Consider the following 57,671-nt stretch of genomic DNA (forward strand, 5'->3'; position numbering starts at 1 on the left):
TCAAGAATGTTAAATAACGGCTTGATTCAGGATTAGCCTCCCACTCCGTCAAATCTATGCGAGCAACAATATCTGCATGAGGAATATCCAGATAATGCGTAGTATTTAAATCCAGATTATCGTTAACAGACATACTGTTACAGCTATTAAGTACGGCAATCAATAAATACTCTACCGCCAAATAGCGATACTGACAAAACAGGACCGTCCCTCCCTCGGCAAACGGATATTTTGCCAGTTCATCCCTCAAACGTGCCGTTGCTGCACGACTGAACCCAAGAAAATCTTCATCACCTTTACGCTGATGTTTGAGTGCTTCTGCCAATTCACTCTCTTCATTAAATAAGCCGTAAGCTTTACTTTTTGCGCTGTATACTCGGTGTAATTCAGCCATCATATCTTCCACCACTTGATCGGTGGCGAGCAAAGAATCACGCAGCATGACATCTAATGTCTGTTCATCACGCTTGATTAATTGATGCAAGGCAATCTGGTCTATTTGCAGACTCATTCTTTCTACTCCTTTCGGCTGACTTCACGCATTTTTAAACACGCATTCAAACACCGATAACAAACGACTGCAATAAAAAACCCCCAAAAGAAAATAACATTTCATCATCTGCCACCAACTATAATTTGCTGACAGATATCAAAAAATTGCTAAAAGTAGGCTATTACTGCAACATAATCTTAACCGTAAATTAATTTGCCACAAAAGAGCAGAAAATCACGCATCTATACGGTAAGATAATGTGCTTTGTTAGTTCAGGAAGTTTAAATCTATGCCACAGTCATCTCGTTACAGTGACGAACACGTTGAACGTTTACTAACAGAACTCGTCAGTGTTCTAGAAAGAAACCGTACCCCGACAGACCTTTCTCTAATGGTGCTGGGCAATATGGTGACAAATTTAATCAATACGAGTATATCTCCTGCACAGCGCAGACATATTGCTGACTCGTTTGCACACGCGCTTAAATCTTCCGTAAACGAAGATAAAGCCCATTAATTTTTAACTAAAGACCACAACGTAAACAAAATATGGTGACTAGCCGTCAGCGTTATCGTGAAAAAGTTTCCCAGATGATTAGCTGGGGGCACTGGTTTGCCCTGTTTAACATCCTGCTCAGCCTTGGACTGGGTAGTCGTTATCTGTTTGTTTCTGACTGGCCGGGCTCACTATTCGGTCGAGTTTATGCTCTGGCTAGTTGGCTGGGGCACTTTAGTTTTATTGTTTTTGCTGCTTATTTGCTGGTTCTGTTTCCACTGACATTTATTTCCATGTCGCAGCGCCTGCTCAGGTTTCTTTCAGCCATTTTCGCTACTGCCGGACTGACACTATTAATATTCGATATTGCCATATACAACCGTTTCCACCTTCACCTTACACCTTTAGTTTGGGATTTAGTCATCAATCCTGATCAAGGGGAACTGGCGCGAGAATGGCAGCTAATGTTCATCTGTATCCCGGTCATTTTTCTGATACAGATGTTATTTGGCACCTGGAGTTGGCAGAAACTACGCAGCCTGAATCGGCAACGATTTGGTAAGCCACTGGCTGCCGTCCTGATTTTGGCCTTTGTCGCTTCCCATCTGATGTATATCTGGGCTGACGCTAATTTTTATCGTCCGATCACCATGCAACGTTCCAACCTACCGCTCTCCTATCCAATGACTGCGCGTAAATTTCTTGAAAAACATGGTTTGCTGGATCAACAAGAATATCAGCGCCGCCTTATGCAACAGGGTGATCCTGCTGCGCTGACAGTGGAATATCCACTTAATGATCTGACTTATCTGAATAAAGGAAGCGGATACAACCTGTTAATACTGGTAGCTGATAAGCTGGATAATGAAGATATTACCGAGAATATGCCTGCGCTCTCTCATTTCAGAGAAACCAACATTCAGTTTAATCAACATTTCAGCACCGGGATTCAAAATGATACGGCCCTATTCGGGTTGTTTTATGGCATTTCTTCTGGTTATCTGGATGGAATACTGGCTGGACGTAAATCATCAGCCCTGATTAATGCCCTGACTCATCAGGGATATCAATTCGGCCTATTCTCTTCCGTAGGATTTGACACTCCGCTTTATCGTCATGCATTACTTTCCGACTATTCATTACCTATTGAGGTCAACCAAAGCAACCAACTCACCGTCGAACAATGGCAGCAATGGCTGAATTTACCCAATACTAACGCTCCTTGGTTCTCCTTCTTAAGGCTAAGTGGCTTGGATAAAACAGATGCAGTAGGTAATGCGGCTGCTCTTGATAGTCAGATTAATACTGTACTAGAGACACTAAAAAGCAAAAATGCACTGAACAATACGGTCATCGTTATTACCGCAGAACACAGTGAACTTGCCGCGACACATCCACCTAAGTGGATAAATAATGGCAGATTCAATCGTGCTCAAATGCATGTTCCACTGCTGATTCATTGGCCAGGAACACCATCACAGACAATTAGTAAACTGACAAGCCATCAGGACGTCATGACAACATTAATGCAACGTTTGTTGCACGTCAGCAATTCTCCTGATGATTATTCTCAAGGCGAAGATCTATTTGCAGCACAGCGTGATAACCCGTGGATAATTACCGGTGATGATGGTTCCTTGATCATTACAACCAGTGAAAACACCTTGTTCTTGGATAAAAATGGTGAATATCACCTATATGACCTGGAAGGCAACGAAATCAAAGATGCTAAACCCAATCTGGCACAACTGCTACAGATACTAACCGAGGTTAAACATTTTATAGCCAACTAAATGCTTAAAAATCAATCGGTCACAAAATTCAGTACTTGCTTTTAGATAAAAAATCAGTACTATAATAGGAATTATCGGCATGTAGCGCAGCTTGGTAGCGCACCGTCATGGGGTGTCGGGGGTCGTAGGTTCAAATCCTATCATGCCGACCAAATTTCCCTAGAAAAACCAACCTGTTAGGGTTGGTTTTTCTATGTCTGAAATTTGGCTCTGGTAAAATTTTGGTAAAACTCTGGTAAAACCCCAATTTAAAACCTGGCATTCATAGCCACTTATAGCCATTTACAAACCAGCTCCCCTCACTCCAAAATATAAAATTATCTAATCAATCAGGCACTTCCGGCCATTCAACATCAGGCGCTTGATTCACATCTACACGAGTAAGCAACACTCTGTATTTTCTCCATTCGAGTAGAGCTTCTTTCTCTGCATCAGTAGCGACTTCCAAGTCAACAGAGTCTTGTAGCAATGAGATTGTTTCATTTGCTTGTCTTAACAGTTCTGCTTTCTTCCGTTTTGCTTCCTCAATCTGATGGGATTTGAGAAGCTCTTTATCAACCATCCACTCTTTACCATCCCATCTATCGTAATCGGTATCAGGCTTCTTAAATGTCAGAATTTCCGGTAGCTCACCCAATTCAATAATTTCTAGTTGTGCGCGAGTTTGCTTGTTGTAAGCTATTTTCCCTCTGTGGTCAGGGACAATTTCCCAACACTTACCGTCTTCACTGCGACAAATAGCCATATCATCAGAATCGGAAAAATCTGGCGCATCAGGGTAAGAACGCGCTGATAAACCCACACCTTTTGCGACATACTCAAAATTAGTTCCAGCAAATTCTCTCGAATAAGGATTAACATGATAAACCTTTATCCAGCCGGCTTGAGTCGCTAATCTGTCTTCACCTAATATGGCAATTTCTGAATCTAAGATAGATTCTTGTGTCACTATTATTCCCGCCTTGACGACGTAGTTAAATGCGATATTACGAGGTCTTGACACTCCTATATAATCCTTACTCGCTTCCCCGAGATGAGTCTTTTCAATCCATTTAACTCTTGTCGAAATATTGCTACTTTCGGGAACATCCCACTTCAATTTACCACGATCATTGAGTGAAAAGGTAAGAATATTATCACCAGGCGCATAAATTTCCTGTACCAAATAAGACCCTTCTTGCCATGATAATAATGAACGAGATGGATCTACCCCTCTTCCATCATCCCAACCCCGGATAAATTCTCCCCTTAGATCGGGTAATCTACCGTCAGGATAAACTTCTGCCAACTTCGGGTACTGTAATTTATTGAAAAATGCACCATTACAAGTGAGATAGCCGATAGGTGGATAGGGCAACGGCCAAGGAATAGGAGAACCAACAGGAATTTCATTAGCTGTTTTAATCCGATTATCTATCTCTTCGCGGGTATACTCACGTAATGAATTTATTACTTCCTGAACAAGCTTCTGTGTAACCACTAATGTATCGCTATTGCCAATCACATTTGTAAGCTGGACAACACCTTTTTGTGTTAATGAGGCACTGGGAATGTCTGTTGTAATTTTTTGCTCTAATGCTTTATTTAATTGCGCGGTTAGTTTGGTTGTGTTCCCATCATCCAGAACATCATTGCCAGATCGTACCGCGATAAAATCAGCCACGGCAGATGATACCATTGACGCTTGACGTAATACTTTATTTAACAAGTGAGTGGGAACATTATCGGGTGAAAATCCAGTCTGCAAACTCTGATTGACCTCATATTCTTCTTGACTCACTACATTCGCATTATTATTAATAGAAAAAGCCTTAAAATCATTCTTAGGATTCATATACTTTCTCCTTAAATTACATAATATTCTTTTATACCCGTTATCTTTCAAGCTGCCTCTTTGTTGGCTGCACTCGCTCACCCCGGTCACATAGTTTTCTATGCTCCCGGGGATTCACTCCCTTGCCGTCGCGATGCATCTTGAAATCCATAGGGTATATACCGAATGAACTTCAAGATGCTTGAGATGTCAGATATAAAAACATTTAAATTCAACAACATAATCGTTTTTCAAACATGCACTTTGAAGTATCTTGAGTATATAATCAATATATTGAGTTATTGCAAAAATAATCCCCTTGCAATTCACACCAATTAAAGTCTAGTTCAGAAAAAGAATAATGCAGTGTTCTTATTACTTATTAAGGTTAAATATTTTTGTATCATTACCAGCAATAAGCACCCCAATATTTTGGAATCGAAAATATACATCTAGAAATTATTTCGTTCTTATTCCTTCTATATATTCCTACAATTCTCCCTACTTAGCGTTCCACACTGAATCTTTACCCTAACACCTAATCTACCGTGTTCAAGAATATCGTATGGCTCTCCGTCTTCATAAGATACACGCTCGTTATTTTCATAAAGGTCGGAAGCCCAAATCCTATCATGCCGACCAAATTTCCCTAGAAAAACCAACCTGTTAGGGTTGGTTTTTTTATGGCTGGGGGTTGGTGTAAAACTCCGCTTGCCTGACTTCATTTATTTTCTATTTAATATATTAATTAATAGAAATTATAATTAATCGTTATAACCAATTTCCCGACCTGCAAATTTTTTGTAGGTACATACAAAAGCCCCATATGAACTACCCCTACCAAAGAAGATGATCTATACCCGTCATCTTTCAAGTTGCCTCTTTGTTGGCTGCACTCACTCACCCCGGTCACATAGTTATCTATGCTCCCGGGGATTCGTTCCCTTGCCGTCGCGATGCATCTTGAAATCCATAGGGTATATAAACCAAGTTCTGAGTGGGAACCAAGGCGGACAAGGCGCAATGTATCCGCATCGGGTTTCTGATAAATCAGTATCAAGTCAGGCTTAATATGACAATCTCGAAAATCCTTCCAATCACCAGAAAGAGCATGATCGCAATATTTCGGCTCCAACAAGCTATCAGAAGCCAATAATTCAACCACTTGCATCAGTGCATCATCAAGAATTTCACGATACCGACCTTTCTTTTCTCTCTTGTAATCTCGCTTGAACTGGCTTGCGTAATCAATCGTCCTCATTGAGATCGGCCATTAAATCTTTCACTGTGGAGAATGATTTACCGCAACCTTTGCGAGCTTCTTTCATTGCGGCTATTGTTGTCTCGTTGGGTATCAAAGGCTCAAAAGGTAACACTTTTTCTCTTGCTACTCGCGTTAACATCATGCGAACGGCATCTGATACAGTCAGCCCCATAGCAGCCAGAACCGCAGCCGCCTCTGCTTTGATCTCCCCATCAATACGGGTTTGTACTAATTGGTTTGTAGCCATGTAAAGAACTCTCATTGAATTACATTGTAATGCAATTGTAATGCAATTGTAATGCAATGAATGTCTATAATAACTAATGAGCAAGAAACAAACCTGCTACGATGGCGGGGTTTCGTTAAAGCTTTTCGACTCTGACTGTTACACCGTTTTCGAATGTCATTAAAATTTGTCCCTTAGATGGCAAGTCAGAAATCATCGAACTGTGATAACTTCCCGTCTTACGAATTGCCGGTAATACTTCAGCATTATTCTAAATACATTAAAGTTAAAATCACAACCTGAATTTTTTCTAACTCGCAATTCCCCCCTCAGGAGACTAATTATGTTTTCAACTCTTGATTTTCTCAAAGTTATCAGGAAATATTTAGCCTGATGCTACACAACTGTGAATAATCTGAGCACATCTATTTAGCCCCGCGCTGCGGAATTGGATAAGTTCTTCAAGCATCGCTAATTTGATATTGAGATTAAAAAATCCGAGTCCTGTTAAATACAGAACTCAGACTTTAATAGCAGCTTGACTTAAAACATCCCGTTTTTGGTATCAATTAGAAGATAAGAGGTGTTTACTTTTGCACTGTTCAATACCCTATTGCAAACCAAAATAAAAAGATTTATTTCGAGTATATTCAATAATAAAATCCTGTTACAAACAATTATCTTGCAACAATATTATGTGCTGATTTTAAGTCAGACTTATGACCTAATGTTAACAAAACCATTATAAGAATAATCTGTTTATTCAGGTCAATGTCATTATTTTGGCTGTTCCGGCCATTCAATATCGGCAGCCTGTAAAGTATCAACCCTGTTCAGCATTACTCTATATTTTTTCCATACCAACAGAGCCGCTTCCTCTTCTTTAGTCGCAATTCCTAAATCAACAGCATCTTGTAATGGTGCTATCTGCTGGCTAGCTTCCACAATAAATTGTTGTTTTTTACTTTCAACATACTGCTGCAATTCTTCTTTTGTTGGTGGAGGAATATCGGCCCATTCCGGTAAACCATTTTGACCTGCTACACGATATTTTCCTTCTGGTACATTACTGACAGCATATTCTTGATAAATATCAATACTAACTTCCATAATATCATCAGGCAATGAACCAGAAGCAATATAATTTTGTTTCAATTCTATTGGGTAGAATGCATTTGTCTTTGCACTATAAAAATACATAATTAATATCCTATCGCCAAATATCTCACTAAATTATTTGATAGCTCGTGTATAGAATTTCTGCACGTCACAATAAATTGACTTGCAGAAATAGGCATAGCAGCAACCCCAGATCCATAATTACCAAAATCAGGATATGTTGCAACAATCTGAAAACAAGCATTAGGAAATGGGATGGTGAAATTTCTGTAATCATTTATATTCATAGAGCCGCTTGCTTGCCCCCACTGAATAATTATTCCAGTATCACCACATTTCCACCAACCGTTCACAACCTTGTTAGCCGTATTCACATTAAGATTACAACATTTCGCAATTTTTTGTTCTAACACGCTTTTGAATTGTGTGGTGATTTTGGATACATTACCGTCATCCAAAACATCAGTGCCAGATTCTGTCGCAATAAAATCAGCTATAGCAGATGATATGGTTGATGTTTGACGCAATACCTTATTTAATACGTGATTAGGAATATACTGATTATCTGGAAACCCAACTGGCAAATCCGGATATATTTCATAGCCTTGCTGACTAAGTACATTAGCATTATTACTAACAGCAAAAGCTCTAAAATCATTTTTGGCACTCATATACATTTCCTTAAATTAAATGACATTATTTCATAATAAACATATTGAACTATCACTAAAGATGATTTCTCACAATTCACATCAATAATAGTCTAGTTTATAAAAACAATAATGAAATATTTTTATAACTAAAATGAGTAACTATTTTTATATAATTGGCAACAATAAATAACCAATGCATCGCAATCAAAAACATCCCAAAAATCATTATATTCAATATTGAAAACTATTATTTCCCATATCTTTCTTTTTCCTTCAATTCTTTTTCCTTTAAGTCAAGAATATAACTATTACAATATTTTAATTATAACACTAACAAAATGGCCTGAATAAACAACCCATTTATTCAGGCCCGTTAACGGCGATTTTTCCTTGTCATTTTCCATGTTATTCATATATAGCCAAAATCCATATTTAAATTCTGGCTATATTCTTATAGCATTCACTGAAAGATTACTACCTGAATTAACATCGGATGAACCAATAAATAAGTGCTAACTTAACACTCTCAAAATAATAATTTTATACACCTAAATAAATTATCGGTATCATACTAATGTTTAATGGGCGGTTTTCGTCTGCCGTTGGTACTACTCTTGATGCATCAAAAGTGGCATGTGAGAATTTTGCATATTCATCAGGAGCATTCTTCCTCGCAAGGCTATTTTTAGAACTCGCATTAACACCATAAAATACTCCGCTGGCACGAGCAATAAGCCCATCATTCCACAATCCTACATCACCTGTAATATTTCTAATTGCATCGCCCTGTATCACACCAGGTGTCAATCCAGCACGCGCAAATACCCCTCGCCCCTCAACAAACAGATTAGGAAGGTTGATTTTATCTCCATTCTGTTTGATTCCCCATGCTGCCTTATATGCATCAGATAAATTATTTAATGCACTACCAACAGCCGAATCAATTGGGTAAACAGCACCATTCGCAATATACTCTCCTTTAGCTAAATCTGATGCCGGATGTGCAGATAAATAGATATCACCCGGTCGCTTAGCGCCAACATCAATCGCGGAAAGTGTAATATCCTCAGTCAATGCCTTCCCGTTGATTTTCCTATTATCAGGTACTCTGCTATTAATATTTACAAGTAATGATTCGACTATTCCCTTAATTAACTTTTGCGTCACAGCCAATGTATCACTATCACCAATCACATCAGTAAGTTGAACAATACCTTTTTGGGTTAATGAGGCATTGGGAATTCCTATTATGGCTTTTTGTTCTAAAGCTTTATTTAATTGTGCGGTGAGTTTAGTTACATTACCATCATCTATAACATCCTGACCAGATTGTTCCCCAATGAAATCAGCTACAACCGCGGCTATCGTTGATGCTTGACGTAATGCCTTATTTAAGATGTGTGGCGTCATAGAATAGGGTGGAAACCCATCTTGCAACTCTGTACTCGCTTCATATCCTTGCTGATTTATTACATTAGCATTACTATCAATAGCAAAAGCTTTAAAATCATTTATGACACTCATATACATATCCTTAAATTAAATAACATTGTTTCATAATAAGCAGATTGAATTATCAATAAAAACGAAATATTTTTATAACTAAAAGGGATAACTGTTTTATATCATTAGCAACAACAAACAATCCGATATATACTCCGCTGGCACGAAAGATAAACCCATCATGCCACAATCCTATATAATCTGTTTATTCAGACCATTTTTCATTATTTCGGCTGATCCGGCCATTCAACATCAGGAGCCAGTGAAATATCAACTTTGCTCAACATTACTCTATATTTCTTCCATTCCAGTAGAACTGCTTTTTCTGCTTCGGAAGCAATACCTAAATCAACAGCGTCTTGTAGTGGCGCGACAAGATTATTAACTTTAGTCAATAACTGAGACTTATCATATTCTGCTTGCTGTATTAACTCCTCTTTGGTTGCAGCATGAATACTATCAGATCCTGCTTCCCTATTCTTCCCAACAGCCTTGTCAGAAGGTTTATTCAACGAGTTATATTCTTGTGCCCAAGGTGTCCACGGATTATCGTGAAATTGGCTACGCGTATATACTCGACTGCTGTTATAAACAAAATAACGTTGAATAACGCCTGCCGCTTTCAACACAATAAGCGAACCCGCAAATGGCTCAGGGTAATTCGCGCCATTTTTGGCATGAGCATTATACTCTTGATAATAAATCCCGGGTATTTTATAACTATTTAAATCCGCGTTATCACCTAAATTAATCGACTGCCCGGCGAAGATATCTTGAGAAGTAATATTGATATCCGCAGCCAAAGCTTTTCCATTAATTTTGCGGAGTCCTGTGATATATCGAGCATCAGACTCTGCTTTTGCATATACTCCAACTTCTCCAGCAGTAGGTCTATTCAGTGTGTTATATTCTCTAGCCCAAGGCGTCCACGGGCTTTCATGAAATTGACTACGTGTATATACCCGACTGCTGTTATAGACAAAATAACGTTGAATAACCCCGGCTGCTTTCAATACAACCAGCGAACCAGCGAACAACTCAGGGTAATTATTACCATTTTTGGCATGAGCATTATATTCTTGGTGATAAATCCCCGGTATTTTATAATTATCCAAATTGGCATTGTCACCTAAACTATGCGCCTGTCCAGCAAGAATATCCTGAGAAGTAATATTAATATCCTCAGTTAATACTTTCCCATTAACTTTTCGGGTATTTGGTATTCTGGTATTAATACTTTCATGTAACGAATTTATTATTTCCTGAACCAACTTTTGCGTAACCGCTAATGTATCACTATTACCCACTACATCGGTAAGCTGAACAATACCTTTTCGTGTTAATGAGGCATTTGGAACTTCTGCTGCAATTTTTTGCTCTAAGGCCCTATCTAGTTGATCGGTAAGTTTAGCTATATTACCATCATCCAAAATATCATTGCCAGATTGTGTCGCAATAAAATTAGCTACCACAGATGATATTGTTGACGATTGACGTAATACCTTATTTAACAGATTAACAGGAATATTATCTGGCGGAAATCCAATCTGTAAGCTCTGGTTTTCTTCATACTTTACTTGACTCACTACATTAGCATTATCACTAATAGAAAAAGCCTTAAAATCATTTTTGGCACTCATATACAATCCTCAAATTGAATAATATTATTTTAAGAGGAAATTCAAAAATAAAAACATCTATTTTTGCATTACAAATTACATATCAATATCCTATTGCAAACCAAAATGCAGAGCTTTCAGTCTCGTATGCCCAATAACTAAATCCTGTTACAGACAAATGTCTTGCAACAACATTATATGATGATTCTAGGTTAGATTTATCACCTAATGTCAACGAAACATTTACACAAGCATTAGGAAACTGAATAGGAAAATTAACTGGTGTATCATGTGCTGCCCAATTCACAATCCCCCACTGATAAATCACCCCGGTATCCCCACATTTCCACCAACCATTCACTGATTTCAAAGCTGTATTTTTATTTCCTTTAGCATTAACTAGGTTATCTACTTCTGCTTTTGTATACCCGCTAATAACCCTGTCAGAAGGTTTATTCAACGAGTTATATTCTTGTGCCCAAGGTGTCCACGGGTTATCGTGAAATTGGCTACGCGTATATACTCGACTGCTATTATAAACAAAATAACGTTGAATAACGCCTGCCGCTTTCAACACAATAAGCGAACCAGAAAGCGGTTCAGGGTAATTGACGCCATTTTTAGCATGAGCATTATAATCCTGATAATAAATTCCTGGTGTTTTACAGTGATCTAAATTTACATTATCACCTAAACTAATTGCCTGCCCATTCAAAATATCCTGAGAAGTAATAGTGACATCCGTAGCTAAAGATTTTCCATTCACCCTGCGAATTCCCGCAATATATCGAGAATCAGATTCTATTTTTGTATATGCGCCAATCTCATCAGCCGTAGGTTTATTCAGCGTATTATATTCTCTAGTCCAAGGTGTCCACGGATTATCATGAAACTGACTACGTGTATATACTCGACTACTATTATAGACAAAATAACGTTGAACAGTCCCTGCCGATTTCAATACAACAATGGCACCGGCGAGAAATTCAGGATAATTAAGGCCATTTTTGGCATGAGCATCATACTCTTGATGATAAATTCCCGGTGTTTTATAGCTATTTAAATCCGCCTTATCACCTAAACTAATCGCCTGCCCACCTAAAATATCCTGAGAAGTAATAGTGATATCCTCAGACAATGATTTCCCATTAATTTTTCGGGTATTAGATACCTTAGCATTAATATTTTCACACAATGAATTTACTATTTCCTGAGCAAGCTTTTGCGTAACAGCTAATGTGTCACTATCGCCCAGCACATTAGTAAGCTGAACAATGCCTTTTTGTGTTAATGAGGCATTTGGAACTTCTGTTGTGATTTTTTGTTTTAAAGCCTTACTTAATTGCTCGGTAAGTTTCGCTATATCGCCATCATCCAGAACATCACCGCCAGATTGTGTCGCAATAAAATTAGCCACGACAGATGCGATTGTTGACGATTGACGTAATACTTTATTTAGCAAATTACTAGTAATATTATCTGGTGGAAACCCAGCCTGCAAACTCTGATCTTTCTCATATTTCTCTTGACTCACTACATTAGCATTATTACTAATAGAAAAAGCCTTAAAATTATTCTTAGTACTCATATACACCCCTTAGATTAAATAGCATCATCTATACCCGTTATCTTTCAAGTTGCCTCTTTGTTGGCTGCGCTCACTCACCCCGGTCTCATAGTTATCTATGCTCCCGGGGATTCGCTCCCTTGCCGTCGCAATCCATCTTGAAATCCATTGGGTATATAATCAACATATTGAATTATTATTAAAGTAATCATTAATAATTTAAAGCAGCCATAGTTTAATTCATAAAAATAATAATAAAATGTTCTTCTAACTTAGAAGAATAATTATTTTTATATCATTATCGGCAAGAAAAAACCCCAACAACTTCCATCTGTAAATATATTCAAGTCATTCATATTCAATATATAAATTATTTCAATCCGTCATTATTTATTTTTATATTTCAACTTCAGAACAAATAAAACCACAGTATAAATGGCCTGTTTATTCAGGCCACTTTCGTTACTTTGGCTGTTCCGGCCATTCGATATTGGGAGCCTGTGAAATATCTATCCTGTTCAGCATGACTCTGTATTTCTTCCATATTAATAAAGCATCTTTTTCAGCTTCTGTAGCAATATCTAAATCAACAGCATCTTGCAGTGGTGTTACCTTCTTATTTACAGTGAATAAAAGTTGTTGTCTCTTATTTTCTGCGTCGTTAATGACGACTTGCTGAATATCATTTTTCCATCTTTCTTCATCATCTTTCGAAATTGACCATTCTCCATTCCATCTATGATATTGCGACGGCCTTGGCTGTTCTATAAAACCATCAGGAATAATGACTTCTCTATTTTCCTGTGATTGCCCTGATTCAATATCATAAATCATGATTCCTTTTTTATTTTCAACGAGCTCCCATTGCCCTGACTTTTCACACGGCCAAAATCCATCTTTAAATAATGGTTGTATTCGTAAAGCATTCACTGGAGGTTCACTACCCGGATTAGCATCAACCGCGCCAATAAATGGTCGATGTAGTTTAGTATTATCAAAATAATAATTTATCATTGCCTTATACTCCCAAATAAATTATAGGTATCATACTGACGTTTAGTGGGCGATTTTCATCTGCCGTCGGTACTACTTGTGATGCATTAAAAGTTGCATATGAATAATGTGAATATCCATCAAACCTTCCTGTCTGGACGCTTGTTCTAAGATCATTACTGACCCCCTCAAATACGCCTCTGGCATTAGAAAATAGCCCTTGATTCCACCATCCCAGACTGCCTGTAATATTTCTAATCGCATCTTCCTGTATCACACCAGGTCTCATGCCGGCGCGCATGAATACCCCGCGCCCATAAAAATATAGATTCGGCAGGTTGATTTTATCTTTATCCTGTTCGATTCCCCAATGTGCCTTATATACATCGGATAATTTATTCAATGCCCTACCAACAGTTGAGTCAACCGTATAAGTATCTCCGTTCGCAATATATTCCCCTTTAGCCAAATCTAATGTCGAATGTGCAGAAAAATAGATATCACCCGGCCTTTTAGCGCCAACATCAATTACTGAAATATCAAGATCTTCAGCCAACGTCTTTCCATTGATTTTCCGACTATTGGGTACTCTATTATTAATCTTTTCAAGTAATGAGTTGACTATTTCCTGAACCAGCTTTTGTGTCACTGCTAATGTATCACTATCGCCAACTGCATTGGTAAGTTGAATAATACCTTTTTGCATTAATGTAGCATGAGGAATTCCTATTGTGATTTTTTGTTCTAAAGCGCTATTTAATTGTGTGGTAAGTTTAGCTACATCACCGTCATCCAGAACATTATTGCCTGATTGTATTGCGACAAAATTCGCTATGACAGATGCTATGGTTGACGATTGACGTAATACCTTATTTAGTAAATGAGTGGAAATATTATCCGGTAAAAACCCAGTCCGTAAATTTTGACTTTCTTCATATTCCTCCTGACTCACTACATTGGCATCATTACCAGTAGAAAAAGCTTTAAAATCATTCTTGGGACTCATATGTCCTCCTTGAGTTAAATAACATTATTTTATGATTAATATATAAAATTATTGTAAAAATGATTTATCACAACTCCACATCAATCAAAGTCTAGTTCAAAAAAAACAACAATAGGATTTTATTCTCAATTAGAATGTTAACTATTTTTGTATGACTGGCAGTAATAAATAACGCAATATTTAAAAAATACTCCTTCTAGATTCCTATGATTTTTTCTGATAATGTTTATTGAATTAATTAACTAAAGAAATAAGAATGACTTATTATATCGTAGAGATATTTTTAACATGCCAATAAGCTCATTTTTTACTTTTTGCCTAATCTTTTATTGGATCAAAGTACTCGCTAATCTTTGGAGGAAACCCAAAATACAAGATTGTTTATAGCGTATAACACAGGTGAATGAAAATAAAGATTCGCTCACTTTACCACCTAAAACATCGATACAAAATTATTTTAATCTTTAAAATAATTTTTAAAAACTGCTTGACTCTGAAGTTTTTCTGATTAAAATCACAGCCACAATTTAGATTTTCGTGAAACAAATCACATTTTATCAATAAAGAGAGTTCATCATGAAATCTGTTACATCTTTCATATCAAGTGTTCATCATGTTGTTGTCTACTTGTCAACACCTTGCTTTCTGTAAGTCTGCTTTTTAACCGATGCGTGTAAGGCCAGTTTCCAAGCTGGCTTTTATGTGAAGGACTTAACCCCCAGCCAAATTAACCGGCTAATCCATTTTTTATTTCCTGATTTCGTTTCAACATTTTGATAATGGTTGATGGACTTCAGTGCATTTTCCTTTGGAAAAGGAAAGGTGTTAAGGTAATAGCAACTCACCTTCCCTCCTGAAAATGCACTTATTAGTTTCACCGAATCCATTTGTTATTAATAATCCAATGCGTTAAAAATTCACTTCTTCAATAAAGCAACTTCATCCGCATTTTTCTGGCACAACAGAGTAAGATGAGTAATAGAATGGGTAAGATCATCTATAGTACTCTCCAGCTTTTTAATATCCATTTCCAGTTGCTTATTTTTTATATCCAATGTATTCATTCTTGCCAATTCAGCATATAATTGCTGACCATTCACTGCCTCCGTACTGTTCTTGGAAATATCCCCGGCAGCAACATTCACAATCTTACGTTGATTACCCGGTCTTCCTACAGAAACAACATTCGATTTGCTGGCAACAGAATTTGCGCCTAATGCAATGCCCCCATTTGCTGTTACAGAGGCGTTTTGCCCAATCGCAATTCCCTGAGACGCACTAATATTCACCTTTTGCCCCACGATAATAGAAGACGAAGAGCTGGATTTAGAGTCTGATCCTAATACAATACTCCTACTTCCTGTTACAGAAGAGTTTTGACCAATCACAATTGCTTGAGACCCACTGGCAGAAACCTTTTGCCCCAGAGCAATAGAAGACGAGCCGCTGGATACAGAACTGTCTCCTAATGCAACGCTAGCATTTCCTGTTGCAGAGGAATTTTGACTAATTGCGACTGCCTGATTCCCCCTGGCAATCGCTTTTTTCCCCAGAGCAATAGAAGCTGAACCACTGGATATAGAGCCTGATCCCACTGCAACACTCGAACTTCCTGTTGACGTGGAGTTTTGACTAATCGCTACTGCCTGAGCCCCACTAGCAACAACCTTTTGCCCTAGGGCAATAGAAGCTGAACCACTGGATACAGAATCAGCGCCAATTGCAATGGGCCATTTGACTTTATCATTCTCATTCTCTTTCTCTTCTCTACCCGCCAGTTGATTTTGCCCAATAGCAATAGCGCCCTCACTAATTGATTTAGAAATTAGTGGTGAAGCACCAATCGCTATAGCATATATTGCTGGTGCTTCTGCATTCCCAACAACAACGGAATCTTTACCAACTTTTTGATCAGTTATATTCATATCTTCTGTAGACATATATACCTCTTAATTCAGGAATTAAATTATTATCACTTGGTATTTTCCATCAAGAATAATCCAATCATATATTTACCCAAGAAAATGAAGTTAGTATGTTAAATCGAGCAGGAAAATTATTACATTATTCACTGAGACATATCCCATAAATCATTATCAAATAATAATCCTACCACCAAATAATTCATCATATATTCTCAGCCTTATAGCCAAGAATATATGAAACAACAACCAACGGATATTAATAATTCAATGCATCGAGAAGCCGTTTCTTCAATGATGCAACATCATCCACGCTATTCTGAACCAACAGAGTAAGATTAGCTATATCACTTTCCAGAGATTGAATCTTCTCTCCCAATTCCTGATTCTTTGCATCCAATAATATATCAATCCTTGCCGATTCAGCATATAACTGCTGACCATTAACCGCCTCATTACTGTGATTTGAAATCTCACCGGCCGCAACATGTATAATTTTACGTTCATGGCCGGTTTTTCCTACAGAAACAACATTCGGTTTATTAGCAATAGAATCTGCGCCTAATGCAATGCTCCCTTTTTCTGTTGCAGAGGAGTGTTGACCAATCGCCACGGACTGAGCCGCACTAGCCGTCACCTTTTGTCCCAAAGCGATAGAAGCCAGGCCGTTGGATACAGAGTCAGCACCAATCGCAATAGGCCAAATGACTTTCGCATCACCTTGTTTACCCGCAATTTGGTTTTGCCCAATCGCAATAGCCGCTTCACTGATGGTTTTAGAATTTCGGGGTGAAGCACCAATTGCGATAGAATGTACTGCTGGCGCTTCTGCATGTCCAAGTACAACTGAATCCTTGCCAGTTGTTTGTTCAGCTACATCGATATTTTCAATAGACATATTAAACCTCTTAATTTATAAATTAAATAATCATGCGTTGTTTGAAACTTAATAAAATGTGCAACAGAATATGGATTGCGTGAACCTGTAATTCTTTTACATATCAAAACCTAAATTAACGTTATATTTATTCCACCGACAATATTAGATATAAATCCCAACTTGTAAATAAATTAAAATTATTGGATGGTGAAATACATTGCATGGAATTTATTTAATGTATTATCAAGCTTTATTGAATATATATTCAATAAAGTTCATCATAACCAATTAATTAATCACCTCAATATTAATTGGTTTTTATATACTTAATCCAAGTAAACATAGGAGAAAACTTTATTATTAACCTTAAATTATTTGAAAAATAATTATCCAGTATACTTTTAACACCCAAAAAATACAATCACATTTGGCTAATTATAATTTTAATAATAAATACTCTCAATGAAAATTTTTACCACTGATGATTTCGCAGCTTTCATGGACAACAATTCACTAACTCAAGACATTCCCAATAAACTGTTGAAAGTTTATAATCTATTAGCCAAAAAATTTGTTAATATCAATAATAATCTTGAAGACAACTTATACCCTATGGATTTCAAGATGCATCGCGGCGGCAAGGGAGCGAATCCCCGGGAGCATAGATAACTATGTGACCGGGGTGAGAGAGTGCAGCCAACAAAGAGGCAACTTGAAAGATAACGGGTATATCATCTGATTTATTAATCGAGGTAACATGTAATGAATAATAATCGACTCATCAAAATGCAGAAAATGGCTGAGCGTTTTCATCAATCTGGCACAGTATCAAATATCACCATGAGAGAAATTAATGCATTGGTTAAACAAGATAAAAACATGAATCACTCTTCATCTAATGTGATGACCGGAAAACGCATAATTAAGTGAAAACATATTTTACCGGACACATTTCACTCACCGTATCAGCCAATTCAATTAATTCAACAGGGTAATCTTGTCCGGTAATGATTACCGTCTGATTAATTGGCCGTCCGTTTAATGCCTTGATAATTTCGTCGAGCAATAGATAACCGTTATTTATCGCGCAAGCCAATTCACTAAGCACTACCAATGATAATTCAGGATCACGCATCATGCGCAACGCATGCTGCCAAACCTCAGTACAAGCGGCAATATCCTGAGTACGATTTTGCATTTCTCCAGTCAGGTTCATTGATATTAATTGAAATTCTATCCCATGCGACTGCAACAAAGTACGCTCGCCGGCTGACCATTCATCCCTAATAAATTGGATAACGCCAGCCTTTAATCCATGACCCAACGCTCGTGCAACCGTTCCCATTGCTGCGGTGGTTCTCCCTCTACCATTACCGGTATAGATAATGACAATCCCCCGGTTTTCCTGAGCGGCTGCAACTTGTGCCATAAATCTCTCTTTTTGCCGCTGTTTTCTCTGTTTATATCGCTCCTCACTCATTTGTCCGGCTCCAATATATTAGTCAACTGTTTGTTTTGTTTGTATTCGCTTGAGATGACTCAGAGAATAATGTTTCTACCACCCGATCAACTTGTTGACGATCTTGACTGACCAACGATTGCATTAATCGCTCATCAGTGAAAAACCGCTCCCAAAAGTGACGACGTGCCGCCAAATGATGAAAATGTCGTTTTACCCGCTGGCGAAGTGTTCCACCGTAAGCGGCCAGACGGCCAAGATGCATCGGTAGCAGCCGTTCGAGTTTTTCACGCCATAATCTGACCAATACTGGCGCATTCCCCCCGGAGGAGATAGCTATCACCAATGGTGAACGATCAATCACTGACGGTGTGATAAAACTGGCTTGCTGTGGTTCATCCACCACATTACAAAAAATGCGGCGCTCCGTCGCACAATCACACACGTAGCTATTCACCGCCGCATCATTAGTAGCAGCAATAACCAGCCAACTATGCTCAAGCCAGTGAGGCTCAAACTCACTGCGAATGAGTGTCACTTGGCCGTTATCCCCCCATATCTTAAATTGTGGGGTAAATTCCCGTGCGTTAACTAATAGATGTGCGCCAGCATCTAATAACAGACGCGCTTTACGCTCGGCTACCTGACCTCCTCCAACCAGCAGACAGGTTTTATCCCGGATCTGACAAAACATCGGCAAATAATCCAACATAAGTCTCCTCCTACAGTTAACGCACACCACCCGGTATCATGGTCAGCAAGTGCTGACGAGGATAAAAACGAATTATGCCCCTCTGTTTCAGCCACCAGCATAGGTATTCAACATCATGATGGTGGCGATCACACAATAACCCGACGACACTGCCACTATGAGCAACATTCAGCCCGTAGATCCCACTCCGCTCTACCAATTCCAACAAACTGTCAAACGCCGGTTTTACCAACAACTTTTGACTGGCCAGTGCACTGAGCGTCGTAGCTTCTCCCAACCGCCAGTAATTCCGAGTCGTCACAGCCTGACAAAATAGTTTCCAAGCATGCTCTAGCATTGCGGCATTTTCCAATAATACCGGATGGCGATCTAAACGGTGATAATCAGCCGTGATCAGGGTTTCCGGGCTTTCCAATAACAAAATGTCTATAGATGGCTGCCAGTCACATGCAATTTGAGTGGTACCTGTTTGATGATCGAACAAGGTAAGCCGGCTGAATAACGTGCTATCCGTAGGCTCAAGCTGTACGCAAAAGCTAGCCAGTGTCGTTTCATCAAGTGTTTTCCCCAAATAACGCGCCGTCGCCAGCGCGGTAGCGGCAATATCAGCGGTACTACTTGCCAGCCCTTTTGCCATCGGGATCGTAGAAGTCAAAGCGATCCGTAAACCTCGCGCCATCTCTATCGACAAACCAAAATACGCCAGAACAGTTTTCATCACTTGGCGCATACGGGGACGTTCCTCTTTTCCCGGCACGCCATCTGTAACAGACACTTCGCTAAACCAATTCACCGGACAAGAGATCAATTTCTCACCACCAAGAATCCACCCTTGGATAAGTTCACCACACGATGCAGGACAACGCGCTTCAGCCATAACCAAATACCTGACGTAACGCCGATACCAGACGGCGATTATCATGCTCGCCCTTAATGGCGACCCGATAATGAGCTGCATTCAAGCCCGGATAATTAGCACAATGGCGAATCAATATTCTCTGTTTCAGCAATACTTGTTGAAGATCGATTTCTGGGCGCAGGCAACGCAGGAAGATATAATTTGCCGCGGGAGGCCAAACACGCAATGCCGGTGATGCAGCCAGTGCCTGATAAAGCCAACGTTGTTGCTCAGCTAACCAGCGGTGTGTTGCTTGAATGTAAGCGTTATCATTAAGAACAATTTCACCCGCCAACGCCGCGAAAGCATTAATGGTCCACGGCTCCCGCCAGCGCTTCATTGCTCGAATCCCCGTGACATCACTGCTGACCAGATAACCAAGGCGCAACCCCGGAATAGCAAAAAATTTCGTTAGTGAACGCAGAATATAAAGACGAGGAAAATGCGCTATCTGAGGAATAAATCCAGCAATATCCGGGAGAAAATCGATAAACGCCTCATCAACAATCAACGCAATATTATGCTGACGGCAACGTTCAAATATCGCCTGCAATAGCACAGCATCTGGCATCAACCCCGTCGGATTGTTCGGTGTCGCAAGAAACAAACAGTCAGGCCGATGGCGCTCTAATGCTATCAACAAGCGTTCATCAGGTTGATAGCTATCAGCTTCACTCATCACATACTCATCAATCTGGCAAGCCACTCGCTGCAAGGCGCGTCGATATTCAGCAAATCCCGGTATCAACAACATGGCTCGGCGCGGCTTAAGATAATTCACCACAGCATAAATCAATTCAGTCGCACCATTACCCGCCATCAGGTTTTCGACAGTGCAATGATGAGCCTGCGCTAACGCTGCATGTAACCGGCGATATTCTGTATCAGGATAGTACTCGGCACATTGCAATTGGTCGATAATGGCCGTTTTCAGGGATTCCGGCATTCCTAACGGATTGATATTCGCGCTGAAATCAATCATTTCTTCGACTGTAACACCGATTTTCAGCGCCATTTCCAGCACATTACCGCCATGTTCGCTCATCAAATAGTATCCCCAAATGTTAAGCAGAGAATCAGAGTGCCATCAGTGATGGAACAGAAGACAACAATAGATGATCCCGGCTAAAAGCCAGTGTTTCTCGCAAACGCACCACATCACCAATCACAATCAATGCTGGTGCAGTCAATCCCTGAGCGGCTACCCGCTGAGCCAAAGTTAACAGGGTTGCGCTGGCAACCTGCTGTTGCTGATGGCTAGCATACATCACAACCGCCGCCGGCGTTGTCGGCGCTTTACCGCCTGCGATCAATTGCTCACAGATACTCGCCAGTTGAGTCATTCCCATTAAGATCACCAACGTACCTTCCAGCTTTGCCAGCGTCGCCCAATCCTGTGATTCATTTCCCTGACGCAGATGGCCGGTAATAACATGAAAACCTGATGCATAATCACGATGGGTGACCGGGATCCCGGCACAAGCCAGACCACCAATGGATGAACTGATGCCCGGTACCACTTCAAAAGGGATTTTCGCCAGTGCCAAAGCTTCCGCTTCTTCACCACCACGGCCAAACACATAGGGATCTCCCCCTTTCAGCCGGACGACATTTAACCCTTGTTGCGCACACTCTACCAAGATTTGATTAATTTGCCGTTGCGGCACTGGGTGATAGTTCGGCGTTTTGCCGACATTAATCATTTTGCAATCATCAGGTGCTTCGGATAACAGCTCCGGGCTGACTAATCGATCATACACCAGCGCCTCCGCCTGACGGATACAATGTAATCCTCTGACAGTAATTAGCGCCGCATCGCCGGGACCGGCACCGACCAACCAAACTTTTCCGCTATTCATCATTTTTCTCACCCCGTAACGAAAGTCTGTTGGAAGATATATAACCGATAGCCAGCAACGCGATCTGGTGTAAGATCAATAATTCTTCATTTTTGTTAATGTATTGATGATAACCATCTGTCCTGACATCTTGGCGCCTTATCTGCCTGTTTCTCTTAATAACTTCGCCCTGTATCTTGTATCTATACCCTATGGATTTCAAGATGGATCGCGGCGGCAAGGGAGCGAATCCCCGGGAGCATAGATAACTATGTGACCGGGGTGAGTGAGTGCAGCCAACAAAGAGGCAACTTGAAAGATGACGGGTATACGCCATTTTTATTATGGCCCCTAATATTTTTGTGACTACAGTTGATTTTCCAACCAAATTGCCGATATTTAATACTGATTAATAAAAAAAAATGCCAACATACGCCTTATTGCAGACAAGAGGCGTAGCGATGGAAGCCAAGGAGTTATTTAGTGTCGGTATTGACATCGGCACCACCACCACACAAGTGATCTTTTCGCGTCTGTCACTGGTGAACCGTGCAGCGGTATCACAAGTGCCACGCTACGAGTTTGTTAGCCGCGAGATTATCTGGCAAAGCCCGGTATTATTTACCCCCGTAGACTTCGCCGGACAATTACGTGAAGACGAACTGTTCAGTCTGATCCAAGCACAATATCAGGCGGCAAACATCGATCCGAAAAGTGTCGATTCCGGTGCAGTTATCATTACCGGTGAAACCGCGAAAACATGCAATGCACGCCCTGCAATTATGACGCTGGCACAAAAATTAGGGGATTTTGTTGTCGCAACAGCAGGACCCCATTTGGAATCGGTGATTGCCGGTTTGGGCTCCGGCGCTCAAGCTCTTTCACAGCAGAAAATGACCAGAGTGCTCAATATTGACATCGGCGGCGGTACAGCCAACTATGCGCTATTCGATGCCGGGCGACTTATCGCCTCCGCTTGCTTAAATGTCGGCGGCCGCTTATTGGAGACCGATCTTCAGGGGAACGTTTTACGAGCACATCCGCCCGGAGCACTCATCGTTGATTCACTGTTTGGCGAAAACACAGATATTCAACATCTGACAGCCACGCAATTACAGCAAATTGCTACGCGGATGTCGCAATTGTTGTGGGAAGTCGTTACCGGGCAACTCACACCTCTAGCGCAACAATTACTGATGACCGAGCCGCTGCCAAACTGTGATGAACTCTACGCCGTCACTCTCTCCGGCGGGGTAGGAGAATGTTATCGTGAAACATCGGATCATGACCTATTCCGTTTTCACGATTTAGGACCATTGCTGGCACAAGCTATCCATCGTGATAATGATTTCGCCAAACTGCCGCTACAAATGCCAAAACAAACCGTACGCGCTACCGTCATTGGTGCCGGCGCTCATACATTATCGTTATCCGGCAGCACTATCTGGCTCGATACACTATCACTACCACTGCGCAATATTCCCGTCGTCCATCCTGACACAGAAGCCACTGAATCACTGGCAGAAGCCTGGCAACATGCGCTCACACAAATGGATCTGAATGCCGAGCAAGATCTATATGCATTGGCCCTACCCGACGCCTTGCCGGTGAATTATGCCGCCGTGCAGACATGCATTACCGCTTTACAGAACTTTGTCAGACGCTATCCCTCTTCTCACCCGCTGCTCATCGTTGCAGGTCAAGACTTTGGTAAGGCATTGGGCATGCTGTTACATCCTCTGATGGGAGAACGGCCGCTGGCGGTTATTGATGAAGTTATCACCCGCACCGGGGATTATATCGACATTGGCACGCCACTATTTAATGGCACTGTGGTTCCCGTCACTATCAAATCACTGGCTTTTCCTTCCTGAGAGAGCGTAAACATGAAATTGAAAACTCAGCTTTTTGGTAAGACCTATCAGTTTAAAGATGTCAAACAGGTGCTGGCAATGGCTAACGAATTGCGTTCCGGGGATGTGCTAGCCGGGGTGGCTGCCGAAAGTTCCCAACAACGCGTAGCGGCTAAACATATCCTCTCGGAAATGACGATTACGGATATTCGCATGAATCCGATCATTCCTTATGAAGAGGATTGCGTGACTCGCATTATTCAGGATGACATTAATGAAATTGCCTACGCCCGCATAAAAAACTGGAGCATTGGTGAATTGCGTGAATACATACTAAGCGATGATACCAGCGTGGATGATATCGCCTTTCTGCGTAAAGGAATCAGCGCCGAAGTCGTTGCCGCCGTGGCAAAAATCAGCTCCAATGCGGACCTGATCTATGGCGCGAAAAAAATGCCCGTGATCAAAAAAGCCAACACCACCATTGGGACGCCGGGAACGTTCAGCGCCCGGCTACAACCTAACGATACCCGCGACGATGTACAAAGCATTCTGGCCCAGATTTACGAAGGGCTATCATTTGGCGTTGGTGATGCAGTCATCGGCGTCAACCCGGTGACCGACGACGTAGAAAACCTCACCCGCGTACTAGATACCCTCTATGAGGTAATCGACAAATTCTCCATCCCAACACAGGGCTGTGTTTTAGCCCATGTCACGACCCAGATAGAAGCCATTAAGCGTGGCGCACCGGGTGGTTTGATTTTCCAAAGTATTTGCGGCAGTGAAAAAGGGCTAAAAGAGTTTGGCGTAGAATTGGCTATGTTAGATGAAGCACGTGCCATTGGCGCGGAATATTGCCGTCTTGCTGGCGATAACTGTCTCTATCTTGAAACCGGACAAGGCTCCGCCCTCTCCGCCGGTGCTCACTTTGGCGCTGATCAAGTGACGATGGAGGCACGAAACTACGGTTTAGCACGCCACTATGACCCATTTCTGGTGAATACTGTTGTCGGTTTCATCGGGCCAGAATACCTCTACAATGATCGCCAGATTATCCGTGCCGGATTAGAAGATCACTTTATGGGAAAACTCAGCGGCGTTTCAATGGGATGTGACTGCTGCTATACCAACCACGCAGACTCTGATCAAAACCAGAATGAAAACCTGATGATCTTGCTGGCAACCGCAGGATGTAATTTCATCATGGGGATGCCGCTCGGTGATGACATTATGCTCAATTACCAGACATCTGCTTTCCACGATACCGCCACTATCCGCCATCTGCTTAATCTACGCCCGTCACCGGAGTTTGAACGCTGGCTGGAACAGATGGGGCTGATGGCAAATGGCCGCTTAACATCACGGGCGGGCGATGCATCGTTCTTTTTCTGATTCTTTGCTGAGATAAATCATCATGAACCAAAAACCAATTGAAGAGAATGTAAGCGAGCGGGTATCTAACCTGAAACCTCATGCATCCCCTGAAATCACTAACGAAACGGAAAGCTGTACGCCGGATTTAGGCTCCTTGGAAGCCAAACAGTGGATCGGTGTCCAAAACCCAAACCGGATAGAAGTATTACAGGAATTACGCCGCAGCACGGTGGCGAGAGTCGGTACCGGCCGCAGCGGTCCACGTCCACGTACTCAGGCATTGCTGCGTTTTCAGGCTGATCACTCCCGTTCTAAAGATACGGTGTTAAAAGAGGTCCCGGTTGAATGGATAGAGAAACAAGGATTGCTAGAAGTGCAATCTCAAGTCAGCGACAAAAATCTCTATCTGACTCGCCCGGATTTAGGGCGAAAACTCAGTGCGAATGCGGTAGAAACTTTACTGACACAGTGTAAAACAGCGCCCGATGTACAAGTTGTTATCTCCGATGGCCTGTCTACCGATGCCATTATCACCAACTACGAAGATCTTGTGCCACCACTGCTAAAAGGGTTGGAACAAACAGGAATGTGCATCGGCACACCGTTTTTTGTGCGCTATGGTCGCGTCAAAATCGAAGATCAAATTGGCGAGTTACTCAAAGCTAAAGTGGTTGTTTTACTGATTGGAGAACGCCCCGGATTAGGGCAATCGGAAAGTCTCTCCTGCTATGCCGTTTACCAACCGACTGTAGAAAAAACGGTTGAAGCTGACCGCACTTGTATCTCTAATATTCATCATGGCGGCACGCCCCCAATCGAAGCCGCGGCAATTATTGTCGATTTAGCTAAAAACATGCTGGAACAGCAAGCTTCCGGCATTGCTCTTAGTCGTTGATGGAAGGGTATATACCCCTTTTACCTCGTTAAGAAAATCATCAATATAAAGATAAAAAATAGGATGGCAGGCCAGAACCTGCCCCCTGATTTATTCATCATAGCCCAACAATAAATGCGATATAACTTCAAGTTCTACATTTTGAACATAGTTACTTATGTTGGTGAATACAATTTTATAGTAATTAATAATATTAGGAGGTGATGCAAGTATTTCAGTCTTACCGGGGGAAATATCAACATAGCTATACATATTATAATTCCCAAGTGGACCAGCCCAAAAATTTACAGCCCTAATATATGCCACGCTATTGTTTTTTATAATTGCGTCAGCGAAATCAGTGGGGAGTATTGCATTACCCTTACTATAAAATTCAAATGGCTCGTTAGAGTTCATATATACCTTTTTTGATGGCATTCCATATTTGTTCCACAAAGGGTCCATTACAAATTCAATTTCTGCATTTTCGGTATTGCTAAGATTGGAGACTACAATTTTATAGCGGTAAAAAAGGTTCTTTGGTCCTACGAATATTTTAAGTTCGCCAGGATAAACATCAACATGACTATACTGCTGATAATCTCCAATCAAACCAGCCCAGTAATTGATAGCCCTAATTGGTACCATACTCTTGTTTTTTATAATTGCCGTTGGGGCAACACTTGGCATTACAATATCGCTATTACTATAAATCTCAACGGTTCCAAGAGGAGCTATAGAGATAGTTTTTTTCAATGACATTATTTTTTTCCTTATTATTTCTGTTGTTTAGTAATATATATAATAGGTAGTTTTACCTGTAAAATTTAACTTAACACTTCCCACGAACAGTTAAATGTTGAAATTTGTCAGCACAGTGAAAAAAATACAGTCAACGAATTCATTATATATAATTTGTCATTCATCATGTAATAAATAATAACCGAAATCAGATAATGTTTTTTCCGCTTTATTTATTATGATAACACTTTTTTCTCTCATTTCTATTACGACGGCAGCGCCATACTACTAAGTACAACAAACTTTCGAAAAACAGATTTAAATAAAGCATTTATTATACCCAATGGATTTCAAGATGGATCGCGACGGCAAGGGAGCGAATCCCCGGGAGCATAGATAACTATGTGACCGGGGTGAGTGAACGCAGCCAACAAAGAGGCAACTTGAAAGATGACGGGTATATAAGAAATTAAGCATGTTACGGTAAAAAATTCATATAGTTAGAAAACGAGTTTAAAAAATGGATTTAATTGACTTAAGAAAATTAATATTAAATAGCTGATTTACCTTAAAAGAATTGCTTAAGATAAAGAGAAACTTTATTATTCTACACAAAGACGATCCTGATATTTATGATAAATATCAAAGCAAAACAGATTGTTTTTGTCAATATCTGTTACTTATAGGTGAAGAAGTCGCTATACCATTGATATATTCAACACTAATTAACTTATTTATAATATCCGGAATGTTTTTCAGTGGAAAAGCATATGGAATTCCATTGATGTTTTTTGTTTACTTATCAATAACAACATCAGCTTTATTCTATTTCAGCCACTCCGTTAACTGTAATTTCATAACAGGATTAAAATTAGCAACATGCTATATTCGTTTTAAAATAAAAACCGGATATATAAAATATATTTTCAAGCCCTATATTTAATTAAAAAATCAAAACAAAAGTCAAACCATATAACATAAAAACATAATTTTTAATCCTATAGAGGAAAAAATTTCCTATCATTTTATTAAAAATTTACTCATTTTTTGGTGATAATTTATCGTTCCGGCTGTTAATACAAGCTGGAAAATTTGCAAGAACAACTAACCTTCGAAAAACATGCCTAAATAAAGCATTTATTAAGCATCACAAAACAATAGTTATGTTATAATAAGTCATTATATCGAATAAATATTATTAGGTTAAATAAATGGATCTGGAGAAATTAAGAAAATTAACCCTCAGTAGTGGATTCACATTTAAAGAGCTTCTTATGCTGCAAAGGACCTTTAAAAATCTTGACGATGACGAAAGAAAATATGTAATAAAGTATTATACAAAAAGCGATAATATTTACAACGTTATAATAGTGCTTGCTGAAGATGCCGGCGATCCCGTATTATTTTTTGCTCTCATGTATGTAGGTTGCATAATAATGGAGATTTTCCTCTATGACGAAAATTCAATATCCTATTTATCATTAATATCGATCATTTATATCATTTTAACAATAATATGCATATGCTATAAATCTTTTTATCACCGCTATCGTTATAATTTTTTCACATGCATAAAATTAGTTATTTTCTATATTCGTCTCAAAATAAAAGAAAACTTCAAACAGTTATAAAGAATAAGTATTTTACGGTAAGCAATTTATAGAGTTAGAAAAATGAGTTTAAAGAAATGAACCTAATTGACTTAAGAAAGCTAATATTAAATAGTGGATTCACCTTAAAAGAATTACTTAAGATAAAGAGAAGCTTTATTATTCTACACAAAGACGACCCTGATATTTATGATAAATATCAAAGCAAAACAGATTGTTTTTGTCATTATCTGTTATTTATAGCTGAAGAAATCGCCATACCATTACTATATTTAACCCCAGTTTATTTATAATAACAGGCATGTTTTTCAGCGAAAAAACATATAGCATTTCATTGATGTCATTTATTTACTTATTCTTTGCCATTTCTGCTTTTATTTACTATAGCCTCTCCGTTAGCTGTAATTTAATCACAGGCTCAAAATTGTTAATTTTCTATATTCATTTTAAAATAAAACACAAATTAAATCGTTGAAACAATAAATTAAATATGATAAAAATAACCATACAATCAAATAAATAGAGCCAAAAAAAATGAACCTAACCGACTTAAGAAAATTAATATTAAATAGTGGATTCACCTTAAAAGAATTACTTAAGATAAAGAGAAGCTTTCTTGTCCTGCATAAAGATGACCCGCACATTTATGATAAATATCAAAGAAAAACAGATTGTTTTTGTCATTATCTACTATTTATAGCTGAAGAAGTTGCTGCACCATTAATAATGTTAACCTCAGTTTGTTTATTTATAATATCAGGTATGTTTTTCAGTGAAAAGGAATATAGTATTCCATTAATGTCATTTATTTACTTACTCTTTTTTATCTCATTCTCAATTTATTATAGCCTTTCCGTTAGCTGTAATCCCATCACAGGGTTAAAATTAGCAGCCTTTTATATTCGTTTTAAAATAAAAAATAAATTTCAATCGTCATGAAGTTTATTTATATCATCTATCAAAAGTTTGACTTTATATATACTACCAGATATTTGAATGGTTAAAATAGGATTTGGTGTTAACCGCCATTTTCTGGAAAAATCCGAATTAATATATCTGAACAATTTCCCTGCTCCCGGTTTAAGTTTAAACATTCCATATGTTCCATATGCACTCGCCACTAAATCAACTGAACTATAAGCAATATCAGCTATATCATCATCATAACCCAAAACATGAGAAATATATTGATAGCCTTCTCTGACCCAACCTATATCTTGATTTTCATAAAGAATTGGAGTAACAGATTCATAAGCATTATTAAGTCCATGAGCGAACAAAACAGCCCCCATTGACTGGACCGTTTTAGATCTTCGCAACTTACCTGAATTAAAAACTGCAAAGCCAGCAACTGACTGAACAATACCAGCAACAACCCCACCGCCTATTTTTGCGTATTTAACTACGCCCTGATCTTCAAATATATCGGTTACAATATATTTGGTATAATCCTTACGCCTTAAAGCCTGATATTCTTTTTCCGTTATTTCATATTCATCTTTTACTTCATAAACCAATCTCTTTTTTTCATTTACATCAAATGTATTTTTAAATTCACGTGTTTTTATATTAACAAAGTCATCAACTTCTTTTAAATATGACATTCGCAATTGGCTATCTTCTATAAAAAAGCTGGCAGCCAAGTGTGCTTTACGCTTCAATGACGAAGCGTAATTATTTAAATCATAAGAAAGATGAGATATCCCTTTCATAAAATCCTCAGTAAACGTTGTCTTCCCATATGCTATATGCACTGGTGCCGGACATAATATGTTCCCACGTTATTGATTTATACATCAAAGATAAACTCTCTTGTGGCTGGCATTCATTATGCGTAGATGAATTTGGATAAAAGCCATTCAATGCACAGATATATGCGCCAGTGAGTTTTATTTTATAATAGAGCTCTAAACCACCTTTAGTTGATGTTCTGTAAAAATAAAAAATACATTGCAGCGATTCTTTATTCGTTATAGCCAACCCCAGCAGAGGAGAAGATTTATCTATTGGCTTTCTTATCTCAACCGGCTGATGGTTAACATGTTGACCTCTGGTTATATTGGAAGTCAATTCATAAACAAATATATGGTCTTCATGACCAAGCTGACATGTATTACCAATAGAATCAACCGTTGAACATCCTTGTGATATCAAACCTTGCTTATCACCCTTAATTTCCAAATATACCCGTCATCTTTCAAGTTGCCTCTTTGTTGGCTGCACTCACTCACCCCGGTCTCATAGTTATCTATGCTCCCGGGGATTCGCTCCCTTGCCGCCGCGATGCATCTTGAAATCCATAGGGTATAGATTATATTCGCCATAGAAAACCATCAATTAGTCAACATTCAAAAACATGAATATATATTATCTTGAGAAGAAATATAATATAAGTATTGATTCTATTTTCGAAGAATGTGATAAATCTCATGGCAATAAAAATTTTGTTAACCATTTTGTGTTAGGAATAGAATTCAACTACTGTAAATATTCTACTTAAATCAACCTTGAAATCCAAAACAACTACGTATGATGAAAGTCATTGACAAGAAAATATTACGAGATATATTTACCTGAAATACTTAAAGTTATTATTCAAGAATAAAAAAATCAAAAAGAGCGAAATTCAGTATCAAGTAAAATAGAGGATGGCAGGTTAAAACCTGCCTCCTGCTTAGTTTGGTAAATAGTGAAACTCTTAAAATATGCTCCATGAAAGTTCAACTACCAATTCCAAAACTGCGATGTCACTTCAATTTCCGTGTTGTAAATAGGACTAAGATTGGTGACTATAATTTTATAGAAATAAACAGCGTTAACAGGTGCGAGAAGCGTTTTCGTCTCACCGGGGTAAACATCAATATAGTTATATTGATTATAATCGCCAATCGGAGGAGCCCAGTAATTTATCACCCTAATGGGTGCCGGGCCATTGTTTTTTATAATTGCCTCAGGATAGCTATTGGGAAATATTATATTTCCGTGCTTAAAGATTTCAAAAGATTGATTAGGGTTTATATATATAATTTTCGATGACATTTTATTTCTTCCTTATTATAGCTGTTATTTGTTGGCATATATATACCCGTCATCTTTCAAGTTGCCTCTTTGTTGGCTGCACTCACTCACCCCGGTCACATCGTTAGCTATGCTCCCGGGGATTCGCTCCCTTGCCGTCGCGATGTATCTTGAAATCTATAGGGTATAATCAGGTAATTTTACCTGTAAAATTTAACTTAACACTTTCCATGAACAGTTAAATATTGAAATTTATCAGTGAAGTAAAGGAAATACGATATACGAATTCATCGTATACGAGATTTCACTCAACAGAACGGAGGAGTTTCATATTTGCTAGCAATCAATATGGGTTATCAAATTATCCTGATAATTAACGCGGCAACACAATATTACTTTCAGCGAGTAGTCCCATATTGTTATACACAGCACAAGCCGCATCCACCAAATGCATAGCCAACGCAGCGCCGCTACCTTCCCCTAAGCGCATGTCCAAATGCAGGTAAGGCGCTAGTTGCAGGTGTTGCAACGCAATAATTGAGCCTTTCTCTGCCGATAAATGCGAAGGAATTAGGTAATGACGCACATCAGGAGCAATTCGACAAGCGGCCAGCGCCGCCGCGTAAGAAGGGAATCCATCCAAAATCACCGGCAATCCGGTAGAGGCGGCGCCAAGCATTACGCCCGCCATACCCACCAAATCATAACCACCAACCTTTGCCAATACATCAATGCTATCTCTGGCATCAGGCCGATTGATTTCAATCGCCTGTTGCACAACCGCCACTTTGTGATGCAAGCGTTCTCTAGGGAAGTTAGCCCCAACGCCTACGATCAGTTGTGGATCATTGTTCGTAAGAACGCTGACTACCGCCGCCGCCGGTGTGGTATTCGCCATACCCAATTCGCCCACACCAAACAGTTTCACGCCATTTGTAACCTGTTCCAGCGTTAAACGTGCGCTTGCCAATAACAAATCTTCGGCTTGCTGGCGGCTCATCGCCGGTCCATGAGCAATGTTGCCACTGCCACGCCCCATCTTCATATTCACTAATCCCGGCACAGGATCACTGTCAATGCCCACATCCACAACTTTAATATCCGCGCCCGCATTCACCGCCAGCACGCAAACTCCGGTGATCCCTTTCATCATGTTCTGCGCATGAATAGCCGTCGCTGACTTAGGCGATATGGTCACGCCTTCGTCATAAACCCCATGATCAGCAACCATCACGATAATCTGCTTACGATCAATATGATGGTCCGATAATCCCCGCATTCCGGCAAGTTGAATCGCCAAATGTTCCAGACGTCCGAAGCTACCTGTTGGTTTAACCAGCCCATTCAATCGAGTAGCAGTACGCGCCATCGCAACGTTATCCAACGGCACAATCGCATTAATGATCGATGAAAGTGTTTGCATGATGTTATTTCCGTGTCTCAAGCTGCCAGTCAGTCCGGTTATTAAATGTTCGCAAGGTAGTAAATCCATGTTGGATTTCCACGACACTGTATGTTCCTTGTTCAAAATGAAAGTGCCACATAGCAGCAGGCGGCATAGCCAACAGACGCGCCAGTAACAAGCCCAATACTCCCTGATGAGCAACCAGCAACAGATTATCCTGACTTTCTGGTGTCAACAGTTGCTGAACCACATTTTCTATCCGAGCCGCAAATGTCGGAAAGGTTTCACCTTCGGTCGGGGATGACTGTTGCCAATCCGCTAACCAGGCAGCCCAAGCTTCAGCGTCTTCATGCTGCAAATCGCGGTGGTGACGCATTTCCCATGCGCCAAAATGCATCTCATTGAGTTGAGTATCAATGGTAGCTGACAGCGAATGACCGGCCAGAATAATCTTCGCAGTATGACGCGCCCGCCGTAACGCGCTGCTTATCGCTTGCGAAAATGTCACTGCCGATAGATAGCGAGCAACTTGCCGAGCCTGATTTATCCCCGTTTCAGTCAACGCCACATCCGTCATCCCACAGAAAACACCGCTCAGATTCGCTTCTGTTTGACCATGCCGAACCAAAAATAGTCGCATTATCGTTACTCTACCTCAGATGTTTTTTAGAGCAGTTAATTCAGAAACACGTAGATTCAGACTCGTTTTTTAGCATGTTACCCCCATTCATCATAAAATGACTTGCGAATGTGTATCGTAGTACATGTCTCGCCAGCCTTTTTGCTAGATTGGGAATCATTGATTTAATACCGTTTTGGGTAGCGATTACCCAACGTTCATACTGTTGCGCTTCGGACTTTGTGCCGAAGCACTTACGAATATGCTTGCCCTTGCGGGCGAACATCAGCAAGGTACTTGCCCGCTATCCAGTTTGGATACACTCACAAAATGTCTACCAGAAATTTCACCCAAACAAATAACGAGCCACAGCTAATGCTAACCCAGCGGTACCAATTATGGTTGCAGCTAACCACTTCGTCTATGCACTGATTTCTTTATGTAGATCGCCTTTTGTCGCAAACTCTTCAGATCGAGTTGTTAGCTTGGTTAACTCTATCTTTATTTGCATGACATCTGATTCAAGACGCGCCACTCTTGGCTCTAAACTGCCGCCATCACCGCCATCATTACGGGTAGTATCCATATCATCACCCCCTTTACGTTTAGTACTATACCCGTTATCTTTCAAGTTGCCTCTTTGTTGGCTGCACTTAGCGAGAATAGGGGTTGGGTATTTTGCCAGGAAATTACTCACAATAGCGCCAGTAAAAACACCAACTCCCCGATTTCCACTGACGCGCCAAGGGTATCACCGGTCTGACCGCCTAAACGGCGGTGCAGATACAGTGCCAGCAACCCAATAACCAGCAATGTGATCACCAACGCCAACATGCCAGACCACCGCATCAGTAGAGCAATCAATATTGCCCCACTTAACAATGTCAATAGTGTCTGATAACCGTTAACCCGACCGATATAGAGATTCCCCAAGCCACTCCCTTCACGAGCACAACGCTGGCGGTACATTAATAAGATAATCGCACTCCTGCCGGCAACAGATGCGGCAGTCAAAACCATCAGCATAGGAGCACCACGCAGAGATAATTCACTCACCACCAGCACTTTCGCCAAAATAAGCAAGATCAATGCCAACCCACCATTTGTTCCCAAACGGCTATCACGCATAATCTCTAGCATCCTTTCCCGCTTACGGGCAGAAAACACGCCATCACAGGTATCCGCTAAACCATCAAGATGAAGAGCCCCGGTTAACAACGCCAGCGCTAATACGTAACCCAGCGCCGCCAAGGGCGTGCCACTCCAAGGAGCCAGCAAGGTAAAAACCGCCGCTGCAAGCACACCGACAATTAATCCAACCAATGGGAAACTCGCTATGCCACGCACGTACTGATCGATTTCTAATCCCTGTGTCCAGCGCGATGGTACCGGAATGCGAGTCATAAATTGTAAGGTGGCAAGAAACAGACGCAGGCTCATTTAACTTTTACCTCAATCCCCGATATCATCAGAAATACTTCACTGGCAGCCGCCGCCAGCCGCTGGTTAACCCTTCCAGCAATGTCGCGGAAATGGCGAGCCAGACGGTTCTCCGGCACAATGCCCATTCCCAGTTCATTAGTAACCAGATATATCGGGGAAGTCATGCAAGTACAAGCCGCTAACAGATCGCTAATTTGCTGCTGAATCCCCACCTCTAATACAGCAAAGTCCATTTGTTCAGGTGGTATCTCTCCAGCTTGCTCAAATAATAGGTTGGTAATTAAGGTGGTGATACATTCCAAGATAACCGCTTCTCCCGGTCGGGTTTGTGTCGTGATAACTGCACCGAGATCGCGATAACCTTCCCATGTACGCCAATGAGCCGGCCGATTTTCGCGGTGCAGTTGTATACGTTCGGCCATTTCACTGTCTGTCACTACGGCAGTCGCAATATACAATACCTGTTCACTCGCTTGTGCCACCAGCCTCTCTGCCAGCGCACTTTTACCACTTCTAGCCCCCCCAGTGATTAAGATCACGGAGCCGAACCTTGTCGATGAGTTTTCATACACTGATAAATCCGTTCTATATCCAGATGTTCACGCATGGCTTTCGCCAGAAGGTCAAACTGCGTCTGTTTGTAGTGAGTATAATCCAATGTTTCCCCTTGATAAGCCGCCAATCCTTTACGCCAACGCAAAGTATTAAGCAGCGCACGGGTAAAATTAGCACTATCAAACAAGCCATGAATATAACTGCCCATCACATTGCCCTCTCGATTAACCGCGCCATCACACCAACCACCAGATTGGCCGTTACGCTCGGTAATACAGGCAAACGGGGTGGCATCCGCTCCCAGTAACGAGCTGCCCATATGAATTTCATAACCGCGAATAGGCTGTTCAATGCAATCTGACAACAAGCCCGGCAATGCCAACAAGCAATGACCATTTATTCTGGTTGTCACTTTTTCATGGGCAAATCGGGTTTCCATATCCAGCAATCCAAGACCATCCATCTGTTCAATCCCCGATTCCACACCATCAATGATCCGTTTCCCCAGCATTTGATAACCACCGCAGATACCGATAACAGGAACACCAGCCTGATGTGCCGTTAACAAGGCATCCGCTAACCCGTTCTGTCTCAGCCATTGCAAATCTCCCAATGTGTTTTTGCTACCGGGCAAGATAATCAGATCCGACGGCTGTAACGCGGATGGTTGAGTCACATAGCGCAAGCGAACATCCGGCTGCACCGCCAGCGCGTTAAAGTCAGTAAAATTAGCAATATGAGGCAAACGAATCACGGCAATATCCAGCGCTTTTTCTGTTGCGCCATCATATTTGCCGGTTTGTAGCGCTACGCCGTCTTCATCTTCCAGATCAATATTCAACCAAGGCATGACACCCAATACAGGCACTCCAGTTAAAGCTTCAATCTGTTTAATACCCGGCAGGAGCAGGCTGACATCACCTCGGAATTTATTGATGATCACCCCTTTTACCCGCGCTTTCTCCTCCGGGCGTAACAGTGCCAATGTGCCATAAATGGCCGCAAATACGCCGCCGCGATCGATATCCGCTACCAACAACACAGGGGCATCCACCATCTCCGCCATTCCCATGTTAACAATATCTCGATCTCGCAGGTTAATCTCCGCCGGACTGCCAGCCCCTTCCAGCACAATGACGTCATATTCACGAGCCAGACTGTGAAAAACTTCACAAATTTGCTGCTGTAAACTGGGCTTGTACTGGTGATACTCCACCGCATTCATGCTACAGGCCACTTTTCCCATTAACACCACTTGCGCCTTACGCTCGCTGGTGGGTTTAAGCAATACCGGGTTCATCCGTACATCAGGTTCGATACCCGCCGCCTCTGCCTGAAAAATCTGCGCCCTGCCCATCTCTTCACCGTTACTAGTGATACCAGAATTCAACGCCATATTCTGTGATTTAAACGGCGCACAGCGATAACCATCCTGAACAAAGATACGGCACAATCCTGCAACCAGTACACTTTTCCCAACATCGGATGCTGTACCCTGCAACATTAAAGACAAGCCCATCATGCTATCTCCTTTATATTGGTGTAGCAGAGCAAAAAGCTGCTCCTCAGTTTTTACAGCCGCGATTCCATTCGCCATGCAGCTTTAGCTGCCTTTCCGGCACTTATTTCTCAGTATGCCACTGTTTATTCACTAGAATGGTGGAGAAATAAGGTAATTTTTGATCGGCGTCTATCTGATCCAAACGGCGCCAGCACTGTTCACTTGGTAATGTCGCATCCGCCATCAATAAAGCATGTTCAAACAAATTCAGACGCGCCAACAACGCACTCACGGTGGTAAAACGGTTATAAATTTTCATCAACACCACGCAATCATGCGTTTGCAGTGCCTGCTCCAGCTCGGCTTCCGGCGCAGTACAAGACATTATCGCCATTGATTGCTGTTCCATCGCCAGTGGTAATACGGTACGCGCGGCAATCGCAGCAAAAGAGGTGATGCCAGGGACAATTTCCAACCACTCTTGCCGACCAATTCTCGCCAGCAAAAAGACCCAAGTACTGAACAACATGGCATCACCCAACGTGATAAAACCCACTTGCCGCCCTTGTGCTACTTCATCTTGTAACTGTTGCGCGACTTCATCCCATACCGCCTGTTTCTCTTCGCCATTACTGTTCATCGGAAAATGGCAGGTGCGAATTTCCGTGTGGGGTAGCAGGTACTCACGCACAATGGAGAGCGCCAGACTATCTCCTCCTTTACGCCCGGCAGGGGCATAAAGCACATCAAGGCCAGCGAGTATTCGCGCTGCACGCACGGTCACCAAGTCACTCGCTCCCGGACCAACGCCTATAGCATAAAGTTTTCCATTCATCACACCACCTCCCGCTGATCTGCCTGTAATGCATCTGTCAAGTGTTGAACGAACATTTGGCGAATTAATGGATTTTCACCTAATCCCTGTAACCAAGATTGCGTTTTGATCCCAACAGATTCCAGTTGAGAACGCCACGAATCCGGCTCGTCCGATGCCATATCGTTAATCGCATGATCACCGGCCACCAGCATTAGCGGCATTAAATGCACTTTACGTACCGCCTGTCGCCGCAAGCGGATAATGATATTGTCGATTTCCGGGTAGCTCTCCACCGCGCCAACCAATGCCGGGAAATTATGGGAACTCATCAGGTGATCAAGACACGCATAGGCAGAAAAAGCATGATGACTGGCGCCGTGCCCCATAAATACCACGCGTTCATCTTCAGCTAATGGCGGCATCTGACTTTTCAGGGCAATAAGCAGTTGTTGATAATCGGCAAAGCTATTAAGCAGCGGTGTGCCTACGACTAATCGTTGGAAATGATCACTGAAGGTACGCACTTCACTGACAATCTTTTCATATTCATCACCGTTGATGACATGGAGGGATTGAATAGCCACATCCTGATACCCTTCATTGACCAAACGCTCCAACGCCTGACGTGGGTTATCCACCTGTAAACCATCACGTTTTTTTAATTTACGGATGATCATCTCTGAGGTGAATGCACGATATAGATCGCGATCACGGTAAGCTGCTGCCAATTGTTGTTCACAGACATCAATATTCTTTTGCCGGGTTTGATGATAGCTGGTACCAAAGCTAATGATTAATAATGCTTTTTTCATTTTATTGCCCTCATTATTCCTGCCAACTGGCTAGGTGTTGGACAAACTCATCCAGCGAACTAATCTGCTCTCCTTCATCCCCCTGTAAAGTCTGTGTAGGACGGCACACCACAATACAGGGAATATTGAGTGCCAGACAGGGGGCCACTTTCTGTTGATATCCCCCCTCGGCCCCAGACTCTTTTGTGATCACCACATCAGGGTGACAAAATTCATACACTGCATGATTGAATTCAGCCGTAAATGGCCCACGCAACGCGATAATATGATCGACCCCCAATCCTAACGCTTCGCACTGAATCAATACCTCAGCGGTCGGCAATACCCGCACCAACAACGTTTTTCCCGGTAGTAAACGCTGATACAACTCCAATTGCTTACTGCCGGTGGTGAGCAAGATCCGTTGCCCTAGTGTCCGGGCAACGTCGCAAGCCGCCTCGATACTATTTACTTTGTGCAACAGTGGATGGCTCAGTAAATCAATCTCACTGGGACGCTGATAACGAGTAAGCCGCAGTGACAAGCGACGACAAGCTGTGAGCACATTTTGGCTTAGTGCATCTGCATAAGGATGAGAAGCATCAATCACCCAACGTACCTTATGCTGATCAAAGTAATCCACCATAGCCTCGGCATCCATTCGCCCCACCACCACCTCTCCTTGAATATCACCCGCCAGTTGTTTCCCTGCATCCGTAGCAACAGAGAGACGATAACGCGCTCCTGCTGCGTCTAGTGCCTGACAGAGCAACCGGGCATCGCTGGTACCACCGAAAACATGGATAGCCGGATGGCTCATAATTCATACCCCCGTGGCGTGATCATCAATCCATCACGGCAATAGGTTGTTTGATTGCCAACGATTACCAGACTGGTCATATCTACCGGGGAGAAATCCATCTCGCCGAAAGTAGTGATCCATTTATCCTGTTTTTTACGTCCCGCCGCTTTTACTACGCCAACCGGCGTCTGTGCTGCTTTCCACGGCCGCATAAGGTCAAATGCTTTGGCAAGATGCCCTTCCCGGCCACGGCTACGTGGGTTATAAAAACAAATAACAAAATCGGCTTGTGCGGCGGCAATAATACGTTTTTCAATCATCGGCCACGGCGTTAACAGATCACTTAAACTGATATGACAAAAATCGTGCATCAACGGTGCGCCCAACAACGACGCCGCGGCAATACTGGCGGTGATCCCGGCGACCAACTTAACTTCAAGCTCACATTGTTGCTGGCAAACCAATTCCAGCACTAAACCCGCCATGCCATAGATTCCCGCATCACCGCTGCTGATCAAAGCGACTTTACGGCCGGACAATGCCAAATCGATCGCCTTCTGGCAGCGCTCAATCTCCTTGCACATACCGGTCTTAATCACTTCTTTATCCATCGTTAGATGTTTAACTAAATGGGTGTAGGTTTTATAGCCGACAATAATTTCAGCTTCGCGGATCGCCTCAATGGCCTCCTGTGTCATCATGGATTCATTGCCTGGTCCAATACCGATTACTGTTAACATGATTGTGATACCCCCAAAGTGATAGTAACGCCCTGCTGACGCAAGGTCCGACCAACCAATTTTCCTTCGCTCATCAACCAGGCGACAGGCTGCGAAACACTGCCAACCCCTACCGTCTGGCGTACAAAATCGGAAGCAGGAAAACGTTGTTCATGAAGACTTAACTCATTAACACTGAACAACTCAAATGGTACACGCCAACGCTGTGCAAGCTGATTTAGCGCCGGTTCATCCTTTTTAATCACAACACTGCCGATGGCACGTAACGCCATCAGATCGAAATGGTTTTCCGCCATCTGCTGCTGCAATAGCTCAATCACTGTTTGCAATGGCGTATCCCGGCGACAACCGATCCCGGCCACAACACGCTTCGGCACCAGTTTGTAAACCGGTAGAGACAATTCCGGCAATGAATCTCGCAATGTGATACACACCAGCGCATCCAGCGCTGGTAATGTCTCTAGACACGCTACCGGGACAAAACCCCGGGTATCACACCGCCCGCGTTCACTAAGTAGTGGCTCATCCCACCACAGCCCTACTTTCTGATCACTGACCAGCATTTGATTTATCACCTTCACCACATGGCGAAAATCCTGCATATTGGCATCTAATTGAGTGGCAAGGGTGTCCAATGCCGCCATCCCGTTAACATCCGTGGCGGTTGTAATCACCGGGTCAGCGCCTAACAACTCCGCCAAATGGTGAGTCAATGCATTAGCGCCACCCACATGACCGGATAACAGGCTAATAACATGCTGACCACCTTCATCAATCACCACCACGGCGGGATCATGCATTTTGTCGTTTATGAGTGGCGCAAGCATGCGTACCGTGATGCCAAGCGCCGCCACCACGACCAACGCTGAATAGTGTTTAAATGCCTCGCGCAATGTATCGCCAAAGCTGCCATTAAAAGGCGTAAACCCCGGCTCCAACAACTTTTCGCTGGTAAAACAGGTCAGAGGAAGATGAGTTTTCAACCGACGTACCAGTCTGACCCCTCCCGGCGTCAGACAGAATACGGCTATTGATTCATGCCCGGCGATATTCATGGCTAAACCCCGCATCGTAAAGCTTGGAATAGTGGTACTCCTCTCCCAAAAAAGCGCCGACCAGAATCAAAGCAGTTTTACGAATACCCGCCGCCTGTACTTTTTCAACGATATCCGCCAACGTACCGCGCACAGTTAGGCTTTCATCCCAGGTCGCTTTGTATACCACCGCGACCGGCGTCGTTGCCGGATAGCCGCCAGCTTGAAGACGCGCAGCCACATGTCTCATTTTCTGTACAGAAAGATAAATCGCCATTGACGTTTGATGAGCAGCGAAAGATTCCAACTGTTCGAGCGGCGGTACCGGAGTACGCCCTTCAATTCGAGTAATAATCAAGCTTTGCGCCACTTCCGGTACGGTGTACTCCACCCCTAATTGCGCTGCCGCCCCAAGAAAAGCACTGACACCCGGTATCGAGACAAAACTGATGCCCGCATCGGTCAAAACTTCCCCTTGTTCGCGTATGGAACCGTACAACGAGAGATCGCCGGTTTGTAGCCGCACCACCAATTTACCCGCACGTACACCATCGACCATCAGTGCAACAATCTGTTCCAACGTCAGGCCGGCGCTGTCATGACACTCAGCCTCCGGCGGGCAATAATCCAACAGTTCGGTATTAATCAGTGAACCGGCATAAATCACTACCTGTGCCTGTTGCAGTAAACGGTAACCTTTTAAGGTGATCAACTCCTTATCACCGGGTCCGGCCCCGACAAACCACACTTTTCGCGGATCAAAATATTCAGACATCGATCTTCTCCTTGTAACAGGAAATTAGATAAGTCGGATTATTCGGTTTGAAATAGTGACCAGTACCCAGGGACGCCAGAGTAGATGCTTGTAGCTGTATACACTCCAAGTTACTGATCTGACAGGTCCGCAAATGTTCCAGTGCATCATTTAGGTTATTCAACAAAATGAAAGTCAGTACCAAGCGGCCACCGGGGTACATGTGATCCAGTGCCCAATCGATCAAAGCGGTCAATTGCCCGCCACTGCCACCAATAAATACGGCATCCGCCATCACATCCGATGCTAACGGAGCCTCTCCTGCAATAATCTCCACATTATGACAACCTAGTCGTTGGCGATTCTCCTCAATCAAGACCAGTGCTGCCGGGTTGCGTTCAATGGCAGTAACGGTCAGCGCCGGGAAGCGTAACGCCGCCTCTAATGCCACACTGCCCGTACCCGCCCCCACATCAATCAATTGGCTAGCATCATTCAGTTCCAGCCGCTCCAGCGCCAATGCACGTACAGGTTCTTTGGTCATCGGCACTTTCTGTCCGCGTAAAAATTCATCATCTCTCATTTAGGATCACCACCACATTCATGTCATAGTCAGTCGCCACCGCTTCCGGCCGCAGACGGTGAATACGCTCATTAGGCAAAGAGAGGTTTTCACCAATAATCAATGTACGGTTCAGGCCACGCTCAATAATGGCCTGCGCAATTGCCCGCGGGCCGACGCGCCCATCAGTTACCATGCCTACTTTGTCGTGTTGCAGAAGCCAGCCAAAATCCGGGGTACGCCCGTGACTGCTGGTCAGATAAATATCGTTCATATCCAGTGCAGCTTTGGCACACAGATACTGAATTGAACTGATACCCGGAATGATGCGCAGATCCTCTGCGGTAAAATATTCAGACAATAATTTGCCAATGCCATATAACAGCGGGTCACCAGACGCTAATACCACAATCCGGCGTGTACTGTTGTTCTGTAGCCAAGCAAGCAAACCAGCAAGATCAGCATCCACTACGCGGGTTTCATGAGTAACGCCGCTAAATATCTCCAGATGGCGTCTACCACCAACCAATACCTCCGCCTCAGTGATATAGTGCTGTGCCTGCGGTATCAGATACGCTGTATCGCCGGGACCAATTCCCACTACGGTGATCATCGCATTGCCTCCAAAATGTCATTTAATGGGCGACTAGTGCCAAGTATCTGATTATCAAAGGAGAACATGATGGCATCACAGCGCGGCGGGTTAACCGCAAAACGCAACATTTCACTCATTCGTTCACAAATGCGTTCGGCAATACGGTCATAAACCGCTTGCAAGCCGTGTTCTGCAATCAGTTCCATTGCGGCTTCTGTGGTATCGCAACGACTCACCTCTAACAGCATTTCCTGCGACGCCCCCATCAGTGCCAGATAAGCAATTAACGTTTCCATGCGGCCATCAGCAATATGACTGTGGGTATGGAAAATTCCTGCGGCCACTTTCACCAGCTTGCCGGGGTGTCCCACCAACATGATATGGCGGAACCCAAGCCGCACCGCTTCCTGCAACATGTAACCCACGAAGTTACTCATGGTTACTACTAGCTGACCATCAAGCCCCAATTGTTCACGCACAAAACGTTCACCATGATTGCCCGGCACCAGAATGACCTTTTCAGCACCCGCCGAACGTTTCATTTCCAGTTCTATCGCCAACGAACGTTTCCAACTCTCTTCCGACATTGGCGTGACGATACCAGTGGTGCCAATGATGGAAATGCCGCCCAGTATCCCCAATCTCCCGTTGTAAGTTTTCTTTGCCCGCTCTTCACCTTCCGGCGCGAAAATTTCCACCTCCGCGCCCCGTAAAGGACCGATAGCCTCCCGTACCGCTGCCTCAATAGTCTGACGCGGTGTACGATTAATGGCCGAGCTGCCTACTGGCAATCCCACACCTTTGCGGGTAACCGTACCCACGCCTTCCCCGCCCCGCAGATGGATCTCACCGTGATCGCACAAGGTGACACGAGCAAAAATCAACATGCCATGAGTGGCATCCACATCGTCGCCACCGTCTTTACGAATAGCAGCAGTCGCCTGCTGCCCTTCAATCAGCGGCTGTTCAACATTAAGGCGTAATGTCACACCAGAAGGGGTAACAATAGAAACGTGATCGATAACTTGCTGACGCAGCACCATTAATGCGGCAACCTTGGCGGCAGCGGTAGCACAGGAACCCGTGGTATAACCTTTGCGATACTGCTTACCGTTATGCCAGATGCTGTCTAGTTGCATGGTGTCACTCATTGTGCCTCCTGCAATCGGTACAGAATGGCATTGATAATCGCCGCCGCGATATTACTTCCCCCTTTACGGCCTGCGGCGGCGATATAAGGCAGTTCACTTTGCATCAAAGCGGCTTTCGATTCCGCCGCACCGACAAAACCGACAGGCACCCCAACCACCGCCAATGGTGAAGCCTTCCTTTCCAACAAACGGAACAAGGCGGTTGGAGCGTTACCGAACACGAAGATTTTGTCCCCTTCTTCCGCCAGTGCGACATCTACCGCAGCCATAGAACGCGTGATACCCTGCGCTTTCGCCATCGCGACCACACGCGGATCACTGATATAGCAACGGCATTCACACCCCATCTGATGTAACAGTGCTTTGTTGATACCGGACTGAGCCATCGTCGTATCGGTATACAAAGTGCATCCCCGACTCAATGCTTCTGTAATGCGGGCCAGCACACCCGGCGAGAACCATAAAATATCCAACCAGTCAAAATCTGCGGTGGTGTGGATCACCCGTTTAATCACTGCTTCTTGCATTTCATCAACAAAACGGTAATCGGGCCGCTCACTAGCAATAATATCGCCAATGATTGCGAAGCTATTCTGTTCAATTTGCTGAGGTTTCTGGAGGTAGTTCATATTGTTGCCCTTTTTTAAGCCATGCCGACCAACAGTAAGCGCAACAGCGCAAACAACAGTAAGGCCAGTTGCGAAGCTATCATCATCAAATGGATACTGAGCGGGATATCCGTCAGCGCGATTTTACGGCGTTCATCACCCATCCAGGGTTTATCTACTCGTTCACCAAAATAACAATTCGGGCCGCCAAGGCGGATACCCAACGCTCCCGCCACCGTCGCTTCCGGCCAGCCACAGTTAGGGCTGCTATGCTGATAGCGATCACGCCAGCCAATACGTAGTGCCTGACGAAAATCAAGTCGAATGAAGCAAGCAGACGCACTCAACAACAGCCAACTCAACCGCGCCGGTAACCAGTTTGCTAAATCATCCATACGAGCGGAAACATACCCAATCGCGCGGTATTCCTGAGTTTTGTATCCCACCATTGAGTCAAGGGTGTTAACCGCTTTATAAGCCATTGCCAATGGCGCACCACCAATCATTAGAAAAAACAGTGGAGCAATAACCCCATCAACGCTGTTTTCCGCCACCGTCTCCACCACCGCGCGGGTGATTTGCGGTACATCTAGTTGGGAAGTATCGCGCCCGACAATCCGCGACAATTGCTGACGACTCTCATCCAATGAGCCTTGTTGTAATACCTCATGTACCTCTAGCGCGGCGTCACTCAGACAACGGCCAGCCAACAGGGTATAAATCATCCACACTTCAACCAGCCAGCCGACCCAAGGATGAATGAGGTTCATCAGCCACAGACACCCCCAACTCACCAACCAAGTCAGCCCCACAACCACTATCCATAGCCCTGCTCCACCAACTTTCAATGCACGTTCACTGTGACAACAGCGCCGAACCGCCCGCTGTACCACAGAGATCAGCTTACCAATCCAACGCACCGGATGAGGCCAATGCGGCGGATCACCTAACCAGCTATCGAGCAAGAAAGCAGCAAACCAGGCAGCAAGTGTCACAATAGCCTCCTTGCAGACCTCAACCAGCGATCAAGCAGACTAGGGCGCTGAGCAAAATGGATATGAAGATAACTAGCCAGTGTCTGCTGTACCTGATAGCCTCCGGCCCATTGCTGTATTGCCATCCCGTCACGCCATTTAGTACAGTCAAAAACTGAAGGCACTGAGCTGATAAAATCAGAATAATGAAACTCGTGGCCCCGTAAAATCTCACCTTCTGCGGCCAGCAAAGTGTCAAAACGGGCCTGTGCCTGACAGTAACCAAAGCGCATCAACCGCGTACCCATATGGCTTTCCCCCGGCAGAATACCGGCCATCTGGTGGCTCGCTCCCTCGCCATCGGTCAACGATTTACCAAGGTACATCAGGCCACCGCATTCAGCATAAATGGGAACTTGACGACAATGCGCATCCTGTAAAGCTTCCCGCATGGCACTATTGGCGGCCAACTTAGCGGCATAGATTTCCGGGTAGCCCCCACCGAGATAAATCATCTGACAATCGGGTAAACGGCGATCATGCAGTGGACTAAAACGGTGAATACGCACCCCCACCTGTTCCAACATCTCCAGATTATCAGGGTAATAAAAATTAAAGGCTTCATCATCTGCCAGCGCTAACGTCAAGCCATCAGCCAATGCGGGATCAGGCAATGATGGTGCCTCACCCTCGGGTAAAGTAGGACAGTCACAAAGCGCCAACAGACGATCAAGATGGATATGCGCCTCTACCTGCTGGGCCAGCCGCTGCCAGCGAGCATCATTGTCAGCCTGCTCTTGGGCAGGAATCAGGCCAAGATGACGAGACGGTAACGACACATCCTTCATCACGGGCAAACGTCCTAGCACCGGCACACCACAATAATGTTCAATCGCATGACGAATAAGTTCGAAATGATTTTCAGAATTGACGCGGTTAACAATGACACCCGCAATCGTTAAAGAGGGATCAAAACGGCAAAAACCCAGAACAGTTGCGGCAACAGAAGTCGATACTGCCTTACCGTCCACCAACAAAATCACCGGGCATCCCAACTGCTTAGCCATTGCAGCGCTACTGCAATAGTTTGGGTTGGTACCATAACCATCATACAACCCCATCACACCTTCAATGACCGCGACATCAGCATGACGCATATGCTGATTATAAAGACCATTAAGCGTCGCTGTTGGCAGCATAAATGCATCAAGATTACGAGATGCTACGCCACACACAGAGCTGTGCCAGCCGCTGTCCAGATAATCCGGCCCCACTTTAAACGGCTGGACAGTCAACCCTCTCAACATCAATGCCCGCAAAATGCCAAGGGTAACCGTAGTCTTACCACAGCCACTACCCGTACCCGCGATAACAAATGCCTTCCTACCTGACCATTGCATAGAAAATTCCCGATATGTCGATCGGAAAAGGAGCGCCCATAAGACGTGCCAACACTGCGCACACCACTTGGATGACAACTCGCTTCCCACCGAAGGAGTTAATGTCTCGTGCCTGTCAGGTCGGTCTTCTGGCTTAGCGTCACCCTTCCCCGCAACCTTCCCAGTCTTTCCGACCAGTGGCATCAGCGGAGTTGTCAGCATCACAGCAGCGGGGGCTGCGGAGGATTTTCACCTCCTTCCCAACCACACCATTAAGGTGCGGTATTAACCTAACGGCGGTTTATACCCGTCATCTTTCAAGTTGCCTCTTTGTTGGCTGCACTCGCTCACCCCGGTCACATAGTTATCTATGCTCCCGAGGATTCACTCCCTTGCCGTCGCGATGCATCTTGAAATCCATAGGGTATATAGGGTTTATTTATTTTTAACGTGGTCTACTTTTAAAATTATTAAATTATTAGATAACTAATGATATATATTCATTTTCACCATAATAACCTTATTAAATGCATTGAATTAAAATGTAGATCAAATATATATTTCCCATACCAATAAAGCGGCTAATTTTATTATTTTCGGTGATGAACTTATGCGTTTCATAACAAAAATCGCCGTCAATCTGGTGATAAAGATAGTAACAACACCGCAACAGATTAATCGTTGATCATAATCAACTATCTATTCATATCGTATAAGCTTATGATGTGTTTATGCTGCTTACACCATTGGTATAACCAAATCATAATGAGAATTTTCCATGTTATTAGATACTGCTGTACCTCGCATTATTGGCGCCTGTTTTTATTACTCACCGAAATCAGAACAAGTCCGCCCACTAATTCCATTGCTTATCGATATTGATAAATTATTTCCCTGGTCAAATAACCGCACAATAGAAAATCTGACGAAAAAGCTCGCTACCTTCTCAGTCGAATCTCTACAATATGACTACTCCATCTTGTTCGAAGGGCAAGGTGTTATGCCAGCCCCACCTTGGGGATCGGTTTATCTGGACAGAGAAAACGCGTTATCAGGTGAAAGCACGCTGGCTTACCGGGAATTTCTGACAAAACAGAATATCGTCATGTCCAGTAAACAACGGGAACCCGAAGATCAATTCGGTTTGATGTTGCTGGCCTTAGTTTATATTTTAGAACAAGGGCATAAACCTGCTGCACGTACATTGTTAGAACAGCACTTACTACCTTGGGCTTACCGTTATCTGGAATTGATGCAGACAACCAAACTAGAAAATGATTTTTATCCCATTTTAGCCACTATTGCTATTGACTATTTAAAAACACTGCAAACTGAATTAAAACTCATTCCGGCAAGACTAGAATTATTTTGCTAACACTTTTATTATTCCACAACAAATGCTCTGGGTGATAAATTTAGTAACAACTCATAAATATACACTCTCCCGGAGTTCAACTCTCATTTAATCAACTCATCCTTTATAACAACGAATTTATACCAGAAAAACCTTTATAGTCAGTTCTCGTTCCATTGAACGTTATAGCTCTATTGCAGTATATAAAACTATTTGGCTGATTTTTATGTTATTTATTATTGGCTATGGATAACAGGCACCCAATAGAATGATCTTATGCGCTAAAAAAACTGTCTATTAATTCATAAATTAGTAAACATTAAATACTCATATAGAGGATTTATTAAAGCTCTAAAAACACTTAGCGATAATTTTTTCTTCATTGAATGTCTGTTTCCATTACATGGAAAGATTAAAAATGTAAACAACATGAGGTAAAAACATGAGAAAAATTTTTTTAGCTACACTTATTACAGGGATTGTGTCAACAAGTTATTTCGCACACGCACTTCCCGAAAATAACAGCGAGCATATTGCTGATCTACAAGACAATACCAGTAACGAAGCTCCACTATTAAAATCCACCGATCCGGGCGCTGAGCGATTTAAGCATGTCGGAAAACTAAGCGGTCGCGGCCAATGTACCGCAACACTTATTGCCGGTTCAGAAACCCCTGATGCCAATCAACAAGCACTTATTCTTTCCGCGGGCCATTGTTTTGATTCTTCATTAGATACCAATGAAGTCATCATTGATCAACCTGTAGGCCCAGGTTGGACATACACGCCAAACTACTTCATTGACTTAATTAATGAACACCAACCTGTTGATGTTGATAGGGTTTTATACGCAACAATGAAAGGCGGCGACCTTGCGGTTTTCAGACTTAAAGCAACGTATGGTGAGTTGGCAAAGCGCGGAATACTGCCGGTAACCTTACAAAAAGATCATGAACCATCGGCATTAGAATTAACCAGCCAGCAGATTGAACTTGCTCATATTCCGGTCAATGGCATAGAGAGTGATAAACGTTATCTACGCTATTCGGCTTGCAACATTACTGGAAAAGCCTCGCTTGTGTATGAAGGTATATGGGCTTGGTCTCCGGCCGCAGCTGTTAATTGCGCGGGTGTTTCGGGAGGAACTTCGGGTTCACCGGTTATGTTAAAAGATCAATCCAAGATAATTGGTGTATTAAATACCACCGTCGATCGAAGTTACTCGGGTTGCGGTCTTAATCGGCCTTGTGAATTTATTATCGATCACAGTTTCTCTCGTGCAGGCGCCAGTTATTATATGCCTATTGATAAAATTGCACGTGCATTTACTTCTGATGGAAAACTGGATTTAAGTAAATTTGACGATGGAAAAGGGATCACGATTAACGCCAGCGGCCCATTGATTACGAAGGGCACAGTTAACAACAAACCTGTCACCTGGAATTTACGCCTTGTAGAGAAAGGTTTTGATAATATTAGCTATAAAAGAGGGCTTGCGAGTAATATTGATTGTACCGATCCTAAAGGATACAGCAAACCTATTCCAGTCACGACACAACCGTTGGAAAAACTTACCGTTCCTTCCAAAGAAGGGATTTATACCATGTGTGTCATTGGGCAATATTCTGCAAATAAACGCTGGCAGAGTACATCTAATGCATCAATAAAATTACGTGAAATTGACAACACCCGTCCGGGAGTAAGACCGGGTTCGACATTACTTTTTGAAACAGATGATAGTTGGGTTGTCGACGCTAGGTTTAGCCCTTGGGAAGTTGTTGATATACGTTATAAGGCCGGCCCAAGAAAATCGACAAAATGCGATGATTATAAAGATTACTCTATTTATAGAAGAGTACCGATTACTCTTAAAAAGAAAGACTCACCAGTACGCTTTTGTATGTATGGCTTAGATCAAGCAGGCAACATAGGTGCAATATTTTTTGAGGACTTTGGAGAACAAAAATAAATTTTTAAAATGGGCCTGCATTTGCACTGAGAAATCCCCACAAACTCAGCGCTAATAAATCAAAGCCCTATTTCGATAGATTTTGGCAAAATGGTTTAATACATTGTCGAGAGCTATCACTAGTAAAATTAGCGGAGAATGTCGTAAGATATTCTCCACCATACCGCTGACAAACCTCGTTGAAAATAACGGGGTTTGTTTCTTTTATTATGAATCATAATGCCATCCATTTTCCTCATTAACCCGATGTAATCCTCCACCAAGGCGTTATTTTCGCTTATCCTGCAATAAAATGCTCGCTCTCCTGAGATAAAAACAACACAGCATTGCGACCAGCAAGGCTATCTTCTTAATATTTTGGGCTATAGATAACAGAACAGCCATTATTGTGGCAATACAATGGGGCAACTAATTCGCGGATAAATTCGAAATTAATAGCGGCATCGACTTGACGGACTATACCCGTTATCTTTCAAGTTGCCTCTTTGTTGGCTGCACTCACTCACCCCGGTCACATAGTTATCTATGCTCCCGGGGATTCGCTCCCTTGCCGCCGCGATGCATCTCGAAATCCATAGGGTATAAATGATTTTTAGGAACCAGCTCGTCAAGCGAGAGTGTTTCTGGCGGGAAAGTCTGGAGAGTGGGTGTTCTTAACAAGATGGCAAGCCCCGTTTAGTGAACGGCACTGAATTAAAACAGAGTACCGGATAAAAAAACCAGCACTTTGTCAATAATCTGATATTATTTCATCAAAAAAATGTTGTTGCGCAATGATCGACACGTGTTATGCTGTCTCTCGTAACGCAACAGGACTCAAACAATGATTAAAAGTTGGAAGCATAAAGGGCTACGAAAGTATTATGAGAAGGGAACCACGGCGGGAATTGTTGCACACCACGCTAACAGGCTAGACCTACTGTTAAACGCATTAGATTTAGCAAGCGGCCTGAATGATTTAAGTTTACCGAGTTTTCAACTTCACCCACTTACAGGAGATCGAAAGAGTATTTGGGCGGTAAGCGTATCGGGTAACTGGAGGTTAACTTTCGAATTTAACGATGGTGATGTTTATATACTGAACTACGAGGACTATCATTAATGACTAAACGTATGCCACCCCATCCGGGGCGCTATATCTCTGACGAGATAGAGCACTTAAATATTAGTCTTAGAGCGCTTGCTCGTGCACTGGATGTCTCACCGTCAACTATTGGGCGTGTTGTTGAAGGTAGCGCGGCAGTAACGCCAGGAATGGCCGTTCGTTTAGCCAACGTGATCGGCAGTACGCCGGAAATGTGGCTGAGACTCCAGGAAGCGTATAGCTTGGCACAAGTTAAACAGGAAATAGATTTAACTCGTCTCACTCCCCTGTTTACGCCAATACCTTAACATGGCGGCAAGCTCCGTCTGGTGAACGGAGCTGAATTAAAACAGAGCGCCGGATAAAAAAACCAGCACTTTGTCAATAATCTGACGGAGAATGTCGTAAGACATTCTCCGTAATATCAAATAAGAAATAATTCGTCTCGATTTAAGGCTATTTGCCTGATATCTCAGGTGAAGCCCTTTATTTTCAGCATTGTATACCACTAGCCAAAAGATTATCGTACTCAGCGTGGCTAATAAACTCAGGACGGATTTTTCAGAGCGTTTGCTGATTTTTTCATTTTTACTGACAAATATCAATTCAATTAAAACGTCTCAGTTTTTTCAAGTTTAATATGATAAACATCACCTATACCCTATGGATTTCAAGATGCATGGCGACGGCAAGGAAGCGAATCCCCGGGAGCATAGATAACGATGTGACCGGGGTGAGCGAGTGCAGCCAACAAAGAAGCAACTTGAAAGATGACGGGTATATAATCATATTAATACAACAAACATACAGATGATGTTTTTATAATTGATGGAATTATTTTGAAATTAGATAAAACCAATTTGTTATTATTTACATAATAAACCACATCCGTAAAAGATGCATTCACAAACATTTCATCAGGATGTGCATTTAAAAAAACAATTCAACAGATAAAAATATGAATTATACTTATAATTACGATATCAATAACGTCCAACAACACTTGCTTAAGTACAAATAAAATAATTTTAATGGGATGAGTTATTAATATCTTATGGAAGCTATTTAACGGGTGAAAATTGACCCACAAAAATCACCTAATGAGGCTCCGAATAATTTCATCAAAGGAGTTTATTAATATGATCACTTTGAAAACGTTAATTGGTACAACTATTGTGATTCTAGCTTCATCAACACAATTAGCTTTAGCTGCTGAGACAAAAGAAAACATTACCGATAAGGAGGCAACATTAGAAGTTTCAGAAAGTAGAATTTCTAATTTATCAGCCACATATGCACTACAAATTAAAAATTCATCAGCGACAAAGAGTATTACTCTTATTACACAATCATCTAATTGCATGTACGATAGTGGAGATGAAAAAATACGCTTAGAGGCAGGTAAAACCTATCTGGGAAATTTACAGGATAATAATAACTGGATAGATGGATGTACAAATGAAACTAAAACTGTCGATTGGAGTGTTAGTTATATTAATGTTGCCAATACAGACACAAAAAATTGTACACTAACATTTCGGCATGGTCGTGGTCATGCAAATTCAGATGGATCTGGCCCTGAATGGTATACATTAATTAAAGGGTGTCCTGATATAGTTGAAAATGCTATTTGCGGAGGACAGATTTGTTATAACAGCCAGGCTTTTTGGGTAAGAAATCGAAGTGTAAATATAGAGCTTTCCGTTAAATAAATTTGGATGTGTTAGTTGAAACTTTATCTAAAATTGGGAGTTACCTGCTTTGATATGGTTACCAAATCCCATACAAGATTACAGGTAACTCTCAGTTTATTTCGTTATAACAAATCTCCAGAATCAGAATACGCAAATCAGAAAAAAATAGTGACTAATACAGATCATAGCCAATCTGTTTCCACCATGATTGGGAAAGGCACGCATTTTGCCAATATATGTGCTCTACTTTGACTATTTTCAGGTTGTTTTATAGACAAAGGTTGCTCGTAATTAAACCATTTGCAATTCTGTTCCCCATAATCGTCATTTTGGTCATTTATTAACACATGGATATACCCAGTTTTTACCTTTTTTATCTCCATTTAATGCCCTGACATACTGCTTCGACACGATTTATTGTTAATTTATAGATTCTATAAAACATTGGTTTAACAGAAACGGTAGAATTGGCGAAAAGTGCCGTGCCGAATAGCCGGAAAGTTAATGGCAAGGTGTTGAGTGGGGATGTCAGTTTGAATGCCGGGGATGTGGGGGCTTTTCCAGATGTTCGCGGTGGTCTGAGCGATAATGGCAGATTCTCGGACATGCGCGAAACGGGTATCTATCTTGTAACTATCGCTAATCCTAATTCTGTAACTGACTTACCCGTTTATAATGGCGGTAAAATTTACGCGTATGGATTTCTTTCTGTATTTAAGAGTAATGATCAGAGAATTCATCAAACATATTATTCTCATCACGGAGATATTGCGACACGACAAACTTGGGATGGGCCGGAGCAATACCTGCCTTGGACTATTCAATATAGCACAACAAATCCGGCGCTCCCCGTCGGCGTCCCGCTTCCGTATCCGCATCGTTATACACCCCAAGGCTACCTCACTTGCAACGGTCAGACATTTGATAAATCTTTATATCCGAAGCTAGCGGAAGCCTATCCTGCCGGTAGAGTGCCCGATTTAAGAGGCGAATTTATTCGAGGATGGGATGATAGTCGGGGAGTCGATCCGGGGCGTGTGTGTGGTACGTGGCAGGGGGATGCAATTCAAAATATTACTGGCGGTTTCGCAGTAAGATTGATGGACGGCTATTCACAGCTCGAAAGTTTATCGGGTGCCTTTAATGCGACACGAAATTCAAGCAGTGGGTTATATGCAAGTTATCCCTCCGGCAAACGGGGTGCCGATGACGTTACATTCGACGCATCACACGTCGCACGTACAGCAAACGAAACCCGCCCGCGCAACGTCGCATTTAATTACATAGTGAGAGCAGCATAATGACTGAACAGAAATACTCTTTAGAACATGAAACAGCAATCTTAGGTAAAGATGGTTTGGCAATTCAGGCAGGCTGGATAAAGGTTTATCACTCGAATCAAATCACGCGAGAATTCACAAATTCTGATATCGAATATGTCATGCTCGGTGTCAGTTTGTCAGCCGGCGCTTATCCTGATGCGCCAGAGCTACCTAAATCTCATGATGAGGCTGTTTGTCGCAGTGTAGACAGTAAATGCTGGGAAATCCTGCCTGACTATCGTGGAAAAATCGCTTACGACACATTGACTCGTACGGCTATTGAAATTACGGAAATCGGTGAGCTGCCCGACACGCTCACATTCAAGAAACCGCCCACCGACTTTGACAAATGGGATGGCAAAAAGTGGGTAGTTGATAAAGACTTACTCAAGTCTCATCAAATCAATGAAGCAAAACAACAGCAGGCAGCACTGTTACAACAAGCAAATGAAACAATCTCATTGCTACAAGACTCTGTTGACTTAGAAGTCGCTACAGACTCAGAGAAAGAAGCTCTACTCGAATGGAGAAAATACAGAGTATTGCTTACTCGTGTAGATGTGAATCAAGCGCCGGATGTGCCGTGGCCGGAAGTGCCAAAGTAATGATGGGGCCAAACGGCCCTTACTGCTATTTTAAGGGTTCTTCTGGGTGATATGGATAAAAAGATTTCTGACTTCGATTGTTATCGGGCTGCATAAGCAGCCCTTATTGTTGTCATTCTGGGATAATCCTTTAGGTAATTAATTAGGAGTGCAGTTCATTCTGAGAGGGATTATTTAATTGGTTCCGAGTGAAATCTACGACCTCGCCTAACAGAGCATTTTTTTCAACAAGAGCTTCATGAGGTATTTTACCTTTCAAGCTACCATGCGGCCAGTGATAATTGTAAAACGCCTCCCATTCAGCCAATCTAGTTTCTAAAGCTACGTCTCTTTTAATCGCTCAGTAATAGGTAAAACTTTTCCTTAGTACCAAATGAAAACTTATTTATAATTCAACTAGTTAGATATGATTATTGAGTTCCGGATAATTGGATAGTGCAGTTCGAAATAATTTATAAAAACAATTTATAACGTATTATAATTATGTTAACTTAAATATTAAAGATGATATTATTTAAAGTTTAAAACTTAGGAGGTAGCTTAACAATGAAAAAGATTATCGTTAACGGTGTTTCTAACCAAAAATTCATAAACAACTATGCTTATGATTTTGAAGAGATAATTAATCAAAAAATCAATCCTGATTCTATTCCGGATAGATTTTATCGTAAAGGTAAAGCTTGCTGGGTTTTTCAAACTTTAATTAATCTCAAATATTACTACGGTAATTATCTTGATATTACATTAACTAATCAAGTCCGTGCTGATGCAGTTAATATATTACACTACGATGATTTTAGCTTTAGAACTAAGCCGTGGATAGGATGCACTATTGTTTGTCAAGCTGATCGTCCCCCTGTTTATGGAGCTGATTATACCGTTGTACAAAATCCACTACAAACAGAACCTAGAAAAATCTTTTTACCACACTGGCCACAACCAAACTTAAAATGCAGATCTAAAGATAGCAATGAAATAAAAACTATTGGTTTTTTTGGACATGTTGATGCTTTACCTGATTTTTTTACAGATAAAAATCTTATAAGCGAGTTAAATAAAAGAGGTATAGCACTTAGAATATCAACAGATGACTGGACTAATTATAGTGACATCGATATAGCTATAAGTTTTAGGAAAGAATGTAGCCCTGACCTTATGAGAAAGCCGGCTAGCAAACTTATCAATGCGTGGAGTGCTGGTTGCCCTTTAATTTGTGATAATGAACCTTCTATGAGAGCTATACGAATAAGTGAATTAGATTATTTAATTGCCAAGACACCAGAGCAATTCATAGAGGCAGTGGATCAACTACGAAACCGACCAGATTTATATACATCAATGGTATCTAATGGAAAAAAAAGATTTGAACAATATGGTAGAGAGTCCACAGTAAAAAAATGGTTTTCTTTAATAGAAAAAATTCACAATATAAATGACACTCAAAGAGTAAAAACATTTTCCCGTTTCATTGCGTTTGCTCTTTATAAAGTAGGATTTCACTAAATCTTGCTAGTTTCGTATTGGTTTCCTCCTTGTTTTAAAATGACAAAGAGGAATTAAACCATCAATTAACTCATGCAGAACGATACCAACCCATTAACATTACATAGGCGTTAGCTACATTTATCACTGAACCACTACCTGTGTTTCTTGTTGTCCCAGTTACTAAGTGGCTATGGGCACCAATCGCTACAATGTGGTTATGATTGCCTGCTGAGTTAGTATCTGGATTTTGGAAAGTATAACTCCCGCCTGAGGTTGTAGATACTTTTGGACGTATATCTCCGGGCCTTCCCATACCATTTACAGTATGGTAATGGTTTCCTGCTGTGTTTGTTGTCTTTGTCCCATAATCAAATGAACTAGTTGTTGCACTAAATGAATGGTTATGTACAGGTAACTGCGTTGCTGAGAGCGTAACACTATCAGAACCGCCAGAACTCAGTACGTTTGAGCCACTCGTACTAGCTAAACGAATTGTTTTATTTTCACCAATATATTTCCATGTAGTACCTGGAAACAGTGTATTTGGGTTTTTATTTTGTGCAAACCAAACTACGATTCCGACAGGATAAATGGTGTTGATATTAGCTGCACTTTTCGCCAAATTGACGGTTTCTGTTAAACCAGGCTTTCTGTAGTTCATTAACTGACAGCAATCTTTGTCAAAGCAGCTTTTAAAGGCA

The 57,671-nt window shown here is 42.1% G+C and carries 59 protein-coding genes, 1 tRNA gene, 3 pseudogenes and 1 riboswitch (1 of these 64 only partly in view); of the genes and pseudogenes, 18 read left to right on the forward strand and 45 right to left on the reverse strand.

From position 1 onward, the window contains the following. Nucleotides 1–511, reverse strand: partial view of a nucleoid-associated protein YejK gene (gene yejK / locus AAC155_RS09505; protein WP_113041930.1) — the 5' portion only. Its footprint begins 494 nt before the window's first position; the window shows 511 of its 1,005 coding nt (coding positions 1–511); the start codon lies at nt 509–511; its stop codon lies off the left edge, out of view. A gap of 271 nt (nt 512–782) precedes the next feature. Between yejK and AAC155_RS09510 the strand changes: the two genes are divergently transcribed. The 3 genes from AAC155_RS09510 (at nt 783) to AAC155_RS09520 (ending at nt 2,934) form a co-directional block, all read left to right on the forward strand. Next, a complete protein-coding gene (locus AAC155_RS09510; RefSeq protein ID WP_011147091.1) occupies nt 783–1,010 on the forward strand; it encodes a YejL family protein in 228 nt (75 codons plus the stop codon). Nucleotides 1,011–1,042: 32 nt separating this feature from the next. Continuing rightward, on the forward strand, nt 1,043–2,782 hold the full coding sequence (gene yejM / locus AAC155_RS09515; RefSeq protein WP_113041931.1) for an LPS biosynthesis-modulating metalloenzyme YejM: 1,740 nt from the start codon (nt 1,043–1,045) through the stop codon (nt 2,780–2,782). 75 nt (nt 2,783–2,857) lie between these two features. Beyond that, nucleotides 2,858–2,934, forward strand: a tRNA-Pro gene (locus tag AAC155_RS09520). Nucleotides 2,935–3,107: 173 nt separating this feature from the next. Here AAC155_RS09520 and AAC155_RS09525 read toward each other — a convergent pair. From AAC155_RS09525 to AAC155_RS09585, 13 genes and pseudogenes are all read right to left on the reverse strand, one after another. Beyond that, on the reverse strand, nt 3,108–3,731 hold the full coding sequence (locus AAC155_RS09525; RefSeq protein ID WP_392392048.1) for a tail fiber assembly protein: 624 nt from the start codon (nt 3,729–3,731) through the stop codon (nt 3,108–3,110). A gap of 228 nt (nt 3,732–3,959) precedes the next feature. Continuing rightward, nucleotides 3,960–4,616, reverse strand: a pseudogene (locus AAC155_RS09530) (tail fiber protein); the annotation flags it as partial. A 727-nt stretch (nt 4,617–5,343) separates the two neighbouring features. After that, entirely contained in the window at nt 5,344–5,856 is a 513-nt protein-coding gene (locus AAC155_RS24445) for a type II toxin-antitoxin system YafQ family toxin (RefSeq protein WP_431768495.1), read from the reverse strand. Next, nucleotides 5,843–6,106: a type II toxin-antitoxin system RelB/DinJ family antitoxin gene (locus AAC155_RS09540; protein WP_113041932.1), complete on the reverse strand. Its 264-nt coding sequence runs from the start codon at nt 6,104–6,106 to the stop codon at nt 5,843–5,845. Before AAC155_RS09540 ends, AAC155_RS24445 begins: the two co-directional genes overlap by 14 nt. Nucleotides 6,107–6,862: 756 nt before the next feature. Next, complete coding sequence (locus AAC155_RS09545) at nt 6,863–7,285, reverse strand: tail fiber assembly protein (RefSeq protein WP_113041933.1); 423 nt, start codon at nt 7,283–7,285, stop codon at nt 6,863–6,865. Between the two features lie 2 nt (nt 7,286–7,287). After that, nucleotides 7,288–7,875 (reverse strand): gp53-like domain-containing protein, encoded by a 588-nt coding sequence (locus tag AAC155_RS09550; RefSeq protein ID WP_113041934.1) that lies wholly within the window; start codon nt 7,873–7,875, stop codon nt 7,288–7,290. Nucleotides 7,876–8,397: 522 nt separating this feature from the next. After that, complete coding sequence (locus AAC155_RS09555) at nt 8,398–9,381, reverse strand: tail fiber protein (protein ID WP_113041935.1); 984 nt, start codon at nt 9,379–9,381, stop codon at nt 8,398–8,400. A 203-nt stretch (nt 9,382–9,584) separates the two neighbouring features. After that, a complete protein-coding gene (locus AAC155_RS09560) occupies nt 9,585–11,000 on the reverse strand; it encodes a tail fiber assembly protein (RefSeq protein WP_113041936.1) in 1,416 nt (471 codons plus the stop codon). An 82-nt stretch (nt 11,001–11,082) separates the two neighbouring features. Further along, nucleotides 11,083–12,567, reverse strand: a complete 1,485-nt coding sequence (locus AAC155_RS09565; RefSeq protein WP_113041937.1) for a pyocin knob domain-containing protein — start codon at nt 12,565–12,567, stop codon at nt 11,083–11,085. Nucleotides 12,568–13,008: 441 nt separating this feature from the next. Continuing rightward, complete coding sequence (locus tag AAC155_RS09570; protein ID WP_113041938.1) at nt 13,009–13,560, reverse strand: tail fiber assembly protein; 552 nt, start codon at nt 13,558–13,560, stop codon at nt 13,009–13,011. A gap of 4 nt (nt 13,561–13,564) precedes the next feature. Then, entirely contained in the window at nt 13,565–14,545 is a 981-nt protein-coding gene (locus AAC155_RS09575) for a tail fiber protein (protein ID WP_113041939.1), read from the reverse strand. A 917-nt stretch (nt 14,546–15,462) separates the two neighbouring features. Beyond that, entirely contained in the window at nt 15,463–16,485 is a 1,023-nt protein-coding gene (locus AAC155_RS09580) for a hypothetical protein (protein WP_229015603.1), read from the reverse strand. Nucleotides 16,486–16,726: 241 nt separating this feature from the next. Beyond that, nucleotides 16,727–17,365, reverse strand: coding sequence for a hypothetical protein (locus AAC155_RS09585; RefSeq protein ID WP_113041940.1), 639 nt, complete (start codon nt 17,363–17,365; stop codon nt 16,727–16,729). 574 nt (nt 17,366–17,939) lie between these two features. Here AAC155_RS09585 and AAC155_RS09590 point away from each other — a divergent pair. Next, nucleotides 17,940–18,086 carry a hypothetical protein gene (locus tag AAC155_RS09590; protein WP_158536532.1) on the forward strand — a complete coding sequence of 49 codons (147 nt, stop codon included), beginning with the start codon at nt 17,940–17,942 and terminating at the stop codon, nt 18,084–18,086. A gap of 23 nt (nt 18,087–18,109) precedes the next feature. Beyond that, nucleotides 18,110–18,277 (forward strand): hypothetical protein, encoded by a 168-nt coding sequence (locus tag AAC155_RS09595; RefSeq protein ID WP_158536533.1) that lies wholly within the window; start codon nt 18,110–18,112, stop codon nt 18,275–18,277. Here the strand turns inward: AAC155_RS09595 and cobO are convergent. From cobO to cobA, 5 genes and pseudogenes are all read right to left on the reverse strand, one after another. Beyond that, nucleotides 18,270–18,827 carry a cob(I)yrinic acid a,c-diamide adenosyltransferase gene (cobO, locus tag AAC155_RS09600; protein ID WP_113041941.1) on the reverse strand — a complete coding sequence of 186 codons (558 nt, stop codon included), beginning with the start codon at nt 18,825–18,827 and terminating at the stop codon, nt 18,270–18,272. The two genes, AAC155_RS09595 and cobO, sit on opposite strands and share 8 nt — an antisense overlap. A gap of 58 nt (nt 18,828–18,885) precedes the next feature. Next, nucleotides 18,886–19,515 (reverse strand): annotated as a pseudogene (locus AAC155_RS09605) (NAD(P)-dependent oxidoreductase); the annotation flags it as partial. 19 nt (nt 19,516–19,534) lie between these two features. Next, complete coding sequence (locus tag AAC155_RS09610; protein ID WP_146748078.1) at nt 19,535–20,395, reverse strand: GHMP family kinase ATP-binding protein; 861 nt, start codon at nt 20,393–20,395, stop codon at nt 19,535–19,537. Then, nucleotides 20,388–21,461 (reverse strand): threonine-phosphate decarboxylase CobD, encoded by a 1,074-nt coding sequence (cobD, locus tag AAC155_RS09615; RefSeq protein WP_113041944.1) that lies wholly within the window; start codon nt 21,459–21,461, stop codon nt 20,388–20,390. The genes AAC155_RS09610 and cobD overlap by 8 nt, the downstream gene beginning before the upstream one ends. A 31-nt stretch (nt 21,462–21,492) precedes the next feature. Further along, nucleotides 21,493–22,275, reverse strand: a complete 783-nt coding sequence (gene cobA, locus AAC155_RS09620; protein ID WP_112878671.1) for a uroporphyrinogen-III C-methyltransferase — start codon at nt 22,273–22,275, stop codon at nt 21,493–21,495. A 440-nt stretch (nt 22,276–22,715) separates the two neighbouring features. Between cobA and eutA the strand changes: the two genes are divergently transcribed. Genes eutA through eutC form a run of 3 tightly spaced genes read left to right on the forward strand, consistent with a single transcriptional unit; the run spans nt 22,716 to nt 26,379 of the window. Next, nucleotides 22,716–24,128, forward strand: coding sequence for an ethanolamine ammonia-lyase reactivating factor EutA (gene eutA / locus AAC155_RS09625; RefSeq protein WP_113041945.1), 1,413 nt, complete (start codon nt 22,716–22,718; stop codon nt 24,126–24,128). A gap of 12 nt (nt 24,129–24,140) precedes the next feature. Continuing rightward, nucleotides 24,141–25,502 carry an ethanolamine ammonia-lyase subunit EutB gene (locus AAC155_RS09630; RefSeq protein ID WP_113041946.1) on the forward strand — a complete coding sequence of 454 codons (1,362 nt, stop codon included), beginning with the start codon at nt 24,141–24,143 and terminating at the stop codon, nt 25,500–25,502. A gap of 22 nt (nt 25,503–25,524) precedes the next feature. Further along, the gene (gene eutC / locus AAC155_RS09635) at nt 25,525–26,379 is read left to right on the forward strand and encodes an ethanolamine ammonia-lyase subunit EutC (protein WP_113041947.1); all 855 of its coding nucleotides are present in this window, start codon (nt 25,525–25,527) and stop codon (nt 26,377–26,379) included. Between the two features lie 90 nt (nt 26,380–26,469). Here eutC and AAC155_RS09640 read toward each other — a convergent pair whose 3' ends face one another. Further along, the gene (locus tag AAC155_RS09640) at nt 26,470–27,120 is read right to left on the reverse strand and encodes a hypothetical protein (RefSeq protein WP_113041948.1); all 651 of its coding nucleotides are present in this window, start codon (nt 27,118–27,120) and stop codon (nt 26,470–26,472) included. 2,123 nt (nt 27,121–29,243) lie between these two features. Between AAC155_RS09640 and AAC155_RS09650 the strand changes: the two genes are divergently transcribed. Continuing rightward, nucleotides 29,244–29,648: a hypothetical protein gene (locus AAC155_RS09650; protein WP_113041950.1), complete on the forward strand. Its 405-nt coding sequence runs from the start codon at nt 29,244–29,246 to the stop codon at nt 29,646–29,648. On the opposite strand, the gene AAC155_RS09655 is transcribed toward AAC155_RS09650, so the two are convergent. From AAC155_RS09655 to AAC155_RS09760, 22 genes are all read right to left on the reverse strand, one after another. Next, the gene (locus AAC155_RS09655; RefSeq protein ID WP_113041951.1) at nt 29,636–30,421 is read right to left on the reverse strand and encodes a DUF4225 domain-containing protein; all 786 of its coding nucleotides are present in this window, start codon (nt 30,419–30,421) and stop codon (nt 29,636–29,638) included. The genes AAC155_RS09650 and AAC155_RS09655 overlap by 13 nt on opposite strands. A 7-nt stretch (nt 30,422–30,428) precedes the next feature. After that, entirely contained in the window at nt 30,429–30,890 is a 462-nt protein-coding gene (locus tag AAC155_RS09660) for an Hcp family type VI secretion system effector (RefSeq protein WP_113041952.1), read from the reverse strand. Beyond that, entirely contained in the window at nt 30,860–31,033 is a 174-nt protein-coding gene (locus tag AAC155_RS09665) for a hypothetical protein (RefSeq protein ID WP_158536534.1), read from the reverse strand. Before AAC155_RS09665 ends, AAC155_RS09660 begins: the two co-directional genes overlap by 31 nt. Nucleotides 31,034–31,433: 400 nt before the next feature. After that, complete coding sequence (locus tag AAC155_RS09670; RefSeq protein WP_113041953.1) at nt 31,434–31,748, reverse strand: hypothetical protein; 315 nt, start codon at nt 31,746–31,748, stop codon at nt 31,434–31,436. A 352-nt stretch (nt 31,749–32,100) separates the two neighbouring features. Beyond that, nucleotides 32,101–33,150 carry a nicotinate-nucleotide--dimethylbenzimidazole phosphoribosyltransferase gene (gene cobT, locus AAC155_RS09675; RefSeq protein WP_113041954.1) on the reverse strand — a complete coding sequence of 350 codons (1,050 nt, stop codon included), beginning with the start codon at nt 33,148–33,150 and terminating at the stop codon, nt 32,101–32,103. Between the two features lie 4 nt (nt 33,151–33,154). Then, a complete protein-coding gene (locus AAC155_RS09680; protein ID WP_113041955.1) occupies nt 33,155–33,772 on the reverse strand; it encodes an adenosylcobalamin/alpha-ribazole phosphatase in 618 nt (205 codons plus the stop codon). A gap of 400 nt (nt 33,773–34,172) precedes the next feature. Continuing rightward, nucleotides 34,173–34,448: a hypothetical protein gene (locus tag AAC155_RS09685; RefSeq protein ID WP_228901306.1), complete on the reverse strand. Its 276-nt coding sequence runs from the start codon at nt 34,446–34,448 to the stop codon at nt 34,173–34,175. Continuing rightward, nucleotides 34,445–35,191, reverse strand: a complete 747-nt coding sequence (gene cobS / locus AAC155_RS09690) for an adenosylcobinamide-GDP ribazoletransferase (RefSeq protein WP_113041956.1) — start codon at nt 35,189–35,191, stop codon at nt 34,445–34,447. Before cobS ends, AAC155_RS09685 begins: the two co-directional genes overlap by 4 nt. Next, entirely contained in the window at nt 35,188–35,733 is a 546-nt protein-coding gene (cobU, locus tag AAC155_RS09695; protein ID WP_113041957.1) for a bifunctional adenosylcobinamide kinase/adenosylcobinamide-phosphate guanylyltransferase, read from the reverse strand. The genes cobS and cobU overlap by 4 nt, the downstream gene beginning before the upstream one ends. Next, the gene (locus AAC155_RS09700) at nt 35,730–37,268 is read right to left on the reverse strand and encodes a cobyric acid synthase (protein ID WP_113041987.1); all 1,539 of its coding nucleotides are present in this window, start codon (nt 37,266–37,268) and stop codon (nt 35,730–35,732) included. Before AAC155_RS09700 ends, cobU begins: the two co-directional genes overlap by 4 nt. Nucleotides 37,269–37,371: 103 nt before the next feature. Continuing rightward, nucleotides 37,372–38,085: a cobalt-factor II C(20)-methyltransferase gene (locus AAC155_RS09705; protein ID WP_113041958.1), complete on the reverse strand. Its 714-nt coding sequence runs from the start codon at nt 38,083–38,085 to the stop codon at nt 37,372–37,374. Then, on the reverse strand, nt 38,085–38,879 hold the full coding sequence (gene cbiK, locus AAC155_RS09710; protein WP_113041959.1) for a sirohydrochlorin cobaltochelatase: 795 nt from the start codon (nt 38,877–38,879) through the stop codon (nt 38,085–38,087). The genes AAC155_RS09705 and cbiK overlap by 1 nt, the downstream gene beginning before the upstream one ends. A 13-nt stretch (nt 38,880–38,892) precedes the next feature. Next, nucleotides 38,893–39,678 (reverse strand): cobalt-precorrin-6A reductase, encoded by a 786-nt coding sequence (locus AAC155_RS09715; RefSeq protein WP_113041960.1) that lies wholly within the window; start codon nt 39,676–39,678, stop codon nt 38,893–38,895. Continuing rightward, nucleotides 39,675–40,400, reverse strand: a complete 726-nt coding sequence (locus tag AAC155_RS09720) for a precorrin-3B C(17)-methyltransferase (RefSeq protein ID WP_113041961.1) — start codon at nt 40,398–40,400, stop codon at nt 39,675–39,677. The genes AAC155_RS09715 and AAC155_RS09720 overlap by 4 nt, the downstream gene beginning before the upstream one ends. Further along, the gene (cbiG, locus tag AAC155_RS09725; protein WP_113041962.1) at nt 40,394–41,455 is read right to left on the reverse strand and encodes a cobalt-precorrin 5A hydrolase; all 1,062 of its coding nucleotides are present in this window, start codon (nt 41,453–41,455) and stop codon (nt 40,394–40,396) included. The genes AAC155_RS09720 and cbiG overlap by 7 nt, the downstream gene beginning before the upstream one ends. Then, nucleotides 41,436–42,209 (reverse strand): cobalt-precorrin-4 methyltransferase, encoded by a 774-nt coding sequence (locus AAC155_RS09730; RefSeq protein ID WP_113041963.1) that lies wholly within the window; start codon nt 42,207–42,209, stop codon nt 41,436–41,438. Before AAC155_RS09730 ends, cbiG begins: the two co-directional genes overlap by 20 nt. Then, nucleotides 42,202–42,771, reverse strand: coding sequence for a decarboxylating cobalt-precorrin-6B (C(15))-methyltransferase (locus AAC155_RS09735; RefSeq protein WP_113041964.1), 570 nt, complete (start codon nt 42,769–42,771; stop codon nt 42,202–42,204). The genes AAC155_RS09730 and AAC155_RS09735 overlap by 8 nt, the downstream gene beginning before the upstream one ends. After that, nucleotides 42,761–43,363, reverse strand: coding sequence for a cobalt-precorrin-7 (C(5))-methyltransferase (locus AAC155_RS09740; RefSeq protein ID WP_113041965.1), 603 nt, complete (start codon nt 43,361–43,363; stop codon nt 42,761–42,763). The genes AAC155_RS09735 and AAC155_RS09740 overlap by 11 nt, the downstream gene beginning before the upstream one ends. After that, nucleotides 43,360–44,496, reverse strand: a complete 1,137-nt coding sequence (cbiD, locus tag AAC155_RS09745; protein WP_113041966.1) for a cobalt-precorrin-5B (C(1))-methyltransferase CbiD — start codon at nt 44,494–44,496, stop codon at nt 43,360–43,362. The genes AAC155_RS09740 and cbiD overlap by 4 nt, the downstream gene beginning before the upstream one ends. Continuing rightward, entirely contained in the window at nt 44,493–45,125 is a 633-nt protein-coding gene (locus tag AAC155_RS09750; RefSeq protein WP_113041967.1) for a cobalt-precorrin-8 methylmutase, read from the reverse strand. Before AAC155_RS09750 ends, cbiD begins: the two co-directional genes overlap by 4 nt. Nucleotides 45,126–45,139: 14 nt before the next feature. Continuing rightward, complete coding sequence (gene cbiB, locus AAC155_RS09755) at nt 45,140–46,099, reverse strand: adenosylcobinamide-phosphate synthase CbiB (RefSeq protein WP_113041968.1); 960 nt, start codon at nt 46,097–46,099, stop codon at nt 45,140–45,142. Beyond that, a complete protein-coding gene (locus tag AAC155_RS09760) occupies nt 46,096–47,478 on the reverse strand; it encodes a cobyrinate a,c-diamide synthase (protein WP_113041969.1) in 1,383 nt (460 codons plus the stop codon). The genes cbiB and AAC155_RS09760 overlap by 4 nt, the downstream gene beginning before the upstream one ends. 101 nt (nt 47,479–47,579) lie before the next feature. Then, a riboswitch (cobalamin riboswitch) is annotated at nt 47,580–47,765 on the reverse strand. A 470-nt stretch (nt 47,766–48,235) separates the two neighbouring features. Here AAC155_RS09760 and AAC155_RS09765 point away from each other — a divergent pair. Next, nucleotides 48,236–48,832: a TorD/DmsD family molecular chaperone gene (locus AAC155_RS09765; RefSeq protein WP_113041970.1), complete on the forward strand. Its 597-nt coding sequence runs from the start codon at nt 48,236–48,238 to the stop codon at nt 48,830–48,832. A gap of 421 nt (nt 48,833–49,253) precedes the next feature. Next, nucleotides 49,254–50,780 carry a trypsin gene (locus tag AAC155_RS09770; protein WP_113041971.1) on the forward strand — a complete coding sequence of 509 codons (1,527 nt, stop codon included), beginning with the start codon at nt 49,254–49,256 and terminating at the stop codon, nt 50,778–50,780. Between the two features lie 431 nt (nt 50,781–51,211). Here AAC155_RS09770 and AAC155_RS09775 read toward each other — a convergent pair whose 3' ends face one another. Then, nucleotides 51,212–51,391: a hypothetical protein gene (locus tag AAC155_RS09775; protein ID WP_191214754.1), complete on the reverse strand. Its 180-nt coding sequence runs from the start codon at nt 51,389–51,391 to the stop codon at nt 51,212–51,214. Nucleotides 51,392–51,603: 212 nt separating this feature from the next. Between AAC155_RS09775 and AAC155_RS09780 the strand changes: the two genes are divergently transcribed. Next, nucleotides 51,604–51,882, forward strand: a complete 279-nt coding sequence (locus AAC155_RS09780; protein ID WP_011147220.1) for a type II toxin-antitoxin system RelE/ParE family toxin — start codon at nt 51,604–51,606, stop codon at nt 51,880–51,882. After that, complete coding sequence (locus AAC155_RS09785; protein WP_011147221.1) at nt 51,882–52,172, forward strand: HigA family addiction module antitoxin; 291 nt, start codon at nt 51,882–51,884, stop codon at nt 52,170–52,172. The genes AAC155_RS09780 and AAC155_RS09785 overlap by 1 nt, the downstream gene beginning before the upstream one ends. A gap of 85 nt (nt 52,173–52,257) precedes the next feature. Here AAC155_RS09785 and AAC155_RS09790 read toward each other — a convergent pair. Continuing rightward, nucleotides 52,258–52,418: pseudogene (locus AAC155_RS09790) on the reverse strand (IS4 family transposase); the annotation flags it as partial. 86 nt (nt 52,419–52,504) lie between these two features. Here AAC155_RS09790 and AAC155_RS09795 point away from each other — a divergent pair. From AAC155_RS09795 to AAC155_RS09820, 5 genes are all read left to right on the forward strand, one after another. Next, nucleotides 52,505–52,678, forward strand: a complete 174-nt coding sequence (locus AAC155_RS09795; protein ID WP_158536536.1) for a hypothetical protein — start codon at nt 52,505–52,507, stop codon at nt 52,676–52,678. A gap of 325 nt (nt 52,679–53,003) precedes the next feature. Continuing rightward, complete coding sequence (locus tag AAC155_RS09800) at nt 53,004–53,576, forward strand: hypothetical protein (RefSeq protein WP_113041972.1); 573 nt, start codon at nt 53,004–53,006, stop codon at nt 53,574–53,576. A gap of 449 nt (nt 53,577–54,025) precedes the next feature. Next, nucleotides 54,026–54,859, forward strand: a complete 834-nt coding sequence (locus AAC155_RS09805) for a phage tail protein (protein ID WP_240002832.1) — start codon at nt 54,026–54,028, stop codon at nt 54,857–54,859. Continuing rightward, on the forward strand, nt 54,859–55,485 hold the full coding sequence (locus tag AAC155_RS09810; RefSeq protein ID WP_113041974.1) for a tail fiber assembly protein: 627 nt from the start codon (nt 54,859–54,861) through the stop codon (nt 55,483–55,485). Before AAC155_RS09805 ends, AAC155_RS09810 begins: the two co-directional genes overlap by 1 nt. Before the next feature lie 546 nt (nt 55,486–56,031). Then, the gene (locus AAC155_RS09820) at nt 56,032–56,988 is read left to right on the forward strand and encodes a glycosyltransferase (RefSeq protein ID WP_113041975.1); all 957 of its coding nucleotides are present in this window, start codon (nt 56,032–56,034) and stop codon (nt 56,986–56,988) included. Nucleotides 56,989–57,058: 70 nt separating this feature from the next. Here the strand turns inward: AAC155_RS09820 and AAC155_RS09825 are convergent, their stop codons facing one another. Continuing rightward, nucleotides 57,059–57,631 carry a phage baseplate protein gene (locus tag AAC155_RS09825; protein ID WP_113041976.1) on the reverse strand — a complete coding sequence of 191 codons (573 nt, stop codon included), beginning with the start codon at nt 57,629–57,631 and terminating at the stop codon, nt 57,059–57,061. Between the last annotated feature and the right edge of the window lie 40 nt (nt 57,632–57,671).

It is taken from the genome of Photorhabdus sp. HUG-39 (assembly GCF_963878365.1).
Classification (GTDB): Bacteria; Pseudomonadota; Gammaproteobacteria; order Enterobacterales; family Enterobacteriaceae; genus Photorhabdus; species Photorhabdus kayaii.

Excerpts from the sequence above, each read along its gene's own strand:
- AAC155_RS09510 (WP_011147091.1), top strand. The coding sequence starts at position 783 with ATGCCACAGTCATCTCGTTACAGTGACGAACACGTTGAACGTTTACTA.
- yejM (WP_113041931.1), top strand. The coding sequence starts at position 1,043 with ATGGTGACTAGCCGTCAGCGTTATCGTGAAAAAGTTTCCCAGATGATT.
- AAC155_RS24445 (WP_431768495.1), bottom strand. The coding sequence starts at position 5,856 with ATGAGGACGATTGATTACGCAAGCCAGTTCAAGCGAGATTACAAGAGA.
- AAC155_RS09540 (WP_113041932.1), bottom strand. The coding sequence starts at position 6,106 with ATGGCTACAAACCAATTAGTACAAACCCGTATTGATGGGGAGATCAAA.
- AAC155_RS09545 (WP_113041933.1), bottom strand. The coding sequence starts at position 7,285 with ATGTATTTTTATAGTGCAAAGACAAATGCATTCTACCCAATAGAATTG.
- AAC155_RS09550 (WP_113041934.1), bottom strand. The coding sequence starts at position 7,875 with ATGAGTGCCAAAAATGATTTTAGAGCTTTTGCTGTTAGTAATAATGCT.
- AAC155_RS09555 (WP_113041935.1), bottom strand. The coding sequence starts at position 9,381 with ATGAGTGTCATAAATGATTTTAAAGCTTTTGCTATTGATAGTAATGCT.
- AAC155_RS09560 (WP_113041936.1), bottom strand. The coding sequence starts at position 11,000 with ATGAGTGCCAAAAATGATTTTAAGGCTTTTTCTATTAGTGATAATGCT.
- AAC155_RS09565 (WP_113041937.1), bottom strand. The coding sequence starts at position 12,567 with ATGAGTACTAAGAATAATTTTAAGGCTTTTTCTATTAGTAATAATGCT.
- AAC155_RS09570 (WP_113041938.1), bottom strand. The coding sequence starts at position 13,560 with ATGATAAATTATTATTTTGATAATACTAAACTACATCGACCATTTATT.
- AAC155_RS09575 (WP_113041939.1), bottom strand. The coding sequence starts at position 14,545 with ATGAGTCCCAAGAATGATTTTAAAGCTTTTTCTACTGGTAATGATGCC.
- AAC155_RS09580 (WP_229015603.1), bottom strand. The coding sequence starts at position 16,485 with ATGTCTACAGAAGATATGAATATAACTGATCAAAAAGTTGGTAAAGAT.
- AAC155_RS09585 (WP_113041940.1), bottom strand. The coding sequence starts at position 17,365 with ATGTCTATTGAAAATATCGATGTAGCTGAACAAACAACTGGCAAGGAT.
- AAC155_RS09595 (WP_158536533.1), top strand. The coding sequence starts at position 18,110 with ATGAATAATAATCGACTCATCAAAATGCAGAAAATGGCTGAGCGTTTT.
- cobO (WP_113041941.1), bottom strand. The coding sequence starts at position 18,827 with ATGAGTGAGGAGCGATATAAACAGAGAAAACAGCGGCAAAAAGAGAGA.
- AAC155_RS09610 (WP_146748078.1), bottom strand. The coding sequence starts at position 20,395 with ATGGCTGAAGCGCGTTGTCCTGCATCGTGTGGTGAACTTATCCAAGGG.
- cobD (WP_113041944.1), bottom strand. The coding sequence starts at position 21,461 with ATGAGCGAACATGGCGGTAATGTGCTGGAAATGGCGCTGAAAATCGGT.
- cobA (WP_112878671.1), bottom strand. The coding sequence starts at position 22,275 with ATGAATAGCGGAAAAGTTTGGTTGGTCGGTGCCGGTCCCGGCGATGCG.
- eutA (WP_113041945.1), top strand. The coding sequence starts at position 22,716 with ATGGAAGCCAAGGAGTTATTTAGTGTCGGTATTGACATCGGCACCACC.
- AAC155_RS09630 (WP_113041946.1), top strand. The coding sequence starts at position 24,141 with ATGAAATTGAAAACTCAGCTTTTTGGTAAGACCTATCAGTTTAAAGAT.
- eutC (WP_113041947.1), top strand. The coding sequence starts at position 25,525 with ATGAACCAAAAACCAATTGAAGAGAATGTAAGCGAGCGGGTATCTAAC.
- AAC155_RS09640 (WP_113041948.1), bottom strand. The coding sequence starts at position 27,120 with ATGTCATTGAAAAAAACTATCTCTATAGCTCCTCTTGGAACCGTTGAG.
- AAC155_RS09650 (WP_113041950.1), top strand. The coding sequence starts at position 29,244 with ATGAACCTAACCGACTTAAGAAAATTAATATTAAATAGTGGATTCACC.
- AAC155_RS09655 (WP_113041951.1), bottom strand. The coding sequence starts at position 30,421 with ATGAAAGGGATATCTCATCTTTCTTATGATTTAAATAATTACGCTTCG.
- AAC155_RS09665 (WP_158536534.1), bottom strand. The coding sequence starts at position 31,033 with ATGGCGAATATAATCTATACCCTATGGATTTCAAGATGCATCGCGGCG.
- AAC155_RS09670 (WP_113041953.1), bottom strand. The coding sequence starts at position 31,748 with ATGTCATCGAAAATTATATATATAAACCCTAATCAATCTTTTGAAATC.
- cobT (WP_113041954.1), bottom strand. The coding sequence starts at position 33,150 with ATGCAAACACTTTCATCGATCATTAATGCGATTGTGCCGTTGGATAAC.
- AAC155_RS09680 (WP_113041955.1), bottom strand. The coding sequence starts at position 33,772 with ATGCGACTATTTTTGGTTCGGCATGGTCAAACAGAAGCGAATCTGAGC.
- cobS (WP_113041956.1), bottom strand. The coding sequence starts at position 35,191 with ATGAGCCTGCGTCTGTTTCTTGCCACCTTACAATTTATGACTCGCATT.
- AAC155_RS09700 (WP_113041987.1), bottom strand. The coding sequence starts at position 37,268 with ATGGGCTTGTCTTTAATGTTGCAGGGTACAGCATCCGATGTTGGGAAA.
- AAC155_RS09705 (WP_113041958.1), bottom strand. The coding sequence starts at position 38,085 with ATGAATGGAAAACTTTATGCTATAGGCGTTGGTCCGGGAGCGAGTGAC.
- cbiK (WP_113041959.1), bottom strand. The coding sequence starts at position 38,879 with ATGAAAAAAGCATTATTAATCATTAGCTTTGGTACCAGCTATCATCAA.
- AAC155_RS09715 (WP_113041960.1), bottom strand. The coding sequence starts at position 39,678 with ATGAGCCATCCGGCTATCCATGTTTTCGGTGGTACCAGCGATGCCCGG.
- AAC155_RS09720 (WP_113041961.1), bottom strand. The coding sequence starts at position 40,400 with ATGTTAACAGTAATCGGTATTGGACCAGGCAATGAATCCATGATGACA.
- cbiG (WP_113041962.1), bottom strand. The coding sequence starts at position 41,455 with ATGAATATCGCCGGGCATGAATCAATAGCCGTATTCTGTCTGACGCCG.
- AAC155_RS09730 (WP_113041963.1), bottom strand. The coding sequence starts at position 42,209 with ATGTCTGAATATTTTGATCCGCGAAAAGTGTGGTTTGTCGGGGCCGGA.
- AAC155_RS09735 (WP_113041964.1), bottom strand. The coding sequence starts at position 42,771 with ATGAGAGATGATGAATTTTTACGCGGACAGAAAGTGCCGATGACCAAA.
- AAC155_RS09740 (WP_113041965.1), bottom strand. The coding sequence starts at position 43,363 with ATGATCACCGTAGTGGGAATTGGTCCCGGCGATACAGCGTATCTGATA.
- cbiD (WP_113041966.1), bottom strand. The coding sequence starts at position 44,496 with ATGAGTGACACCATGCAACTAGACAGCATCTGGCATAACGGTAAGCAG.
- AAC155_RS09750 (WP_113041967.1), bottom strand. The coding sequence starts at position 45,125 with ATGAACTACCTCCAGAAACCTCAGCAAATTGAACAGAATAGCTTCGCA.
- AAC155_RS09760 (WP_113041969.1), bottom strand. The coding sequence starts at position 47,478 with ATGCAATGGTCAGGTAGGAAGGCATTTGTTATCGCGGGTACGGGTAGT.
- AAC155_RS09765 (WP_113041970.1), top strand. The coding sequence starts at position 48,236 with ATGTTATTAGATACTGCTGTACCTCGCATTATTGGCGCCTGTTTTTAT.
- AAC155_RS09770 (WP_113041971.1), top strand. The coding sequence starts at position 49,254 with ATGAGAAAAATTTTTTTAGCTACACTTATTACAGGGATTGTGTCAACA.
- AAC155_RS09780 (WP_011147220.1), top strand. The coding sequence starts at position 51,604 with ATGATTAAAAGTTGGAAGCATAAAGGGCTACGAAAGTATTATGAGAAG.
- AAC155_RS09785 (WP_011147221.1), top strand. The coding sequence starts at position 51,882 with ATGACTAAACGTATGCCACCCCATCCGGGGCGCTATATCTCTGACGAG.
- AAC155_RS09795 (WP_158536536.1), top strand. The coding sequence starts at position 52,505 with ATGATAAACATCACCTATACCCTATGGATTTCAAGATGCATGGCGACG.
- AAC155_RS09800 (WP_113041972.1), top strand. The coding sequence starts at position 53,004 with ATGATCACTTTGAAAACGTTAATTGGTACAACTATTGTGATTCTAGCT.
- AAC155_RS09810 (WP_113041974.1), top strand. The coding sequence starts at position 54,859 with ATGACTGAACAGAAATACTCTTTAGAACATGAAACAGCAATCTTAGGT.
- AAC155_RS09820 (WP_113041975.1), top strand. The coding sequence starts at position 56,032 with ATGAAAAAGATTATCGTTAACGGTGTTTCTAACCAAAAATTCATAAAC.
- AAC155_RS09825 (WP_113041976.1), bottom strand. The coding sequence starts at position 57,631 with ATGAACTACAGAAAGCCTGGTTTAACAGAAACCGTCAATTTGGCGAAA.